At 46.9% G+C, this 57,671-nt stretch carries 53 protein-coding genes (1 of these 53 only partly in view); 16 read left to right on the top strand and 37 right to left on the bottom strand.

Translation table 11 applies throughout. The annotated features are described in order from the left end of the window. Window positions 1-493 carry the 5' end (the start) of a subtype B tannase gene (locus EKM75_RS03540; protein WP_125692184.1) on the bottom strand. It extends 920 nt beyond the left edge of the window, so the window shows 493 of its 1,413 coding nt (coding positions 1-493); the start codon lies at window positions 491-493; the stop codon falls past the left edge of the window. Between the two features lie 299 nt (window positions 494-792). Between EKM75_RS03540 and EKM75_RS03535 the strand changes: the two genes are divergently transcribed. After that, complete coding sequence (locus tag EKM75_RS03535) at window positions 793-2,220, top strand: APC family permease (RefSeq protein WP_125692182.1); 1,428 nt, start codon at window positions 793-795, stop codon at window positions 2,218-2,220. Between the two features lie 137 nt (window positions 2,221-2,357). On the opposite strand, the gene EKM75_RS03530 is transcribed toward EKM75_RS03535, so the two are convergent. Next, window positions 2,358-3,866 (bottom strand): Sau3AI family type II restriction endonuclease, encoded by a 1,509-nt coding sequence (locus EKM75_RS03530; RefSeq protein ID WP_125692180.1) that lies wholly within the window; start codon window positions 3,864-3,866, stop codon window positions 2,358-2,360. Window positions 3,867-3,883: 17 nt separating this feature from the next. Then, on the bottom strand, window positions 3,884-4,309 hold the full coding sequence (locus EKM75_RS03525) for a very short patch repair endonuclease (RefSeq protein WP_125692178.1): 426 nt from the start codon (window positions 4,307-4,309) through the stop codon (window positions 3,884-3,886). 177 nt (window positions 4,310-4,486) lie between these two features. Between EKM75_RS03525 and dcm the strand changes: the two genes are divergently transcribed. Then, window positions 4,487-5,755 carry a DNA (cytosine-5-)-methyltransferase gene (gene dcm / locus EKM75_RS03520; RefSeq protein ID WP_125692176.1) on the top strand — a complete coding sequence of 423 codons (1,269 nt, stop codon included), beginning with the start codon at window positions 4,487-4,489 and terminating at the stop codon, window positions 5,753-5,755. Window positions 5,756-5,812: 57 nt separating this feature from the next. On the opposite strand, the gene EKM75_RS03515 is transcribed toward dcm, so the two are convergent. Continuing rightward, window positions 5,813-7,276 (bottom strand): MutH/Sau3AI family endonuclease, encoded by a 1,464-nt coding sequence (locus tag EKM75_RS03515; RefSeq protein WP_164508718.1) that lies wholly within the window; start codon window positions 7,274-7,276, stop codon window positions 5,813-5,815. 238 nt (window positions 7,277-7,514) lie between these two features. On the opposite strand from EKM75_RS03515, the gene EKM75_RS03510 reads away from it, so the two are divergent. After that, window positions 7,515-7,859 (top strand): iron chaperone, encoded by a 345-nt coding sequence (locus tag EKM75_RS03510; RefSeq protein WP_125692172.1) that lies wholly within the window; start codon window positions 7,515-7,517, stop codon window positions 7,857-7,859. A 61-nt stretch (window positions 7,860-7,920) separates the two neighbouring features. On the opposite strand, the gene EKM75_RS03505 is transcribed toward EKM75_RS03510, so the two are convergent. From EKM75_RS03505 to EKM75_RS03495, 3 genes are all read right to left on the bottom strand, one after another. Continuing rightward, window positions 7,921-8,571, bottom strand: a complete 651-nt coding sequence (locus tag EKM75_RS03505) for an MIP/aquaporin family protein (protein WP_125692170.1) — start codon at window positions 8,569-8,571, stop codon at window positions 7,921-7,923. A 314-nt stretch (window positions 8,572-8,885) separates the two neighbouring features. Next, window positions 8,886-9,524: a pyroglutamyl-peptidase I gene (pcp, locus tag EKM75_RS03500; protein ID WP_125692168.1), complete on the bottom strand. Its 639-nt coding sequence runs from the start codon at window positions 9,522-9,524 to the stop codon at window positions 8,886-8,888. Window positions 9,525-9,574: 50 nt separating this feature from the next. Beyond that, complete coding sequence (locus EKM75_RS03495) at window positions 9,575-11,797, bottom strand: alpha-galactosidase (RefSeq protein WP_125692166.1); 2,223 nt, start codon at window positions 11,795-11,797, stop codon at window positions 9,575-9,577. 442 nt (window positions 11,798-12,239) lie between these two features. On the opposite strand from EKM75_RS03495, the gene EKM75_RS03490 reads away from it, so the two are divergent. The 6 genes from EKM75_RS03490 (at window position 12,240) to EKM75_RS03470 (ending at window position 18,408) form a co-directional block, all read left to right on the top strand. Continuing rightward, window positions 12,240-13,505, top strand: a complete 1,266-nt coding sequence (locus EKM75_RS03490) for a SpaA isopeptide-forming pilin-related protein (RefSeq protein WP_164508717.1) — start codon at window positions 12,240-12,242, stop codon at window positions 13,503-13,505. Window positions 13,506-13,794: 289 nt separating this feature from the next. Next, entirely contained in the window at window positions 13,795-14,109 is a 315-nt protein-coding gene (locus tag EKM75_RS03485; protein ID WP_125692162.1) for a winged helix-turn-helix transcriptional regulator, read from the top strand. Between the two features lie 41 nt (window positions 14,110-14,150). Further along, window positions 14,151-14,465, top strand: a complete 315-nt coding sequence (locus tag EKM75_RS03480; RefSeq protein WP_125692160.1) for a hypothetical protein — start codon at window positions 14,151-14,153, stop codon at window positions 14,463-14,465. Window positions 14,466-14,711: 246 nt separating this feature from the next. Further along, window positions 14,712-15,692: a phosphatase PAP2 family protein gene (locus EKM75_RS12885; RefSeq protein WP_225426645.1), complete on the top strand. Its 981-nt coding sequence runs from the start codon at window positions 14,712-14,714 to the stop codon at window positions 15,690-15,692. Window positions 15,693-15,719: 27 nt separating this feature from the next. After that, window positions 15,720-16,439, top strand: a complete 720-nt coding sequence (locus tag EKM75_RS13050) for an autotransporter-associated beta strand repeat-containing protein (RefSeq protein ID WP_318531118.1) — start codon at window positions 15,720-15,722, stop codon at window positions 16,437-16,439. Window positions 16,440-16,680: 241 nt separating this feature from the next. Continuing rightward, the gene (locus EKM75_RS03470) at window positions 16,681-18,408 is read left to right on the top strand and encodes a phosphatase PAP2 family protein (RefSeq protein ID WP_125692158.1); all 1,728 of its coding nucleotides are present in this window, start codon (window positions 16,681-16,683) and stop codon (window positions 18,406-18,408) included. Between the two features lie 97 nt (window positions 18,409-18,505). On the opposite strand, the gene EKM75_RS03465 is transcribed toward EKM75_RS03470, so the two are convergent. From EKM75_RS03465 to EKM75_RS03440, 6 genes are all read right to left on the bottom strand, one after another. Beyond that, the gene (locus EKM75_RS03465; RefSeq protein ID WP_125692156.1) at window positions 18,506-20,272 is read right to left on the bottom strand and encodes an ABC transporter ATP-binding protein; all 1,767 of its coding nucleotides are present in this window, start codon (window positions 20,270-20,272) and stop codon (window positions 18,506-18,508) included. A gap of 24 nt (window positions 20,273-20,296) precedes the next feature. After that, window positions 20,297-20,812 carry a MarR family winged helix-turn-helix transcriptional regulator gene (locus tag EKM75_RS03460; RefSeq protein ID WP_125692154.1) on the bottom strand — a complete coding sequence of 172 codons (516 nt, stop codon included), beginning with the start codon at window positions 20,810-20,812 and terminating at the stop codon, window positions 20,297-20,299. A 176-nt stretch (window positions 20,813-20,988) separates the two neighbouring features. Continuing rightward, entirely contained in the window at window positions 20,989-21,342 is a 354-nt protein-coding gene (locus EKM75_RS03455) for a VOC family protein (RefSeq protein ID WP_125692152.1), read from the bottom strand. Between the two features lie 368 nt (window positions 21,343-21,710). Then, window positions 21,711-23,126 carry an NAD(P)(+) transhydrogenase (Re/Si-specific) subunit beta gene (locus EKM75_RS03450; protein ID WP_125684420.1) on the bottom strand — a complete coding sequence of 472 codons (1,416 nt, stop codon included), beginning with the start codon at window positions 23,124-23,126 and terminating at the stop codon, window positions 21,711-21,713. After that, window positions 23,123-23,443, bottom strand: coding sequence for an NAD(P) transhydrogenase subunit alpha (locus tag EKM75_RS03445; RefSeq protein ID WP_125692150.1), 321 nt, complete (start codon window positions 23,441-23,443; stop codon window positions 23,123-23,125). Before EKM75_RS03445 ends, EKM75_RS03450 begins: the two co-directional genes overlap by 4 nt. A 2-nt stretch (window positions 23,444-23,445) precedes the next feature. Next, the gene (locus tag EKM75_RS03440) at window positions 23,446-24,660 is read right to left on the bottom strand and encodes an NAD(P) transhydrogenase subunit alpha (RefSeq protein WP_125692148.1); all 1,215 of its coding nucleotides are present in this window, start codon (window positions 24,658-24,660) and stop codon (window positions 23,446-23,448) included. Between the two features lie 290 nt (window positions 24,661-24,950). On the opposite strand from EKM75_RS03440, the gene EKM75_RS03435 reads away from it, so the two are divergent. Together EKM75_RS03435 and EKM75_RS03430 are read left to right on the top strand one after the other, a co-directional pair. After that, complete coding sequence (locus EKM75_RS03435; protein ID WP_125692146.1) at window positions 24,951-25,418, top strand: YbaK/EbsC family protein; 468 nt, start codon at window positions 24,951-24,953, stop codon at window positions 25,416-25,418. Window positions 25,419-25,640: 222 nt separating this feature from the next. Further along, the gene (locus EKM75_RS03430) at window positions 25,641-26,357 is read left to right on the top strand and encodes a sulfite exporter TauE/SafE family protein (protein ID WP_125692143.1); all 717 of its coding nucleotides are present in this window, start codon (window positions 25,641-25,643) and stop codon (window positions 26,355-26,357) included. 57 nt (window positions 26,358-26,414) lie between these two features. Here the strand turns inward: EKM75_RS03430 and EKM75_RS03425 are convergent, their stop codons facing one another. Together EKM75_RS03425 and EKM75_RS03420 are read right to left on the bottom strand one after the other, a co-directional pair. Next, window positions 26,415-27,125: an MFS transporter gene (locus EKM75_RS03425; protein WP_125692141.1), complete on the bottom strand. Its 711-nt coding sequence runs from the start codon at window positions 27,123-27,125 to the stop codon at window positions 26,415-26,417. A gap of 36 nt (window positions 27,126-27,161) precedes the next feature. Beyond that, on the bottom strand, window positions 27,162-27,788 hold the full coding sequence (locus tag EKM75_RS03420; protein WP_125692139.1) for an MFS transporter: 627 nt from the start codon (window positions 27,786-27,788) through the stop codon (window positions 27,162-27,164). Window positions 27,789-27,887: 99 nt separating this feature from the next. Between EKM75_RS03420 and EKM75_RS03415 the strand changes: the two genes are divergently transcribed. Both EKM75_RS03415 and EKM75_RS03410 read left to right on the top strand, forming a co-directional pair. Continuing rightward, window positions 27,888-28,322, top strand: coding sequence for a MarR family winged helix-turn-helix transcriptional regulator (locus EKM75_RS03415; RefSeq protein ID WP_164508716.1), 435 nt, complete (start codon window positions 27,888-27,890; stop codon window positions 28,320-28,322). 6 nt (window positions 28,323-28,328) lie between these two features. Next, window positions 28,329-28,853: a GNAT family N-acetyltransferase gene (locus tag EKM75_RS03410; protein WP_125692134.1), complete on the top strand. Its 525-nt coding sequence runs from the start codon at window positions 28,329-28,331 to the stop codon at window positions 28,851-28,853. Between the two features lie 38 nt (window positions 28,854-28,891). Here EKM75_RS03410 and EKM75_RS03405 read toward each other — a convergent pair whose 3' ends face one another. From EKM75_RS03405 to EKM75_RS03380, 6 genes are all read right to left on the bottom strand, one after another. Next, window positions 28,892-29,341: a hypothetical protein gene (locus EKM75_RS03405; protein ID WP_125692132.1), complete on the bottom strand. Its 450-nt coding sequence runs from the start codon at window positions 29,339-29,341 to the stop codon at window positions 28,892-28,894. A 115-nt stretch (window positions 29,342-29,456) separates the two neighbouring features. After that, window positions 29,457-30,239, bottom strand: a complete 783-nt coding sequence (locus tag EKM75_RS03400; RefSeq protein WP_125692130.1) for a tyrosine-protein phosphatase — start codon at window positions 30,237-30,239, stop codon at window positions 29,457-29,459. Between the two features lie 279 nt (window positions 30,240-30,518). Beyond that, window positions 30,519-31,187, bottom strand: a complete 669-nt coding sequence (locus tag EKM75_RS03395) for a hypothetical protein (RefSeq protein ID WP_125692128.1) — start codon at window positions 31,185-31,187, stop codon at window positions 30,519-30,521. A gap of 300 nt (window positions 31,188-31,487) precedes the next feature. After that, window positions 31,488-33,029, bottom strand: a complete 1,542-nt coding sequence (locus EKM75_RS03390; protein ID WP_125692126.1) for an FGGY-family carbohydrate kinase — start codon at window positions 33,027-33,029, stop codon at window positions 31,488-31,490. Between the two features lie 42 nt (window positions 33,030-33,071). Further along, window positions 33,072-33,848, bottom strand: a complete 777-nt coding sequence (locus EKM75_RS03385) for an SDR family oxidoreductase (RefSeq protein WP_125684393.1) — start codon at window positions 33,846-33,848, stop codon at window positions 33,072-33,074. Between the two features lie 131 nt (window positions 33,849-33,979). Then, window positions 33,980-35,407 carry a glycoside-pentoside-hexuronide (GPH):cation symporter gene (locus tag EKM75_RS03380; RefSeq protein WP_125692124.1) on the bottom strand — a complete coding sequence of 476 codons (1,428 nt, stop codon included), beginning with the start codon at window positions 35,405-35,407 and terminating at the stop codon, window positions 33,980-33,982. A 402-nt stretch (window positions 35,408-35,809) separates the two neighbouring features. On the opposite strand from EKM75_RS03380, the gene EKM75_RS03375 reads away from it, so the two are divergent. After that, entirely contained in the window at window positions 35,810-36,925 is a 1,116-nt protein-coding gene (locus EKM75_RS03375; RefSeq protein WP_125692122.1) for an ROK family transcriptional regulator, read from the top strand. A gap of 88 nt (window positions 36,926-37,013) precedes the next feature. Here EKM75_RS03375 and EKM75_RS03370 read toward each other — a convergent pair whose 3' ends face one another. From EKM75_RS03370 to EKM75_RS03355, 4 genes are all read right to left on the bottom strand, one after another. Further along, window positions 37,014-37,817 carry a hypothetical protein gene (locus tag EKM75_RS03370; RefSeq protein WP_125692120.1) on the bottom strand — a complete coding sequence of 268 codons (804 nt, stop codon included), beginning with the start codon at window positions 37,815-37,817 and terminating at the stop codon, window positions 37,014-37,016. Then, entirely contained in the window at window positions 37,810-38,520 is a 711-nt protein-coding gene (locus tag EKM75_RS03365) for an ATP-binding cassette domain-containing protein (protein ID WP_125692118.1), read from the bottom strand. Before EKM75_RS03365 ends, EKM75_RS03370 begins: the two co-directional genes overlap by 8 nt. After that, entirely contained in the window at window positions 38,513-38,887 is a 375-nt protein-coding gene (locus EKM75_RS03360) for a GntR family transcriptional regulator (RefSeq protein WP_125692116.1), read from the bottom strand. The genes EKM75_RS03365 and EKM75_RS03360 overlap by 8 nt, the downstream gene beginning before the upstream one ends. A gap of 307 nt (window positions 38,888-39,194) precedes the next feature. Then, the gene (locus EKM75_RS03355; RefSeq protein ID WP_125692114.1) at window positions 39,195-40,007 is read right to left on the bottom strand and encodes a Cof-type HAD-IIB family hydrolase; all 813 of its coding nucleotides are present in this window, start codon (window positions 40,005-40,007) and stop codon (window positions 39,195-39,197) included. A 219-nt stretch (window positions 40,008-40,226) separates the two neighbouring features. Here EKM75_RS03355 and EKM75_RS03350 point away from each other — a divergent pair, with 219 nt between their 5' ends. Next, window positions 40,227-41,201: a serine hydrolase gene (locus EKM75_RS03350; protein WP_125692112.1), complete on the top strand. Its 975-nt coding sequence runs from the start codon at window positions 40,227-40,229 to the stop codon at window positions 41,199-41,201. A 995-nt stretch (window positions 41,202-42,196) separates the two neighbouring features. Here the strand turns inward: EKM75_RS03350 and EKM75_RS03345 are convergent. From EKM75_RS03345 to EKM75_RS03325, 5 genes are all read right to left on the bottom strand, one after another. Next, window positions 42,197-43,753, bottom strand: a complete 1,557-nt coding sequence (locus EKM75_RS03345) for a hydantoinase/oxoprolinase family protein (protein WP_125692110.1) — start codon at window positions 43,751-43,753, stop codon at window positions 42,197-42,199. Continuing rightward, the gene (locus EKM75_RS03340) at window positions 43,750-44,841 is read right to left on the bottom strand and encodes a DUF917 domain-containing protein (protein WP_125692108.1); all 1,092 of its coding nucleotides are present in this window, start codon (window positions 44,839-44,841) and stop codon (window positions 43,750-43,752) included. Before EKM75_RS03340 ends, EKM75_RS03345 begins: the two co-directional genes overlap by 4 nt. After that, window positions 44,813-46,159: a cytosine permease gene (locus EKM75_RS03335; protein WP_125692106.1), complete on the bottom strand. Its 1,347-nt coding sequence runs from the start codon at window positions 46,157-46,159 to the stop codon at window positions 44,813-44,815. Before EKM75_RS03335 ends, EKM75_RS03340 begins: the two co-directional genes overlap by 29 nt. A 458-nt stretch (window positions 46,160-46,617) precedes the next feature. Beyond that, window positions 46,618-47,307 carry a MucBP domain-containing protein gene (locus EKM75_RS03330; protein ID WP_125692104.1) on the bottom strand — a complete coding sequence of 230 codons (690 nt, stop codon included), beginning with the start codon at window positions 47,305-47,307 and terminating at the stop codon, window positions 46,618-46,620. Window positions 47,308-47,421: 114 nt separating this feature from the next. After that, window positions 47,422-48,126: a matrixin family metalloprotease gene (locus EKM75_RS03325; RefSeq protein ID WP_125692102.1), complete on the bottom strand. Its 705-nt coding sequence runs from the start codon at window positions 48,124-48,126 to the stop codon at window positions 47,422-47,424. 380 nt (window positions 48,127-48,506) lie between these two features. Here EKM75_RS03325 and EKM75_RS03320 point away from each other — a divergent pair, with 380 nt between their 5' ends. Continuing rightward, window positions 48,507-48,833, top strand: a complete 327-nt coding sequence (locus EKM75_RS03320; RefSeq protein WP_125692100.1) for a transposase — start codon at window positions 48,507-48,509, stop codon at window positions 48,831-48,833. 61 nt (window positions 48,834-48,894) lie between these two features. Here EKM75_RS03320 and EKM75_RS03315 read toward each other — a convergent pair whose 3' ends face one another. The 7 genes from EKM75_RS03315 to map form a co-directional block, all read right to left on the bottom strand. Beyond that, window positions 48,895-49,935 (bottom strand): Rrf2 family transcriptional regulator, encoded by a 1,041-nt coding sequence (locus EKM75_RS03315; RefSeq protein ID WP_125692098.1) that lies wholly within the window; start codon window positions 49,933-49,935, stop codon window positions 48,895-48,897. Window positions 49,936-50,913: 978 nt separating this feature from the next. Continuing rightward, on the bottom strand, window positions 50,914-51,102 hold the full coding sequence (locus EKM75_RS03310) for a hypothetical protein (RefSeq protein WP_125692096.1): 189 nt from the start codon (window positions 51,100-51,102) through the stop codon (window positions 50,914-50,916). A 172-nt stretch (window positions 51,103-51,274) separates the two neighbouring features. Further along, window positions 51,275-52,039, bottom strand: a complete 765-nt coding sequence (locus tag EKM75_RS03305) for a matrixin family metalloprotease (RefSeq protein WP_125692094.1) — start codon at window positions 52,037-52,039, stop codon at window positions 51,275-51,277. Between the two features lie 244 nt (window positions 52,040-52,283). After that, complete coding sequence (locus EKM75_RS03300) at window positions 52,284-52,553, bottom strand: type II toxin-antitoxin system RelE family toxin (RefSeq protein ID WP_125692092.1); 270 nt, start codon at window positions 52,551-52,553, stop codon at window positions 52,284-52,286. Then, entirely contained in the window at window positions 52,550-52,768 is a 219-nt protein-coding gene (gene relB, locus EKM75_RS03295) for a type II toxin-antitoxin system RelB family antitoxin (RefSeq protein WP_125692090.1), read from the bottom strand. The genes EKM75_RS03300 and relB overlap by 4 nt, the downstream gene beginning before the upstream one ends. A 431-nt stretch (window positions 52,769-53,199) precedes the next feature. Beyond that, on the bottom strand, window positions 53,200-56,361 hold the full coding sequence (locus EKM75_RS03290; protein ID WP_125692088.1) for a bacterial Ig-like domain-containing protein: 3,162 nt from the start codon (window positions 56,359-56,361) through the stop codon (window positions 53,200-53,202). Window positions 56,362-56,838: 477 nt separating this feature from the next. Then, window positions 56,839-57,627: a type I methionyl aminopeptidase gene (map, locus tag EKM75_RS03285; protein ID WP_125692086.1), complete on the bottom strand. Its 789-nt coding sequence runs from the start codon at window positions 57,625-57,627 to the stop codon at window positions 56,839-56,841. Between the last annotated feature and the right edge of the window lie 44 nt (window positions 57,628-57,671).

Here is a 57,671-nt window from a genome sequence, read left to right as displayed (position 1 = left end):
CCGCACTGGTACCGTTGGTGATGATGCGGTCAGGATTGCCTGGAAGCCACCCTGCATTGTATTTCACGTAGCGCACGGCAGCCTTCATATCCACAATAAAAGCCGGGGCCTTACCCAAATATTCGTTCTGTAAATTCTGCGTTGTCCGCCCGCGCAAGCCAGCTGAGACAACGACGTAGCCCCGTTTCAGAGCTTGAAGGATAGTGGTACTTCCACTAAAAGGTGCTGGGTTTCCTGGAAAGTCCCGCGGTCCGGGTAAATACCCCCCGACCGTATTGGGCATGAAGATAGGCGCCGTGACCCGCGTATAGCCGTTAATTGTCTGACCGTTAAAGTAGCCTTCTGGTACAAAAACGTTGAGCTTCTGACAGTCATCAACTGGTTGTGCCACGTAGGTTAGGTCCTTAAAGGCGCGGTAAGTCACCCGGGTCGTCCCCACGGTCGCCGTTGCTGGGTCATAAATCTTTTCATTAAACCGTAGTGGATCCGTCATCATCATTCCTCCGTTTCAGTTTGTTGGTTAACCTTACTGTAGTGGAAAAACCCAAGTCGTGCAATTGATTTACCAGTCGACATAACCGTCACGACCTCCAAGTGGGGCAATCGTTAGCTGACTACCCACCGCGTGAATATACCGTCATTCACTATCCCGGCAATCCAAAAACGGCTTGTGAATTTACCGAGTCATTTCCGTTGTTGTAAGCGCAACCATCAGTTAGAATGAGGGGAGCAAAATTTCACAAATACATAAATATCGAGATTTTAGTTAATCCATGAAAGCGAGCGATAACCATGCAGAATTTGTCCCGCCATATTTCATTTCCTCGCCTTTTAATTCTGGGCGCTTCCAGCGTTATTGGGAGCAGCTGGATTTACACGAACGGTATCTTTTTTGATAAATACGGGGCTGGGGGCGAAATTTTCGGCTTTGTGCTGGCCACCTTTATCACGGTGTTAGCCTCCCTCTCCTTCGCTGAACTCTCCTCAATTTTCCCTCGAAGTGGTGGTCCAGTTGTATATAGTTACCTCGCGTTTGGCAAACGATTGGGGTTTGCGACAGGCTGGGCAATTCTAGGGGCCTATCTGAGTGCCCTCTCCTTCTACGTAACGGCCAGCAGCATGTTGCTGGCAACGTTGGTCCCCCAGATATCGGCGGGACCTGGCTACACAATCGCTGGCGCCCATGTGTCACTGATGGAGCTGGCAATTGGTGTGGCCTTCACGCTCTTAATTTTCGCGCTAAATGTCCGGGGCACCAAATTGACGGCGGGCGTACAGGCGGTCCTGTTCATTGGCCTGGTCATCTTAGGTGGTGCCTTGGTGGTCACTGGCTTTACCCAAGGGAGTGTCCACAATTTTTGGCCTGCGTTTAGTACCGGAACGGACCCTTGGGCCAACGTGATTCGTTTTGTGCTTCCGGCCATGACATTTCTGACCGGTTGGGAAGTCGTCACGATTCTGGCAGAGGAAGCGGCCATGCCACCCCGCAAGATTGGGAAAGCGGTCGTGGGCGCCATTTTACTAGCAGCAAGCTACTACATTGTGGTGTTGCTGGCGAGTGCCTGGGTCTATCCTTGGCAGAAAACGGCCAAATTTAGTATGGGCTCCATCAAGGCGTATACGGAGGCTGGGTTCCCCCTGCTGGGAACGGCGGCGTATCTGATTGCCTTCTTGGGATTGCTAACGAGCTTCATTGGGCTGTTTACAGCGGCCCCAAGGTTGATTCTTTCATTGTCTCGGGCAGGACTGTTGCCGCAACAGTTTGCCAAGATTAATGAAAAACACAATACACCGGTAAACGCGACGATTTTAGTCCTGGTTTTTGCGGTTGGCTTCGGCTGGCTGGGTAAGGGTGCCATGACTTACTTCTTGGACTTAGGTGGCTTCTTCGTAGCAATGGCTTGGGCCATCACTGCAATGGCTCTGTGGCGGATTCGCCGAGATTACCCAACCCTCCAAGGGGGCTTTCGACTAAAGCGACTCTGGCCAAGTATGTTGGGCGGACTATTAGCGGTGACCATTGCCATCGGCACGCTATATCCCAAGTCACCGGTCGCCTTAGCCTGGCCAACGGAATACATTATGTTGGCTGTGTGGATTGGGCTGGGATTGCTGTTTTACTGGTTGGGACGCAAAGAACATCAGCCTGCCGATACGGCGTTGCACCATTTATTGGGTGATGAAGAATTTAAGCGATTGCGGGACGTGGAGAAAAAATAATAAGATTATTTACTCCATAATTTGAACCTGGTTCGTTAATTAGATACTTATCCTTCGACGTAAAAACAAGATTCCGTTTTTATTCAAAAACAGTATCTTGTTCTTTTACTTTTCATAAAGCCATAGGTTCAGTCAAGTCACTGTTCAATCAAATCTAATACTTGTTTTCTAACATAATCATGATTGAACCAAAAGCTTTGGGTTGTCATCCAATTATCAGAGAAAAGTTTTGTATTATTTGGCCGATTCTTCCAAATAATTGCACTAGGTAACTCATCACTAGATTTGCCATTCACTGAATAATCTGATTTTTGAGCGTGTGGTCTGACGTGACAAATTTTTCGTTGCGATGCCTTCTGTCCAAGTTTAACGAAATTGTTATTAACAACATACCCGGAATTTGCAGTGCTACTCTTAACAGCTTCTAAAGTCACACCATGTTTAATTTTACTAACTGTATCTTCCCAAACCTCTCTAATATCACCATTCAAGTCAGAATATGGGACATTAAAAAATCTAAATCCTTGAAATAATTCAGCACCGTCAACCATTTGAAATACGATAAATAGAAATTTTGAATCTAGTAAGAACTTATGCCAATCTGCCATTTCTGAATCTCTTGTTTCATCCCAACTTTGTTGTGCTAAATTCTTGAAACGAAACGGTGCAAAACTCATGCTTTCTTTATTCCTACCTTTCTCATCAAATCTGACAGTTTTTGGAACAATGCCTGCCTTCTCAAACTCAGCAACTTTAACTGAGTTTGTATCAAATCTAACTTTTAAGGAAAGTCCAAGCATTCTCGCTGCTAATACTGCATGTTTTGACTTTGCAGTTGACTTTACATCAAACTTTTTCTCCAGTTTCTTAACTGACCAACCAATCCATGGTTTTAGCATCTCCCCTACTTGATTTTCAATTGAGCCCTTCTTTATTTCGAATTTTCCTTTGAAGATACTTTCCGTCTTCTTATCTCCCAAAATATTTTGACGCAGTAAATTAGTCATAAAACTTCTCTTTAAAGAAAAGGCACGCTGCTTTGCTGGCACGTCTGAATATGGCTGAACACGCTCATTAGTCCCTTTTTTTCCTTTCGTACATGCAGCTAAATAGTCCGTAGCGCTCTCGCTCAAAAGCTCTGCATGACCTTCCAACACATATTTTTGAATAGTATGCCAATCATTTTTAATGACAGCGAAATCATCACTATTTTTCTGTATTTCAAAAAGCACTGTGTCTTTAAAGTTCCACTCGCTTTTAGAAATCCCAGATTTATATTCGTAGAATCCAAGTTCAATGACTGAATTTTTTTCTAAGAAGTGGGAAGTTTCAAACTTCTCATTGGCTAAATTTTCATAATTGATAATGTTTAGAACTAGACGTTCCTTAGCAGAATACTTGGCACCACCAGTTTTGTTTTTCGATTTTAGTTGTTTAAATGGCGTTGCCTTCAGTTCAACATCAGCCTCTTTTAAATCCCTTTCGGACGCTGAATCCTTTTCTTTTCCAAACCAATGTTCAAACACATCACCGGCTAATGATTTTGACTTTAAACTAATCCCATCAGCAATATCGCCGAATCGTTTTCCTCTAATATCTAGGGCACGATTATGTACTTCTTCTTTTGTTTTATATTGTTTTTTCATTACCTCTATTTCATCTCCTAACGAAATTTTGCAAAGTAAATAACCAATTCAACACAATAATCTAAATTCTTCAAAACATCTTTCTCCCAAAAATGAACTGGTAACCACCCCTGTTCACGAAGTTGCTGGTCATCACGAGTATCCCTGGCCATGTTTTCTTCAATCTTTTTAATCCAATACTCTCGATTCCGTTTGAGCCGTTGCTTACGTTTCGGCCAATCCTTACCATGCCAAAATTCGCCATCTACAAATACAGCAATTTTCTTACCGGTTATTGCTATATCTGGTGACCCTGGTAGCTCTTTGTAATTCCGATGGTAGCGAAAACCATGATGCCATAAAGCTTTTGCTAGGATAACTTCTGCTTTACCACCTTTCAGGTGGACATGACTCATTCGCTTGGAGGTTGCTGCTGTCGTGTCATAATTCTTTGGATGTTTCACATTGATCAGTCCTTAGTGCTTGATCTTTTTCATCTTTTTCGCTATAATCATTCTTATTGCTATTCTACTGCCAAATTTAAAATGAATTTATGTATTACGAACATAAGTTCTTGATCGTTTTGAAAAAAAGTGTATACTAATTCTATTGAAACTAAACTTAAGGGGAGGAATCCATTCATGCAAAAACGTGTTGCTGAATTATTTGCCGGTGTCGGAGGATTTCGTGTCGGTCTAGACAAACTGAATAGTGGATGGAGCTTCGTTTACGCAAATCAATGGGAACCTGGCAAAAAACACCAGTATGCCTTTGATTGCTATTCCCGCCATTTTGGAACAACCGAGAAGCTTTCAAACGAAGATATCAATCAAGTAGACAAAACTGAAATTCCAGATATGGATTTACTTGTGGGTGGATTTCCTTGCCAAGATTATTCCGTCGCTCACTCAGGAGCAAAAGGTATCCAAGGAAAAAAAGGTGTGCTCTGGTGGGATATTCGAGATACGATTGAAGCGAAACGCCCAGCCTTTGTGCTTCTTGAAAATGTCGATCGGTTACTCTCCTCACCCGGAAAGGCCCACCGTGGTCGCGACTTTGGGATGATTCTCTATACATTGAATCAACTGGGTTATGGTGCTCAGTGGCGTGTTATCAACGCCGCAGAGTATGGTTTCCCTCAACGGCGCCGTCGAGTCTTCATCTTTGCCTACCGTCAAGATACAAATTACTTCAACACCATCGACAGTGCTATCAATTTAAAAGAGGCTTTGCTGGAGCACAGTGTGTACAACGAAGCTTTACCAATAAACAAAGCTCTTCACTTAGAAAATGAGACAACTCTTGATGGGTACATCGACATCGTTGATTTCTCAGATACCTTCTCATTTCATTTTGAAAATACGGGTATCATGCACAACGAAGATGTGTTCACAGGTAAGTACACTCCTAAGTACACGGGCACGTCTACTGTCCTCAATGACATTGTTTTAGACCACATTGATGATGACACATTATTCATTGACAGCACTCCTGGCCGTCGTGAAAAATTCGAGTATTTGAAAGGTGCAAAAAAAGAAGAGCGGACCAGTTCAACTGGCTTTTCTTATTATTACTCCGAAGGTGGAATGGCCTTTCCTGACCCACTCAGTAAGCCAGGTAGAACCATGCTCACCTCAGAACATTCCGTCAACCGAAGTACGCACGTTATCCAGGACAAAGAGACCGGAAAACTGCGTCTCCTAAGTCCTTTGGAATGCGAACGCCTGCAAACCTTCCCTGATAATTGGACGGAAGGGATGCCTAAGAGTTCTCGTTACTTCATGATGGGTAACGCATTGGTCTGTGGTTTGGTCACTGAGCTTGGCAAAGGCATCGATAAAATCATTGCCAATGAAGACGAAAACAACAACCAACATGTTCAAGTAAATGCGGATAGCATCACTCACTAATACAACAGCCTCATGACTACATTCATTTAATAATAGTCGTGAGGTTGTTTTTTGTTGCTAATTTGGTAGTAAGTCCCTTACTTGTTGATACATATACGTTGGGTTTAACCAAAAAGCCTGCTTTGTCATATACTCATCACTCAATTGATCCATCATATTTTCAGGTTTATTAATCCAATGCGCAGGGGTCGGTAATCTATCAGAATGGGCATTATCAACGTATGAAGAGACCTGTGCATCTGGTCTAACATGCAGAACCGTTCCATCTGACATCTCTGGAAGATTGTTGGACACTTGAAAACCTTTTTTATCATTGGTCTTTTTATAGGTTAATTCGACTCCATCCCGTAAAGCAATTCTAGTTTGATCCCAGGTAGACTGGATAGGCCCATCCAAGTCGGTTAATGGCACCTGCCAAAACTTGGCGCCCCTGAACACTTGATTCTCACCAACTTGTTGAAAAATAACCAATAAAAATTTTGTGTCGAACAAGTACCCACGCAAACGCGACTTCTTCCAGCATTCATCCATTAACTCCTCAAAATCGAAGTAATGCTGGACTTTAAAACCTTCTTTTGTTTGTGCATATTTTTTTGCCTGTCGGTCCTTGACAGTCATTGTTTTTACAATAATATTGGCTTTTTGAAATTCCTCAGAATTTTCAATATCAGCACCCAAATTCAGCATTTTTCTTGCCAACGTTGGATTCGTAGATTTAGCATTTTTCTTCGGAATTTCGACGTGCAATTCCTCAGCTATATTTCTTCGAGTTCTGCCGATAAAGGGCCTAAACATATCCAACACGACTTCTTCAAAAGTCTTAGCTGAATCCCCTTTTAGAATTGGTTCAAATTTTTCACCAAAGAACTGATGCACGATTACATTGAAATATTTTTGTGACAAGGCAATTCTTGGATTAGTCTTCTTAGCAACAACTTCTAAGTAGTTCAGCCCACGTAACTTAGACCGAACCTGTTCTGTTTTATAGTCATCTTGATGTTGACTATAAACTTGCTTAATGTATTCCCATTCCGACTGTAGCTGTACTTTGTCATTATTAGAAAATTTAAAAAACTTATATCCTTGGAAGATAAAATTCCCGTAATCGATTGCAGCTACTGGCTTACTAGCATCATAGAAATAGTAAACAAACAGTAAGCTCTTCGCCTTACCCCAAAAATGAGAGTTCTCAAATTTTTCATCAATGATATTTTTTGGCGATACTGCAGTAATCGTAAGTCTTTCTTTAGCGGCATAATGCGGTTTAACTTTGGTATGCTTTAATCCAGTTGTCTTAAGTTCCACGGGTTCTCCATCAACCTGCAGATCCGGATTCTGATCAGAATTTGCTGCGTAACCTAATACGGATTCCTCAATAATATCCCCTGCAATACCGTTAATTCTAGTTTTATCTTTCGCTCTTTCAAGCACACCGTTTTTATCAATTTCTGAAAGCTTTTTTCCTTTACAGGCATCCAAGATTCTTTTAATCTCAAAACTGGTAAAAATGTGATTATCCACGAGCATCCTCCCCCTTAATCATTATAAGTATAATTTTAACGCTTTCTTTGCCAGAAATGACGATATCTACTATTTTATCTGAGAGATACACCCATGTCGATTCATTAATATTTAACCTGCTAAGGTACTATTTTAATTTAAAAGCAAAAACATGTATAAAGTTAACAATTTGTCGGCAACTAAATATCTGTTAAAATCGATTTAAACTAATCATCAACTAAAAAGGAGCCCACCAACCATGTCCCCCATCCCCACCTATCTAACCGAAAAAGTCGCCCCAGAACACCAAGCCCAACTAACCGAGCTCTATCACCTGATTCAAGCGCTACTCCCCACTGCTACCGAACGGCTCGGCTACGGCATGCCCGCTTTCTACGTCAACGGCAAACCGGTCATTTACTTTGCCGCCGCTAAACATCACCTGGGCCTCTACCCCACAGCATCCCCCATCGCCCACTTTGCCGATGAGTTAGCGGCCTATCACACGTCTAAGGGTGCCATTCAACTTCCTTACGACCAACCGCTCCCCACTGACCTGATTACCGAAATCGTTAACTTTCGCGTTCATGAAATCACTGATTGATCAAAAAAAGCACTAGTCAGACTCCTCATTCGAGTCTGGCTAGTGCTTTTGAATTTCTAAGTTAATCTTCGCTACCCATTAACCGGCCAGCAAATGCCGCCAAGATAGCCCCGACTTCTGGTGCCAGAATGTACAACCACAGGTGTGACAGCGCACTCCCACCAGCGAAAATAGCTGGTCCAAATGACCGCGCTGGATTCAATGAGCCACCAGTCAGGTTCAGGGCCACAATGATCAAGAACGCCAGCGTCACCCCAATCGTGACACCCGCAAAATCACCATTACCATGCCGGTCACTCGTAACGTTCAAGATTACCAATAAGAATAAGAAGGTCACCAACGTTTCAACTAAGAAAGCCAATCCGGTTGAAATCTTTGGAAAGTCCGTTTGGCCCAATTGATTCGTTGCCAGACCCAGGCCACCAACGAAAAGCTTGATGAACGCTGAGGCCACCGTCGCCCCCAACACTTGAGCTACCACGTAACCCAGAGCATCCTTGGCGCCAATTCGCCGGTTGATCAACATTGCCGTCGTCACAGCCGGGTTGAAATGTCCGCCAGAAATGCCACCGAATGCGTACGCAGATACCGTGATAGCTAACCCAAAGGCAAGTCCAATCGTTAAGGTACTACCCGCCGCAACGGTGACTGCGCCAGTTCCTAAGAAAACCAGCATAAATGTTCCGAAAAACTCTGCAGTATATTTCTGCATAATAATTCCTCCATTTCCAAATCCTTATAATTAAATTAATTATAAGACACTTCAGCCATTTCCGGTACCCAAACGCTATCGAAACGGTGTGGCTCCACAACTTTTTTGGCAACGGGCGCAACCAAAAATGAGAGTGAGACAAAAGGCCTTAGCCAATGAGCATTAACGTCGATAGACGGACAATCCCGGTCCTGGATTGTTTGTTTATCGGGGTTAAGCGGAGTTGACTGCCTTTTGGCGCACGTTTCGACCATGTATGTTCGGAGCACAAAAAGGGGTTGAGACTTTTGTCCCAACCCAATAAACTTTACATTTTAATCATTAGGCGACCCATCGTCCACAGCATTAATGCCTTTCACCAAGGCTGTGATAGCCGCTGTGATACCCCGTACCACTTCAGACAACGCCATTGATGGCATGCCGGGCTTATCAATCACCTGACTCGGCAGATAGGGAATGTGCATGAAACCCGCCGCCAACCACGGAAACTCCTTGGCCCGTTGGTACTGCACCTGATACATCAAGTGGTTGCAAACGAACGTCCCCGCCGTCGTTGAGACAGCAGCGGGCACCCCCACCTCGTGCATGGCGTCAACCATTTCCTTTACCGGTAATTGCGTGAAATACGCCGTGGGACCTTCTGGTTGAATTGGTTCATCCACCGGCTGTAGCCCCGCATTATCCGTGACCCGCGCGTCATTCAGATTAATCGCCACCAGTTCTGGCGTGATAGCCGACCGACCACCTGCCTGACCAATGCTCAACACCACATCGGGTTGCTCATCCAAAATCGCCTGGCGAACTAGTGCCGCACTCCGAACAAAGATGGTCGGCACCGTCACCTTTACGATTTCTGCGTCAGCAATCGTGTCCGGTAGTCGCTTGACCGCCTCAATGGAGGGATTCGTCGACTCACCGTTAAAGGGATCAAACCCAGTCACTAATATTTTCATGCTGTTGGCCTCCTAAATCCTTGGATTTAAGAGCCATTATACAGGACAAATCACTCTTCCACTGCGTCAACGACCACTAAGAAGGCACTAAAGTCGGCCGACTGCTCAACCCCCTGCGTGCTCTCTAACAAGTGTGGGACGAAGACACCAGCGTGCATCAATTCATCGCCAAAGTAGATGTGTTGCCCACCATTGAGACGATACCGTTGATCTGGTGCCAACCCCCGCAGGTAAAGGCGTGTGTAAGCCGGGTTAGGATGATTGAGAATTTGATAACGTGCCGCAATGGCGTGTCGTTGATCCTCACTCACGACCTGCCAACTACCCACGTTGCCATCCCCATTAAATGGGTTGTCAATACGATAGAATTTTCCTTGCTGGAACAACTCTCGGTGGGCCTTGTAGAACGTGACTTGCTGCTTGATGGCTGCCTTTTCATCGGCAGAGCATTTGGTCACATCCAGCTCATACCCCAAGTCGCCAAAGTAAGCCACCGCCGCCCGAGTCTCAATCGGTGTGATTCGCCCAGTCTGATCATTCGGAACCGCCGACACGTGGGCCCCCATCATTGCCTGCGGATAACCGTAGGACGTGCCAAATTGAATTTTCAACCGTTCGACGGCATCCGTATCATCACTTGTCCAGGCTTGTGGCGCGTACGCCATCATCCCCAGGTCAAAGCGACCACCACCGGAAGCACAGGATTCAAACAGGACCGTTGGGTAGGCCGCAATCAACCGCGCATACAGGTCGTAAACACCTAACATATAGCGGTGAAGGAATTCTCCCTGCTGATCAGCCGGTAAAGTTGGACTGTAGGCCTCCGTAATGTTCCGGTTCATATCCCATTTGATGTAGTCCAAGTGGGCCGTTTCGATCAACCCGCTGATTTTACCGTAGAGGAAGTCCACGACATCTGGGTTGGCCATATCCAGGACAAATTGGTTCCGCCCCGGCGTCATCTGTCGCTTAGGCGTCTTAATCGTCCATTCCGGATGGGTCCGGTATAGCTGACTGTCGATGGAAATCATTTCCGGTTCAAACCAAAGACCAAACTGCATCTTCAAACCGTGAACCCGTTCAGCCAGGTGCGCCATGCCGTTAGGTAGTTTCTCTTGGTAAACGTCCCAGTCACCCAACGAGGTCGTATCGTCATCTCGATGACCGAACCAACCGTCATCGAGGACAAACATTTCAATTCCCAACTTGTGAGCATCCTCAGCAATGGCGACCAATTTATCCTCATTAAAATCAAAGTAGGTACCCTCCCAGTTATTGACCAACACGGGACGCTGCTGTTGGGCAAAGTGGGGGTTGACCAGGTGATGCTGGTAAAAATCCCCCATCTGCTGACTCAATTGATTCAACCCGTCTCCCGTGTAACTCAATACGGCTTCTGGTGTCTGGAAGGACTGACCCGCTGGCAACTGCCAGTCAAATTCCGTTGGGTTGATACCAACCAGAACTCTTGCCGTGTTAAACGCATCGACTTCCACTTGATCCAAAAAGTTCCCAGAGTAGACCAGATTGAAACCTATGGCTGCCCCCTGATCATCCGTGGTTTGTGGTCGGGCCAGGATCATGGCTGGATTCTGCTGGTGACTGGAAGCCCCCCGCAGGCTCCCGACGCTTTGAATACCGCTTCGCAACGGGGTTCGGACTAAATGACGTTCCCGTGTCCAGGTTCCGGAGAACTGAAGTAGGTCATAATCGGCATCAGGTAAATCTAGCTGAGTACTCAACGCCCGGTCTAACTTAACCGTCGCTTGACCTTGATTCTGAAATTTCGCGCTCCGGACAATCACATCTTGATGCGGAAAGACCGCATAGCTCAACTCCAGCACAACTTGCGTCACAGCATCTACCAGTGAGATCACCAGGGTCTGGGCATCGTCATGTTCATCATCGAACGTCGATGGCAATCCCTTCAGTCGAGATTTCCCATCAACAATCCGAAAATCCTGGTAACTGAATTCACTGATCCGACTCCCATCTGGTTCCGTGATTTGAAAGGCGGGGTCCCGGTAATCACCCTTACCCAGACTCGCGAACTCCTGCTTCAACGTTTCTGGCTGAAAGTCGGGCGTATCCAACCGCCAAGCTGGCATCGCTTCATGGTGTTCTCGAACCATTAATTCGGGATACGTCGTCTGATCATGTAACCGCGGCCCATAATAAAGCTGACCCAATTCGCCGTTGGCGATGACGTGGAATATGTAGCTGCTGTGATCCGTTTGTAAGTGAAATTGTTGGTGATTTACGATGATTGACATCTGAACCACTCCCTTCTTAAATTACCTATATGCCCATCGTAGCACAGATTGTAAGCGCTGACAGCAGATAGATAGCTCTCATTAGATACCCTATAAACTTTAGTGGAACTAAAGTTGACTATCCAGTTAGGTAGTTCCCAGTTAAGATCCCGCCAAATAGAATCAGTTAGCCAGATTGTCGTCAACCAGTCAGACAGTTATCAGAACAGAGATTGTCTGGTCTGCTATTCAATTGCCAAAGAGTCTATTTTTTACTACCCTTCTAAACATTTCACCTAGTAGGTAGATTACCCCTATTACAATCTTGCCAGAATGTGTTACAATTCAATTGAGGTGTGTAACAGGTATACCATAAAATCACTTCCGATCGAAATTTTCAGTGCACGAAAGTTTTGGATCATCCATCACAGTTTTAAAAATTACATAACGGGGAATGACAACTATGCTCACGAATACTTTTTCCAATCGCAACTGGCGGCGTATATTTTTGCTGATTGCTAGCGTGTTACTGGCCCTCTTTGTCGGCCACACACAGGCTAGTGCCAGCACCGTCTCAGTCAACGGTCTTGGCGCTGCGGACGCCACCATCACGAACGACCAGGGCGTCACACAATCCACGACTAGTAACCTCGACAAGTACAGTGCCTACCAAGTTCATTACAAATGGTCGATCAACGATGCGACTAAACTTGCTAACGGTGATACAGCAACGGTCTCCTTGCCAGCCAACGTTGCCTCTAGCTACGACTACTCATTCGATTTGACCGATGCTAAGTCCCAGGCTAAGATTGGGACCTTTACTATTCAAAAAGGGAGTCAAACGGGGACCATCACGTTTAACGACTACCTCGTTACCCACAATACTGGCCGCCAAGGTACTTTACAGCTCGCCGCAAATGGGAAGCACGTCAATACTGACAATACTAATTGGTTCATCAACAAGGTCGGCTGGCTCACGAACACGACGATCAAAGATGGCCACCCAACGACGGCCAACTGGAATATCGCCTTCAACCCCGACAACAAGGACTTAACGAATGTTACGCTAACTGATACCTTGGGCAGCGACCAGACTTATGTTCCGGGTTCTGTCAAAGTCGATGGCAACATCCCAGCACCTGACGTCACGGTCAGTGGCAACACGATTACCATGAAATTTGGCCACATCGATAAGAAGGTCAACTTGAACTACCAGACCAGCATTACCGGTGTTCCCAACGACAGTCACTGGTCTAACGCGGCCACATTGACCGCTACGAACGGTAGCGTGGCGTTGAACAAAACCGTCCACGGTACGATTGCTTGGGGTGGTAACGGTGAAGGCAACGGCGACGAACAAGCCGCTCAAGGTGCCGTCACACTAATCAAAACGGACCAATGGGGCTGCAAACATTTAGCCAACGCCCACTTCAACCTTTACACAGCAGCTGGCAAGCTCGTTAAGAGTGACGTCACGACTGACTACCGTGGTGAACTCACGGTTGGTAACCTGAAGTATGGCAGTTACTACTTTGTTGAAACCAAGGCCCCACGCGGCTATCGGCTCTCTAGCCGTCACCTTACCTTCACCCTGAACGATAAGATGCCTGCCGCCAAGCTCCAAGTACCCAATGCTAAGAAGTCTTGGGGCTACTGCCCTTCATTCCATAAGGTCCAGATTCAATTTGTCTGGTATCACTGTGTCACCTGGCAATGGTGCCTGTGGTAAAACGACCCGCTACTCTTACTAACGAAATCCAGCGGTCATTTGTCACCTTAATTTTTATAAAATAACGCAAAAGATGAGTGACTCCTCTTGGGGTCACCCATTTTTTGCGAGCATTAAATAGTCACGAAATGATTCCCATGGACAAGTTGCCCACTAAATGCTAAGCTGATTCTCGACTTAAATCGCTCAACGACAGCCATTGAGTTGGCTGGAGAGTATAAAACATTTGGATGGCGACTCAACTACCGCCTCTTTAGTTTTCTACAACTATAAGAAAGGACGCGACATAATGGCACTCACCAATATTAATTTAGGCAGCGAGTTGGGGCTAGAAATCCTGCATCAACGCTGGTACGCACTTATTTTGTACCAACTCGACGCGCAACCGACTGACTTCATGGAACTGCGTCGCACCGTGCGTGGAATCTCTACGTTTAACCTGCTCCTCCGGTTAAAGAAACTGACGGAATGGGGCTTGATTGAAACCATTCCTGACGATGACTACAGTTACCGTCTAACAATCAGTGGCGTCATGTTTCATCAAATCCTGACGTCCCTAGAGAACTGGGGAAATACGACCCTCCGTCACGAATTGAAGATTTAAGCCCCGTCTCCGAATTGAAACTACCGCCACAGGAGGCTTCTATGCATAATTACGTAACACTATCAGGAAAAAACTTGCGAACTGGTTTGCGGGAAAGTCATGACATTTTGCTCACCGATTTAGTCCATGTCGTCGATCGGCGTGAAATCACTTACCTAACTCTCAAGAGTACTCGCATGGGCATCATCCGTAACGACACCTACCAAGCCACCAAAATGGCGATGGGTCAGCGTGACTTTGCCTACTTTCTAGATGAGACCAACCTGACCTTCGCACTCTACATCACTTCCGCCAACGTTCAAGCATTAAAGACGCTCTTAGCCTATGCGCGGCAACACCAGTTAATGTCAAAGTAACGTCGTCGACACACTAATTGGACTACCTCAAAACGAGGTGGCCTTTTTTATTTGAAAATTAATGAAAGCAAGTTGTTATTAGCCTTGTAATGACTAAATATTAGGATATTCACCATTGTGTATCGATTTGGTATGGTTCGCGTACAGGTTTGATGAAGCCGCCCATATCATGGTTCAAGTCAGGTATGATGATATTTGAAACGAGAAATGAAAACATATCTCCTAACGTGAAAGGTAGGAATTTTCATGAAAACTAGACAACGTACCTGGACTAAGCGGGCGGCCGCCATTCTCTCATTAGTCGCCGTCACCCTTCCCATGGCAACTAACGTGGCACATGCCAGTACCGCAGCACAATTGGCGCCACAACGGGCCGTGTACGGCTACTTTATGGATACATATAAGCAAAACGTGTCGACCTACAGAACGGCATCCAACAATCCGATGATTGGGATGCTGTCCGAATTTTCTAACTACTATGCAGATGGAAAAAATCTCGACAAAGCCTTGATGAAGGAAAACATTGATAAATCTGCTAAGATCACGCAAACGCGGACCCCTGCTGAAGAGGAACGGTCATACTTAACTGACCGGCGGGACCTCCGCTACTGTGTTATCAATGCTCTTGGCCCTTACGCGCCAGCATTCATAAAAAACGCAAACGCCCAAACACCTTTCCACTCGATGCCAAGCACCCCTGATCCAGTCAACAAAAAACACGAACGTGTTACTTGGGCTGATGAAAACTCTAAGTTGGGACCTATCGTGGCCTTCATGAATCACAATTCTTATACGGCGTACTCCAATACTGGGACTGTCAAAAGTGTCATTCGATACCAACGCCCTTACCGTTGGAGTACCGAAGTTAAACCCTTACCAGCGCTCACAAAAATTATGGCCGCTGCTCCCGCAACTGATTTTGATTTTGCCAGTGGTCACACCACGACTGGCTTTGAAGACGGACTATCATTAGCTTACGCTTTCCCAGAAAGATTCCAGGAACTCCTCACTCGTTCCTCAGAGATTGGCCTTGATCGCGTCATTGCTGGTCGCCATTCCCCGCTTGCTGTTATGGGTGGTCGCATGGCGGGAACGGCTGTCGTTGCCTCAGCTTTGAATAACCCCAGCAATAAAGATATGATGAAGAAGGCTTACGATGCCGCTCATTCCGACGCTTTACTGGGTAGCAAAGATTCATCAGCCCATGATGACTTTGCTGATTACTAAAAGAACCGGGAGGACTATCGTCGTCGGATGACCTATGGCTTCAAACAAATTGGCAATCCTAATGTCGATATGCACGTTCCCAAGGGGGCTGAAGCCTTACTTTCAACCCGACTTCCTTACTTGACTGACACCCAACGCCGTGACGTCCTATTCACGACTGGAATGCCTTCTGGTTATCCGTTGATGGACGATGCTGAAGGCTGGGGACGTCTGGATCTATTCTCAGCAACCAACGGTTATGGTAAATTCAATGATGCCGTTACGGTTAAGATGGACGCCGCCAAAGGCAGTTTCAATGCCCGAGACAACTGGCGCAATGATATTTCCGGTAAAGGTTCATTGGTCAAGGCTGGAAGTGGTTTACTTCAATTAAGCGGTGACAACACTTACGCCGGTGGCGCGACCGTCAAAGGTGGGACGTTACAACTAGCCTCCACCACTGCCACTGGTAAGGGGAACGTTCAGGTCAAACGTGGCTCGCTCCAACTGAGCACTCAAAAAGTTACCGTCAAGGGACGCTACCAACAAGCTAAGAGTGGCCAATTATCCGTAGCGAAGAACGCCCGTTTAACCGTTAAGAAAGACGCTAAGTTAACCGGTACGTTGAAGTTAACTGCTGGCAATTTGAAGAACGGTGCCAAGATCATGACTTTCCGTAGCCACAAGGGTAAGTTTACCCACATCACTGGCTTACCAAAGGGCTGGCACGTTGTTTACACCAAGCATGCTGTTAAGTTAGTAAAATAGTTCACTTCAAAAGATCCAACGGTTCACTTCAAAAAGTGAGCCGCTGGGTCTTTTAACTTTCAGATTAGCGCTTACATTAATAACCAATTATTAGCAGACGTTTATGTTGTCTGGCATGTATCAATTGTGTGTGATTACTGTACAGGTTTGATTAACCATACTGACAACCTTCTTGTCTTCCCTTATGATAGATAAGCACCCGAAATTTAAAGCTTCACCAATTTGAAAGGTAGGTATTTTCATGAAGATCAGACAACGGACTTGGACCAAACGCGCAGCTGCAATTTTATCATTGGTAGCTGTGACGCTGCCAATGGCAACGAACGTGGCACAAGCCAGCTCGTCAAAGGATTTAGCGCCCCATCGTGCCGAATACGGCTACTTCATTGATACATATAAACAAAATATTTCCACTTACAAGACAGCATCCAATAACCCAATGGTAGGAATGCTCTCAAGTTTCTCGAACTACTACGCTAATGGCAAGAATCTGGAAAAGGCCTTGATGAAGGAAAACATCGACAAGGCCGCTAAAATTACCCAGACGCGGACGCCGGCTGAAGCCGAACGGTCCTACTTAACGGACTGGCGAGACCTTCGTTACAGCGTTATCAACGGTTTGGGGCCTTACTCATCAGCCTTCATCAAGAACGCAGATGCCAAGACTGATTTCACGTCAATGCCTTCAACGCCCGATCCTGCCCACCGTCCTTGGGGCCACACACCATGGGCTTCTGAAGATTCAAGATTAGGACCTATCGTGTCTCTGTTGAATCACAACTCCTACACCGCTTATTCTGGAACCGGTGTGATCAAGGACGTCGTTAAATACAAGCGTCCTTACCGTCAGAGTAGTGAAGTTAAGCCATTACCAGCATTGGTCAACGTGATGGCTGCTGCGCCAGAAAACGACTACGACTTTGCCAGTGGCCACACGACCGCCGGCTTTGAAGACGGGTTGAACTTGGCTTACGTTGTTCCAGAACGTTTCCAACAAATGATCACCCGTTCCTCTGAAGTTGGTCTTGACCGGATCATTGCTGGCCGTCACACGCCATTAGCTGTTATGGGTGGTCGGATGGCTGGTACAGCCGTTACCGCCAGTGCTCTGAGCAATCCTAGCAACCAAGACATGATGAAGAAAGCCTACGACGCTGCTCACTCTGATGCCCTCTTAGGCAGCAAGGACACGACGACTCAAGATGACTTTGGTGACTACGCAACCAACCGTGACAACTACCGTTACCGGATGACGTACGGCTTCAAGCAAATTGGTAACCCTAACGTGGCAATGCGCGTTCCTAAGGGTGCCGAAGTATTGTTGGCTACTCGCCTGCCTTACCTGAACGCTACACAACGTCGGGATGTGTTATTCACAACTGGAATGCCTTCAGGCTACCCTGTCATGGATGATACTGAAGGCTGGGGTCGTTTAGATCTCTTCTCAGCTGCCAACGGTTACGGCAAGTTCAATGACAAGGTGACTGTTGCCATGGATGCCAAGCAAGGTGGTTTCAACGCTAAAGATAACTGGCGGAACAACATCGCTGGTAAGGGTTCCTTGGTCAAATCTGGTACCGGTCTACTCCAACTGAGCGGGAACAATGCTTTCACTGGTGGGACTACGGTTAAGGGTGGTACGCTGCAATTAACTACGGCCACTGCTGCTGGTAAAGGGAACGTTAAAGTCAACGGCGGGACGCTGCAATTGAGCACTAAGAAAGTTACCGTTAAGGGGAACTTCCAACAAACTCAAAAAGGCCAACTCCGCGTAGCCAAGAATGCTCACGTAACGATCAAGAAGACTGCCAAGTTAGGCGGTACGCTGAAGTTAACCGCCGGTAGCTTAAAGAACGGGACGAAAGTTCTGACCTTCAAGAACCACAAAGGCAAGTTTGCTCACGTCAGCGGCTTACCAAAGGGCTGGCACGTTGTTTACACGAAACACGCTGTTAAATTAGCTAAGTAAGCTTTGCAGCTACTGTTGACTCCCCCGTCACACTAGCTAAGCAACCAAAAATAGTCGCCAGCAGAGATGTCAAAACCTCTGCTGGCGACTATTTGGGTTATTCTTTAAATTGAATCTTTACGTAATCACGATACAGTGGCAAGCTGGCCATCAATTCCGTATGGGTGCCATGTCCGCTAACATGGCCATCCTCAATGAAGTAGATATTGTCAGCATCAACAATCGTGCTCAAGCGGTGCGCAATAATTAGCGTCGTGCGGCCTTTCATTAGCTCGCTCAACGCTTGCTGGACCATCGCTTCTGATTCAGAATCTAAACTGGCCGTCGCCTCATCCAGCAGGAGAATCTTGGGGTCTCTGAGAAAGGCTCGGGCAATTGCCAAGCGCTGACGTTGGCCCCCACTGACTTTCACACCTCGTTCACCGACCTGTGTGTCCAAGCCATCGCTCATGTTGTGAACAAAGCCATCGGCTGAAGCGAGTTGCAAAACGTGCCACAATTCCTCATCGCTATAGTCCCGGTTGGCACCATAAGTTAAGTTATGGCGAATGGTTCCCGCCATGATGGCCGAGTCCTGGCTTACGTAGCCAATCTGCGAACGCCAATCACTCAAGTTAAAGCTTTGAACGTTCTCGCCGCCAATGGTGACCTGGCCGTTTTCTGGCTGATAATAGCGTTCTAGCAAACCAAAAATCGTAGATTTACCCCCACCGGAAGGCCCGGCAAACGCCACTACCGTGTTGGGCCGTGCTTCAAAATTCACGTCGTGTAAGACTGGTTGCCCATCTTCATAGGAAAAATCAACGTGTTGCATAGCCAACGTTTGGTCACTCACTGATTGTGTTGGTCCATCCTCCAAGGCTTCTTCTGGTTCTGCCAAGAGCTCCTGAACTCGTTCAGTTGAGCCACTAGCCTTCGACAAATCGGTGAAGAAACGTGCCAACGTTCCCGCTGGTCCAATGATTTGGAAAAGATACATCAGGAAAGAAAACATCGTTCCCATGCTCATCGTCCCTGCTGACACCCGGACCGCTGCGTAGGCTAACACCCCGACGAAGACGGCCAACATACTGGCCGTCATTGCTGGCCCAGCAATTGAATCGTAAATTGCTTCCTTCAAACCAATTTGGTAAAGACTCTGAATCTCTTTCGCTCCGGTCTGTTCTTCATAACTCTCGGCATTGGAAGACTTAACCAAACGAATCTCACTCAGCGTCTCATCGCTGACCCCACTAAATGCAGCCATGGCATCCTGGCGTTGGTGGCCAATTTTACGTGAAAGTTGCATGATTGGAAACATCACGGCCATGACTAGTGGGACTGCAATGAACATAATCATGGTCATCTTCCAGTCCATCAGTAGCATAATGACCAGCGCACCTGCTAATTGTAGAAGCGACGTCACCATCTGGGGAAATGAATTGGCCAACAAGTTTTTGATTTGCATGGTGTCGTTGACCAACCGCGACGTCATCTCACCAGTCTTGACGTTATCAAAGTAGCTGACTCGTAATCGAATCAATTTTTGCCATAACGTTTCCCGCAATCCAGCAACAACATTTTCGCCAAAGAATCCAAGCAAGGCCCCGGAGACCGCACTGACCAGCGCACTCACAATGAATAAACCGATTACCGTGATCAGCAGGGGTTGGTTCATCGCATGACCGAGTCCATTGATCAATGACTGAGCCAACTTGGGTACCGCTAATTGGGCACCAGTGGCCAGCATCCCCAGAAATAGGCCAACCCACAATTGCCAATACTTAGGTTTCGTGTGCCGAATCAAATTTAAAAATCCTTTAAAATCAAACTTTTGCGCTGACCGCTGCCGAGCTGTCTTAGGCGCTGCAATTCTACGTTCCATCTCTTTGCCTCCGTTAACCCTAAATTAGAAACGTGGTCGGCCCATCCCGTGTGGCCAGCCATGCCCGCGTTGCATAAAGTCGTCCCAATCTAAATCACTGATTTGGTGACTCAACTTGGTCAATAATTGCTCGAGTTGAACCTGTTCATCAGCGGTCAATCTGCCAAAAAGCTGATCAGCAACATCATCCTTATGTTCATGATATTGGTCAAACAATTCATGCCCGCGTTGACTCAATCGCACAATAATGGCCCGTTTATCGGTCGGACTTGGTACCCGCTCGACAAACCCAGCCTCTTCCAACCGATTGATCGTCGCACTGACTGAGCTTGGCCGAATGTCTAACACTTCGGCAATTTCGGCGTTAGTCAGCCCATCCGGTGTCTTCGCCAATACCTTGAGCAATCGTCCCTGACCACGACGACCATTAGGGCCACCATGACCACCCATTCCAGCCTGATGCCCGACTGCCATCAAGAAGGCACGGTTTTGCAACAACTTCCCAAAACTCTCTAATAAATCGCGACTGCCATCTGTCATTTGACTTTCCTCCTGTGTTCTTAATGGAATTATATTAGCACGATAGTTAGTTTTTGTAAACTAAAACTAACTAAAAGCTAACTATTTCTCAGATGTCCCCTTTAATATCTGACAGAATTCCGGGAAATTAAAAGAACCTCTCTGGGAGGTCCTCACGAAACTATCAAAATTGTAGACTAAGCTTTGCCGATAGCAAAGTAGTGACCTTCAGGATCTGGGAAGCCAAACGCTGGCTGGCCATTATCATCGGAAATTGGCGTGGCACCTGCTAACCGGTCATGTAGCCCCTCAAAGTCGTCACTGAAAAACATGATAGATGGTTGATTGCCGAGAACCTCTGGTGAATATTTCTTAATAAATTCGTTTGAGAAAAACGATAGCTCCACCCCAAACGGCATAGCGAGTACGACATTGGTCGAACCATCCGGCAGTGGCGATTCCGCTACCGTGGTCATTTCAAAGTTTTCCCGCCAAAATTTCACCACGGTCGCAACGTTATCCACGTACAGCATTACCCGTGTCTTTTGCATCCTCATCACTCCTTTAATAGATGGTCATAGTCTACCCCAGCCCATCAAGCAAGGCAATTAACCTTACTTATCAAAATAATGCTAGCTATTCTGTAAATAAACGCGTATGCTTAGTCATGCAGGTTTGCGCCTGCCCAGTTGCTCTGTACATTCCAGATGTATCCTATGGATCAACTGGTGCCCTCATCTCGGATTGATGAGGGCTTTTTTGTTGCCTAAAAACTGACTACTTCAAATTGCGTCCGGACCGTTCCAACCCCACATCTGGCGACCAGTAAGACGTCAGGACACACTAATTTGCATGCTAAAACGCCGTCCACTCAGTTCGAACCTGAGTGAACGGCGTTTTTACGTGTGAAGTGACTTAATTACTCAAGATATTGCTTTGCGGAAGCCACAATGTCTTGCAGACCCTTCTTAGCATCTGAGAAGAACATCTGGGTGTTATCCAAGGAGAACAATGGGTTTTGAACACCGGCATACCCGGTACTCATTGAACGCTTAATAACAACGACGGACTTGGCTTTGTCAACGTCCAGGATAGGCATCCCGGAGATGGCATTACCACTTTCCCGTGCCAATGGGTTGGTAACATCGTTGGCCCCGATAACTAAGGCAACGTCAGTACTTTCAAACATTGGGTTGGCATCGTCCAACTGCTTCATTTGATCGTAAGGAACGTTAACGTCGGCCAGCAGCACGTTCATGTGCCCAGGCATCCGCCCAGCAACTGGGTGAATGGCATAGTTGACGTTGATACCCTTATCGGTCAGAACCTTAGCAAGTTCAGCAACTTCGTGTTGTGCTTGCGCAGCGGCTAACCCATACCCAGGAACGATCATGACGTTCTGAGCGTAAGCCAGTTGCAAGCCAATATCATCAGCAGAAGTTTCCTTGACGTCAACAGGTACGTCGGCACCAGCAGAACCACTGTCACTATCGCCAGTCCCAAAGCCACCGGCTAAGATGTTGGCAACGGAACGGTTCATGGCTTCAGCCATTTGCAAGGTCAAAATCGTCCCGGCAGCCCCAACTAAGGCACCGGCAATGATCAAGACTTGGTTGTTGATAACGAACCCGGCAAAGGCAACGGCTAAACCGGTGAAGGCGTTCAACAGTGACACCACAACCGGCATGTCGGCCCCACCAATTGGTAAGGTCATCAGTAACCCGAAGCAAAGACTCATTGCCAGACCCAAGACCACGTACCAAACGTTAGTCGTGAATCCAATCATCATAACAGCTGAACCTAAAATAGCAATAACTACTAAAATATTTAAGAGTCGTGCACCTGGGAAGGTAATTGGCTTACCAGAAACGTGTCCGGAAAGTTTCCCAGTGGCAATCAGTGAACCAGAGAAGGTAATGCCCCCAATAATCACGTCCAACAGGACTGGTAAGGAGAAGGCAATGCTCAGGCTAGCGCCGTCACCCTTCATTAAGTAATCGAAAATACCGATAACAGCAGCGGCACCACCACCAACGGCGTTAAACAAACTAACCAGTTGAGGGACGTCGGTCATTGGCACTTTCTGTGCCTTGACAGCCCCGTAAACAATCCCGAGGATACCACCGACTAACAGAACGCCCCAACCCATTGTCGTAATTTTGCCTTCAATTAAGACGTTAATGACAATGGTAACCACAGCCATTAACATCCCAATTGCGGACAGGCCGTTCCCTTGACGCGCCGTCTTAGGCGAACGCATCAAATGAACACCCATGACATAACAAACCGCGGAGACCAGGTAGACCAATGATGAACACGTTTGTAAAATACTCATTTCTGATCACCCTCCCCTGCATTATTGCCTGGTTTAGGCTTCCGGTCGAACATTCCTAGCATTCGGTCCGTAACGGTGTAACCACCAGCCACGTTGACGGCGGCAAAGAATGCTCCGAAAAAGGCTAAGATGTAAAACAACGTGCTATTGGCTTCCGCCGCAATGACGAAGGCCCCAACGATAACGACACCATGAATGGCGTTAGCACCAGACATCATTGGCGTCTGCAACGTTGCAGGAATCTTACTCATAACTTCAAACCCAACCAATAGGCTAAGCACAAAAATAGCTAAATTTGTAAATAGTTCTTCGCTCATGCCTAATCAACTCCTTTTGCGTCGTCTTTTGCTTCATCCGGCGTCTGAGTATCGTCTTGCGCTTGAGCAGCTGGCTTACGTTCTGGCAATTCCATGGCAGAACGTAAACGATTGCTAATAATTTCACCTTGATAAGTAGCCAGTAATTCACCAACCACGTCATCATCAATATCAAAGACTAACTTACCATCTTCAGTGATATCCGTGATCACAGCTTGGACGTTCTTAGCAAACATATCAGAAGCTGAAGCTGGTAACTGACTAGCCATGTCCCCAGCACCAACGATTTGGGCACCATTGGCAGTAGTAACCGTTTCGGCTGGCTTGGAACCAGCGACGTTACCACCCAAGTCACTAGCAGCTAAGTCAATGAACAAGGTCCCAGGCTTAGCTTCGTCCACGGACTTCTGAGTAACCAGAACTGGTGGCCGGCGTCCAGGAACCTGGGCAGTAGTAATAATCACATCGTTTTGCGCGATGAACCCAGCTAATTCTTCTTGTTGTTGTGCCGTTTCTTCAGGTGTTAAGGCCCGGGCGTAACCGCCTTCACCAGAACCTGAAACCGACGTCGTCAGGAAGGTTGCTCCTAAGGACTCAACTTCACCACGTGAGGCTGGCCGAATATCATAACCAGACACCATGGCGCCTAACCGGTTAGCGGTTCCAATTGCTTGCAACCCAGCAACCCCGGTCCCCAGGACCAAGACTTTAGCTGGCTTGGCAGTGCCGGCAGCGGTGATCATCATTGGGAAATACCGAGAAAAATGATCAGCGGCCATCAACGCGGCCTTGTAACCAGCAACACTGGACTGAGAACTCAAAACATCCATCGTTTGGGCCCGTGACACGGTCCGTGGCAAGAGTTCAAATGACAAGGCGTTGATCTTCTTAGCAGCTAACTTCTTAACGAAATCAGTGTCAGTAAGTGGTGCCAGCAGCCCAATCAGGCTCTGACCTTCACTCATCTGATCGACAACCTCACTAGATGGTTGGTTGACCGCCGCAATAATTGTGGCCCCTTTAATTGCCGTTGCTTGGTCAACCACTTTGGCACCGGCATCTGTATAAGCAGCATCCTGATAAAAGGCACGACTCCCAGCGTCTTTTTCAACTAAGACCTGGTAGTCACTTTTAACGAGTTTGCTAACAACCGTCGGTGATAATGCAACCCGATTTTCATTGGGTGCTTCCTTTAAAACCGAAATGGTAATTGGCATTCAATCCATCTCCCTTTTTTGAGAATCACTTCACAATTTAACTATAATTCATTCTGCGTCACAAAACAATGGTTCAAAGCTGACAAAAAAGAAAACGGTCTCATCCCTTGTTTATAAAGCTATCGTGCCGCGGTTTCACCTTTGAAAGATTTCCAAACTATTTTTGTGAAATCGGTTGCCCACTTTGCTAATTTTTCCCTTGACGGGTTCCTTTATCGGCCAATCTATTGCATAATGAACCCAACCACATATCTGTCCAGCGACCTATCTATTAATGGGAGGGATTCAGCATGTCTTTAGAAACTGTCACGACCTTTTTTGAACAACTAAACTTAACCGATCGGATCACCGAGTTTGACCAGTCGACCGCAACCGTGGCCGATGCCGCCGCTACCCTGGGCGTCCGGCCCGACCAAATCGCAAAAACGTTGGCTTTAAAGCTTAAGGAAGGTCCCATTGTTATCGTGGTCAAGGGAACTGCCAAGATTGCCAACCCGAAGTTCAAGGCTGAATTCCACCAAAAGGCCCATATGGTTCCTTTTGATGAACTGGAAGACCTAATTGGCCATCCCGCCGGTGGCGTCTGCCCGTTTGGCTTAAAACCCGGAGTGGGGGTCTACTTCGACGTTAGCTTAAAGGATGAAGACGTGGTCTACCCAGCCGCCGGTATCCCAGATGCCGTGGTGAAACTGACCGTCGACGAGATGGAGAAGTACGCCCAACCCTTAAAGTGGATCGACATTGTGAAGGAAGATTAGGCAATGTGCCTTCTAATACACGTTTTAACAAGCTATAATTGACGATAAGATGGGTTTGGGACAAAAGTCTCAGACCTTTTTGGTGCTCCGAACGTAGATCGTTGAAACGTGAGACAACTGGAATAACGGGCAATTAGTCCATCTGGCAGTTTTCCCCCGTTGACAACCTGCCCCACTTCACCCAAACTAGATGGGAGATTTCTTATTAAGGAGGGACACTCGGTGACCTGGTTTTTCATTATTCTTCCAGCCTTATTGGCGGGATTGGTTCAAGGACTGACGGGCTTCGGTGCTGTCATTATCATGATGATTTTCTTCCCATCAATTCTCCCCATGGCCCAAGCAGCCGGAGTTGGTGGCGTCATTATGTTGGCTAGCGTGCTCACCCTGGCCTTTCGGTACCGCCAACATCTACATTTCAAACGAATCATTATTCCCTTTATCATCTACGCAATGGTTGCCACTTGGTCCGTCCATCTGGGACACGTCTTAGATGCCCACCTCCTGCGCATGCTGTTAGGCGGCTTATTAGTGGCGTTATGCCTCTACTTTACCCTTGCACCGGGAGCGGGCAACCAACGTTACCCGTGGTACATCGCCGGTTGTTTCATGATTGTCTCAGGATTTTTCAACGGCCTCTTCGGCATTGGTGGTCCCCTCATGGCTTTGTACTTTCTATCCTTGTCCAAATCAATGCCCGAATACATCGCAAGCATTCAAACCTTTTTTCTGATCGATACTTTCTACATCACCAGTATTCGGGTTGCGAACGGTATTTTGGTCAAGCCAGACATCCCCTACATCCTGGTGGGAATGGTCGCTGCAACCATTGGGACGATTATTGCCTCCCACTTACTCACTCGGCTGAATCCCGACACCATTAAACGGTGGATTTACGGATTCATCGGCCTGAGTGGCATCTACTACTTATTCTTCTGACACCCGCAAACGCAAAAAAGGTGGCCACCGCTTAAACTCGGTGACCACCTTTTAGATTTAATCCAGCGTGCGATTCTTCTCTAACCGCCAGGCCAGAATGATACAGATAACCAGCATCAGCGAAGACAATGTGTAGCTAATTTTAATTCCCACCAACTGGCTGTTCATATGAAAATTAATGTGACTATTGGCCGTCAAACTAATAATTGCCACCAACAGGGCTGTCCCAAACGACGCCGCTACTTGCCGCATCGTGTTGTAAACGGCCACCCCATCCGGAATCGCGTGAGCCGGCAGCATGGACCAGGCGTGGGTCTGAATTGGAATCAAAACTAGTACCAGCCCCAACTGCCGAATCGTTTGCCCCACAACGACAAACATAATGGACGACCCACTCCCCGTCGAGCTCAATAACAGCGACCCAACAATATCAATGCTGAGCCCAATGATCACCATTTTTCGGAAATCATATTTATCATAAAAATGGCCACTCAGTGGTGAAATGAACGTCGTCAAAATGGCCCCGGGCGTTAGCGTTAGCCCCGATACAAAGGCACTCTGATGAAAGACGTTTTGCACCAAAATTGGAATAATGACGGAATTTCCGTACATCGTCACCATCAACAACATGTTAATAATCAGTGGCAGGTTGAATTGCTTGTACTTAAAGACCCGTAGATTGAGCAATGGGTGTGGAACGCCCCACTGACACTTTACAAAGCCTGCTAACAAGATAATCCCAATGACTAGTGGGACGATACCCTTCATTGAAATGAACGGCGCTTCACCAATATTGGAAAAACTTTACAGGGCTGCCGTCAACCCCAGTGCCGACAAAATCAATCCCTCTAAATTCAGTTTTTCTTTATGTAACTCACCCACGTTATCAATAAACTTGACGGCAAACAAAATATCCACCAGCATCAACGGTAGGGTCAGCCAAAACAGATAACGCCAGGACAGGTGCATCAAAATCACCCCGGAAACTGTCGGCCCCATAACGGGAGCCAAGTTCAAGGCTAATCCCACAATTCCCATCGCTTCGCCCCGTTCGCTCGGGCGAGTCGAGGTCATGACGACCACGTTGACCAGGGGGATCAGGATGCCGGCCCCCAAAGCTTGAACCATCCGCCCCACAATTAGGATGGGATAGAGTGGTGCAATCGCCCCAATTAAGGTTCCTACCATAAATAATCCCGCCGCGGTCATGTACAATTGCCGTGTCGTGAACCGTTTGATCAGATAAGCTGTCGTCGGAATCATCAGCGCATTGACCAGCAGATACCCGTTGTTTAACCATTGGCCCTGTGCGGTCGTGATTGAAAAAGCCCGCATGACGGACGGTAAGGCGGTCGTCATCAAGGTTTGATTCAGAATACTTAAGAATGCCCCGACCATAATCAGGATAAAAGAGAAGCGATTTTTAGTCATTTATGCTAAACTACTTTCAATTAGATTAAGTTGACAAAAGCAACTTTAATAAGCATAATGAACTTAGTTGCTTTTGTCAACTACATAAGGAGAACCGCCATGAATAGTCAAGACATTCATCATATTCGGGAATTTGACCGTTTCTATACGCGAATCTTCCGTCTAACCGACAAGTACCACCTACAAACGACGTTAACCCTCCTAGAAGCTCGTTTACTGCTCGAAATCGCTGAAAATGGGTACAACACTGCCAATCAGCTTGTTCAGGTTCTACGAGTCGATAAGGGCTATCTCAGTCGAATCCTTAAGCGGCTGGAGGAACGCGGCTTACTCGCCCAAACACCAGCCGAATTGGATAAGCGTTCAAAAATCCTATCACTGACTGACGCTGGGAATGAGCAACTGGCCATCATTAACCAACGGTCGGACGATCAAGTACGAAGCCTCTTCACCAACCTCACTGGCAGTGAAACGAAGCAGGTTATCTCAGCCATGCAATTCATTGAAGAACACGTCACTAAAATCAAGGAGTGATTCCCCATGTCCAACATCTACATGCGTTCAGCCCAACCAGCTGACCTCGACCAAATTATGACCATCATCGACCAAGCCAAAGCCTTGTTAAAATCCGACGGTAGCAGTCAATGGCAGGATGGTCACCCCAACCGAGCCACGCTGACCGAAGACATTGCCCAGCACCACTGTTGGGTCTTGATCGTTAATGGTCAACTCGCTGGCACAGCCACCCTGATTGTTGGGGAAGAACCCACTTACCAGGAAATTCAAGCTGGTAACTGGGTCGACACCCAACACCCCTACGCCACGTTCCACCGGATTGCCCTCTCTGCAGACTTCCGGGGTGAGCGCTTGAGTGATTATTTCTTCTCAAACCTAATTTCCCAAGCTTATCAGCAAGGTGTCCGTCATCTACGAATCGACACGCACGAACAGAATCAGCGGATGCAGCACATCGTGGGGACATTTGGCTACCAGTACCGAGGCATTATTTACGTGAACCCGACACCAGACGGTAAACGCCTAGCCTATGAACTGAATTTAGATTAACTTTTAAGGCCATAATCACAACATCTGATTATGGCTTTTTACTTAGCCGTATTTTGTGCGTAAATTAAGAGCAATTTGCTAATCCCTGCTGGTTCATTTTGATATTCTTGCACCATTTGCACGAAAATCTTGTACATCGCCAGGTCACCGTGTTCTGACTCAGGGCTAATTGCCTTGTCATGTAAATCAGCTGTAATTTGTTGAAAAATATGGTTAAACTCAGATTCTAAATTTTCGAGCGAATCTTCTTCTGGAAAGTCGTTCATCACCATTTCGAAATGTAATTTTAAACTTGCCCAATAACTACTCATAACAGCAACTTGCTTAACTGCAGTATCTCCTAATAGCAGGTTACCATCCCTAAGCTCCGTGATTACCGCTAATGGTATGTCAGTATCACCGGCAATTTGAGAGGAGCTAACGTTACTGTTGACCAGTTCAAGAGCATCTTTTTCGATGGTGCTTATATGTTTCCGTGGATGACTCATCTTCCGACCTCCTGCTATTCTTACAGATCGACCTGAAATCATTCAAAAAGGCCATCGCCAATTAGCACTCACGGGTGTTGACTGGCGATGGCCTTTTCAATTGGCTTACCTAAAATTAAGCCTTAGTCAGGTAGTTCGCTTTAATCTGTTTAATTTGGGTCGGCGTGATCTTTAACCCCTTCTTGATGTAATTATTCATTGAGCCGTACTTCCCCTTCACTTGGCTGTAGAACAAGTTCAGCAAGTCTGGCTTAGCCCAGTCCACGTTCAACTGCGTGTTAGACAGCAAGTAATCCCGTTGAATGTCAGCTTTGTCGACCCCTAGAATCGTATAGAGAATCGCTGCTGCGGTCCCAGTCCGGTCCATGCCATGTGAACAGTGGAAGAGTAACGCGCCCTTCTTGTCCTTAGCTGCTGCTACCAGTAACTTACGGTAACTCTGCTTAGCGGCTGGCTTATTGGCCATGTCCCGGTACATCCCCGCGTCATCATTATCGTAGTTTGACTTAGTCCCCAGCACAGACGCGTGCAGATACTTTACGCCAGCAATCTTCACGTCTGGTTTTTCTGCCATCTGCTTCTTGGTTCGCAAATCAAAGATTTCTTTCAGATGGTATTTTTTCACCAACTTCTTAGTATCAGCCTTAGTCAACTTCTCCAAGGAATCGCTCCGCAGTAGCCGGTCCTTCTTGACCCGTTGACCAGACTTGGTTTTATACCCGCCCAAGTCCCGCACGTTCTGGGCCCCCTTCAGCTTGATTGCTGGCGTCAGCTTCTTAGAAACAGCCGGTTGTAAGGCCGGGTCCACCTTAGAGGTTGCCGCTTGGACTGGCACAGCACCAACCCCCAGCAAGATCAATGAGCAACTAACAGAAGCTAGAATAGCACGAATTTTCATACGACCTGATATCCCCTTTCTGAATAGTCTAACTTTATCAAGCCTATGTAAATTTCCGACCAATTTTCGGTAAGTTTTATGTATAAACCATTAAACTACTTAGTAAAGAAAATACGTAATAATCATCTAACACTATTCGTAATAAAAACGCCGATGTTACTCATCTAAAGTTGGTAACCCATTGTGGTCTTCAGCGGGAATCGTGCTAACCCACAATCAGAGCCGGCGGCGGAATCCCTGGCCGCCGGAGTGCAACTACTTTAGTAAAACGTTCAGGCGTTAACTCAACCACCCATCCATTTCAAACTTCTTCATTTGAATGATGTGGCCCGCCATGGCCGTCAGTCGTTGGGTCTCCTGGTACCGTGAATCAGTCGCAACTTCTCGTTCAAACGCTGCCGTCAATTTTACCAACTCTGAAGAAGAGAACAGGTATTTCAGAACATCCTGCTGCTCTAATAGGGCATACAAGTTCCGCGTGGTAACGGCCGGTGCGTCACTAAAAATGTCGGCCTTGAAATCTGCTAAAACCTGAGCTCGACTCGCATCTAACGGCAAATAGATCACCTTAGGTATCAGATTGTTCTGAAAAATCTTTTTCTCCGTCAGCCCCTGCTTCAGCAAACCGCCACCAATACCATCATAGAGCGCATTGGCCACGTTCCAGCTCGTCACAAACTTCAAATCAGCTTCCAAGGTTTCATCCTGACCGGCGTTCGCCTGCAATCGCTCACGTAAAACCGTGACGTAGGTCGGTTGCGCCGCTAGCTTTTTCGAATCAGCCACCGTTAACCGCTCATGACTGATTGCCAACACGCCCTGCGTTACCAAATCCAGTACCACTGCCAACACAAAATACGCTTGCGTCGTGAACCGGGTTCGTAAGACTGGCTTCTTACCAATTCGTTCAGTTAAAAGGAAAAACTTTTCTGCTGTCGTCAACGTCAACTTAGATTCCTCCCATCATTTACTTAGCTGCCAAACACTACCTATTAGTCTAACGCCTGCTAATCAACGACACAAAAAAGCAGCTCCCTAAGTGTTGAGAGCTGCTCTAACTGTGGTCGACAACCAATAGAACCACATAACCACCATTTTTATTTATTCATTCTTCGTACCATTTACCAATCAATCTAATTGCTTGCTCTTATAATAGCATAGAAAAGGTTACTTGTTAACAACTGCACAAGAGTTTCTCAGCAAAAGGGTTCAAGAACATGCACTTGAACCCTCCACAGCGCTATGAGACTAGGATTCTTCAATCCCAGAAATTAATGATAAATCATGCATATCGTCGCCTAAATCTTTGTAAAGGTTCCGGTATAACTGGTAATACTTGTTGTAGGTCGCATGCTGTTCAGCACGTGGTTCGACCTTATCGCCAAGCACTTGCCACTTTTGAACTTCGTCTACCGTTAAAGTATCGGTAGCTAAGCCCGCGAGCATCACGTCACCCAGGTTAGCTTCCGCATCGTCAACTGGTGTGCGGACAGCGTAGCCGGTAACGTCAGCAAACATTTGAACCCAGTCCTTCGAGTGCGTTACACCGCCGGCAATAACGATGTAATCTCCCAGGTCGCGCCCAGTACTCTCGATACTGTGCCGCAATGCATAGCAGACCGCTTCTTGAAAGGCGTGGAACAAATCAGCCTTGGTGTGGACCAGTGACAGTCCGAAGACCATCCCTTTGGCATCGGAGTTCCAAACTGGAGCTCGTTCACCCATGAAGTAAGGCAGGACAACTAAACCGCGACTACCTGCTGGTACGTCCTTGGCTTCGTCACCCAAGGTAACGTAAGCGTTCTTACCACCCTGGTTCTGAACGGCAACTTCGGCATCTCCGAAGTTATCGCGGAACCACTTGGTGATGGCACCAGCTGTAGCAGACCCACTAAAGTTGTAGACCAAGTCACGTGACTTGTAAGGGTATGGCCAAACGATCATGCCCCGGCCCTTGATTGGCTTTTCGCTAACCAGAGCGGCGTTCATAGATGACCCAATCGCGGCAACGTAGCGACCAGGTTCCAAAACACCCATCCCAATGTTAGCAGCACCAACGTCGACCCCACCAGCAATGACTGGCGTGCCTTCATCTAATCCCAAGTCAGCGGCAGCGTCCTTGGTCAATCGCCCTGCAACCTCAGTAGCATCAACGAACTTCTGTGGCATCTTGTCCATCGGCACGCCCATGGCGTCCATCATTTCTTTGGACCAGGTGCCAGTGTTGATGTCATAGAAACCACCGATGTTGCCGGCAGCGGAGTAATCAATTGAAACTTCGCCGGTCAACTTGTAAATGGCGTAGTTGTTAGGTGGTAAGAATAAGGCAGTCTTCTTCCAATTCTCAGGTTCGTGGTTCTTGATCCACAGCACTTTTGTGTAGCCGTAGTAAGGATCCACGACGTCGTTCCCAGTAATTTCAGAAAGGCGGTCGAGGTCAACGTTTTGCTTGACCCATTCGGTTTCTTCGGCTGCACGCCGGTCCATCCAAATCAAGTCAGGCCGAATGGGATTCATCTCCTTGTCGACGGGAATCCCGGAGCCACCGTACAGACCACTCAGGCCAATGCCCTTGATATCTGCTGCGGCGATTCCACTTTCCTTAACGACAGCGCGAATGGAGTCCTTGACCCCTTTTAACCAGACATCTGGCCATTGTTCAGCCCAGAGTGGTCGTGGCGTTAACACATCATATTCTTCCAAATCTTGCGCAACTAAGTGACCGTTGGTATCCATCAGAATACTCTTCGTACCTGAGGTCCCAATGTCCGTTCCAATTAAGTACTTCATGTCGGTGTTCCTCTCTTCTCCTAAAAGTTAGTGACTATCGGTTTACCATGCAGTGAAGGCACCATCAACTAAGTAGTCGGAACCAGTTGAGAAGCTGCTGGTATCGCTAGCTAAGTAAACGGCCATGCCTTGTAATTCTTCTGGCTTACCTAAACGACCAAGTGGTGCCCAGTCATTCCAAGTCTTGATAAGTGGCTTCAAGTCAGGAGAGTTCAACGTTAAGTCGGTACCCATGTAACCTGGGCTCATGGTGTTAACACGAACGCCACGCTTGGCCCATTCGATAGCCAATGACTTGGATAATTGAATAACCCCAGCCTTGGTTGAGTTGTATGAACATTGTGGTTGTGGCCGGTTAACAATGTGGGCTGACATAGAAGCGGTGTTGACGATTGAGCCAGAACCTTGCTTCAACATGTAACGACCTGCAGCAGTGGAGCACAGGAAGACGGCGTTCAGGTTTAAGTTAACCACCTTTTGCCATTGTTCAAATGTCATTTCTTCAGCTGGTACGTTCAAGCACATGCCGGCGTTGTTGAAGGCAGCATCCAAACCACCTAATTCTTTAACCACCGTGTCGACCATGTTTTGAACTTGTTCAGGGTCCGTAACATCGGTCTTGATGGCGATAGCCTTTTGACCAGTAGCCTTAGCAATTTCTTCGGCAGTGGCCTTAGCCTTGTCGATGTTGATATCAACGATAGCGACATCAGCACCAGCTTCTGCCAAACCAGTTGCCATTGCTTTACCTAAACCTTGTGCACCACCAGTGACGTAAGCTTTCTTACCGTCAAGACGCATGCGATCCAAAATACCCATGATGAATTCCTCCTAAATTTTGTCGAAAGACGTTTTGTAAAACGACTTTCTTTAATTCGTGATTAAGCATAATTCCAAATGTTCTAGAAGTCAATACTTTTTTGACAACGTTTTCATTTATTTCTCAAAAACTAGTCTGCTTGTTGTGCTGACGCGTCTTGAGACTGCTGAGCCTTCAGGCGCTTGCGCAATTCAGCCACAATTTCAGCATGCTTCGCTTCGGTCAAATCGACCTTGGCGTAGAAAATCAATGCAGCGATAATCAATAAAACGATTGGAATATAGAACATAAACATATTGAATTGGGAGACCCCAGCGGCCGTAATTTCAGACGGCTTGGTGTTCCCAGTCATCCCAGCAACGACGGCAACAATCCCAACGATTCCGTTAGAAGCGGCCCCAGCTAGCTTGTCGATCAATGGCCGTACGGATAACGTAACGGACTCGTTCCGAACACCATTGAACAGCTGACCGTATTCCACACTGTCGGTAATGGTCATCAAAGTGGCCAAGAAAATCAGTGGGTATGGGAAGAAGTAGAATGATACCGCTACCAAAACAAGGGGCAAACTTTGACCAGCAAATAAGAAGATAATGTAGCCAATCAACATAAAGGCAATCCCGCCAATGTAGATGGCTTTTCGTTGAATCAACGCTTCCAAGGCTGGGAACAGAGCAACGGAAATTACCCCTAAGATACACGTGATGACCCCGACCCAGGTGTAAGCAGCCGCGTTCCCTAACCGGTACGTGAAGTAGTACATCAGCAGGGAGTTCGTGACCACGTAACTAAACGCAAACAGGAAGTAAGAGGCCGCAATCCAAAGCAACTGTTTATTCCGACCAATGGCCCGGAAGATATCAGAAACCGTGGTGTGCTTAACATTAGACCGAATCAAGTTATGTTCTTCCTTGATGTTCAGGCAAGTGATCAGGGCACCGCCGACACATAGCAGGGCAACGATCAAAACGTACCCCGTCCACCCAGCACGGGTCTGCTGGCCAAATGGCACCTTGGAGATCCAATGCGAGAACAGCAGAATTGCTGGTGTAATAATGACGATAACGATTTGGGCACCCAACGTTGACCCAATCCGTGAAGCAGTCCCAAACTTAGTCCGCGTCTTGTTATCCAAGCTCACGGCTGGCAACATGGACCACAGCGCGATATCACTAAATGAATAGAAGACATCGATCATTAGGAATGTAATCGCTACCAATACTAAATAGAAGATTGGACTGTTCCAGGCTAAGCCAAAGTAATCGGAAAACAAGAAGACTAATCCAATGGCAGCAACGACTGAACCAATCATGATCCACGGCCGGAACTTACCCCAGCGGGTGTTGGTGTTATCCACGATCCCACCAATCATCGGATCAAACATGATTTCACCGACCCGAATCACAACCACCATCATCGTGACGATTCCGACCATCTTCTCATCACCTGAGTTGGTGAAGAGCTGACTAGTCAGGAACATCATGAAATAAATACTTAACGTGTTATAGAACGCATCGTGCCCAAACGTCCCCAACGCGTAGGAAATATATTTTCTCACTAGACCCACCTCGCAAATTTTTTTGACGAGCTATTATGTAAACTCGTTTTATAAAATCAATTCAGTTGCCATTATATCTGCAATCGGTTACATTGGCAATGGTATTTCGACTTAATTATCCATTTCACATTTAAGCAGTCGTAACTTTGCCGTTTTGTTTAGTGTCAAAGCAGTATTTCTATTGATAAAACTTTACTAAACTTTTTGAGATTGTGAAACCGATTTCAATCAATACTGGTAGTCAGGACCGTTGATTCAGCCCGGATTTGCGAATAATCTGGCCATATGACTGGATTAAGTAAAACGAGTTATGGTAACGGTTACATTATTTTACAAATTGACTTTCCATTTAGACCAGTTGTGATAAACTAGGGCTAATCACTTCTCAGAAAGGGGCCAACCATGAGCAGCAACATGCAGTCCATTCAGCACTCAAATTATTCGGACATCTATCATCTGCTTTACGATAATGAAAAATTATCGAAACAAGATATCGCGGATCAACTCAGCCTAAGTTTGCCCACCGTCAGCGCCAATTTACAAAAACTAACGAAGCAGCAACTCATTGTGAAAAACGGCCAGTTAAAATCCACCATTGGACGGCGCGCAACGGCTTATTCGATCGACCCCAACGTGACGTTGAGTGTCGGCGTCGAAATCTTTCGCAACTACGCTACCATGGCCGTCTTAAATCTCAGAAATGAGGTTCTGACGATTCACACCATCAATCTCCCGTTCGCAAATGATGACCAGTACGCCCAGTCATTAGCGCAACAGATTCTCGCGTTGATCAAGGACCGTGGCTTCAGTCTCAATCAGATTTCTGGCGTCGGCATTGGGATCCAAGGATTGATTTCAAACGACGGCACGACCATCCTCTACGGGAAAATCCTGGACTGTACCGGCATGAAGTCCGATAACTTTGGCCAATACTTACCTTTCCCAGTAACCTTCTACCACGATGCTGATTGCGTTGCCCGTTCAGAGTACGCGCAGCACCCCACGGACGGTATTTTTCTCTCCATTGGGGAACACATCGGGACCGCCATCATCATCAACGGCCACATTCTCAAGAGTCCTAGCGGCCGTAACGGAACCATGGAGCATATCACGTTAAACGGTGTGGACGGCCCGGTTTGTTACTGTGGCCGCCGCGGTTGTATCGAAACTTACTGCTCACTGAGCTCTCTGCTACAGCCCAACGAAACCTTGTCGAGCTTCTTCGCAGACCTGCATCACAATGATCCAACGGTCACCAAGCGGTTCGAACAGTACCTGGACTACTTAGCTGAATCCATCTACAACCTCCACATGTTCGTTGACATCCCCTTGGTGATTGCCGGCGTTCTGACCAAGTACCTAAGCGAAAAGGATCTGACCGCAATCAAGCAACGCTTACGAAAAATTTCCGTCTTCCCCGAAACCGAGGGTTACCTGCACCTCGGTAAAGTAGTCGACCACTCCGTCGCCATCGGGGCAGCCATCCCTGCCATTCGGGAACAATTACAAAATTTGTAAAAGCACCACAAATAAGGGCACCAGAACTCAACCAACTTGGTTAAGCTCTGGTGCCCTATTTACAATAGCTATTTCTAAATGATAGTGGCTAGTTAGCCTGCGTTTCAACCCATTTCTTCAACAAGAAGATGTTGGCGATGACTTCTAAAACGATCAGAATTACGATGGCACCGGCGGCCAGATAAATTTGACTGGCCACGTGAGCGCCTGCAAAACCAGACGTGTACTTGGTGTATAACATGATCAACAGGCTTATAATCCGCGTAACCAACCAGATGACCACGATATAGAGGATTACTAAGACAACCCGTTGCCGGCCGCGTGGCAGGAAGTTACTGATAACACTCGTCAGAAAGTGAATCAGGGTAATCGTCGTCCAAACTAGCAGCAAAATACCTAAGGCAACGATCACCATTCCCAGGAAGAGCCATGGCCAATTAGCAGGCATCCCCGACAAAGCGACGTGCCAACCAGAACCGTCAAAGAACCCATTCAGGAAGGCGTGCATATCACTGTCGACATTCCCCATACCACCAATGAGCATCGTGATGACCAGGACCACCGCTTGAACCACACTGAAGTACAGTAATTCAACTAGTGATGACAGAACGTTTGCCCCGTAAAAGCCCCCATCCCCAATGGGAACTAACCGGTATGTGTCCTGCATGAAGGTCTGTTCATTCTTCCGTGAGAGCAGAATGAACGCCACCCACCAGGCAATGGAACCCCAACTGATGAAGCTGTAGAATAGCGTCATGCTACTAAAATGACCCGTTACTAACGTCCAGAGTGAACTCACAACGACGGCCAACAATTCAACTAAGAAAATTTGGTTGATCAAACTAAATTTATTTCTGTTTAACGCGCGAAACATCGTCCCAAAACTAGTCATGTTGAACGCCCCCCTTGTATAAGCTCTCGTAGTACGCTTCAATCCCTACACCAAACTCTTCCCGCACGCTATCCGCTGGTCTGTGGGTGTAAATGGTTTGGTCCTTAACGATGACGATTTCGTCTAAAATCGGTGCAATCTCTGAAACGTAGTGATCACTGATGACCATCGTCGCGTTTTCCGGCTTCCATTTGATAATACTGCTGATAATCTTCTTACGACTCATACTGTCGATACCACTGAAGGGTTCATCCAACAAGTATAAGTTTGTCCGACGAGCCAGTGTCAACGCAATGATGACCTTCTCCTTCATCCCCTTGGATAACGACGACAGCTTTAAGCTGGTGTCAATCTGTAAGAAAGTGCACAACTCTGTGAATTGTTTGGGATCAAAGTCCACGTATACTCGCTGGTAAAACGCAATGACTTCGTCCAACTTAGTGCTATTAGAAAATCCATGAAGTTGCTCCGAAAAACTAATATGGCTCTTCCGGTTGGCGACGACCGTATCTCCACTCACAGCGACAGTCCCTTTCCCCTTGGCACTCCCGGTGATCAAACGCATTAAAGTCGTCTTCCCCGCACCGTTTTCCCCTAACAAACCAATGATTTTCCCCGTTTCCAGTGTCAAATCCACGTCGTGCAAAATTGTCTTTAAGTTCCGCTTGTAACTGACCTGATTCATTGCTAAAACGTTAGTCATGTTGCTGCCCCCTCTGCTCGATATATTGCTTCAAACTGGCGATAATTTCGTCATCCGATAGGTTCAAAGCATGTAATTGTTGGTAAACTCGTTCAAGTTGTTCCACGACTAATTGCTCCTTTAATTGTGCGATTCGTGTGGTATCCGTTGTCACAAAATTTCCCTTCCCCCGTTGCGATTCAATGGTACCTTCTTGGATCATTTCCCCGAGCGCACGTTGAACCGTATTGACGTTGACCGTCAGATCGACAGCTAGTTGGCGTACAGCCGGTAACTTGGCGCCGGCCACTAACTGACCAGTCATCATTTCATGATAAATATGGTTTTTGATTTGATAGTAAATTGGCACTTTATCATCAAATTGCATTTTGTCCCTCCTCCCTAGTGTTCTATTTTACTATTACACTATAACATCAGATCTTTTAAATAACAAGAGGATGCTCGAAAATATATTAGCTGCTTAATTCAGCATTAGTAAGCCAGGTTGTTGCAAAATGAGACGCATTCCGGTGGCCAGGAACTCCGGCTCTGATTGCATTATAAAATGACTACCTCTAAAACTTTATGCGAGCTTTTTCGAGCTAACTGAAGCCAGCGTGTTTGACTGCATAAGCCGAGAGGTCGGCAGATAATCAAAATGGCCGCCTTCACCGGGAAGACGACCACTTTCGCAATTAGTTATTCAATACAAATTTATTGATGGCATCGGCCACACCGCACTCATAATCATGTGGCGTCACGTAAGTTGCCACTTCTTTGACCGCTGGAATACCATTCTGGACGGAGACTGGCAACCCAACTTTGCGTAGCATTGGTAAGTCGTTGTCGTTATCTCCAATGGCCATAATCTCATCAGCCGAAACACCAAGCTGCTCACCCAGCTCCAGGATGGCATTACCTTTGTCCACCCCACCATGGTTCACTTCGATATAGATTCCTGAAGAATAAGCCGTATTGATATCCGCAAACTCAGCTTGGATGCGATCGTTAGCGGCCCGCCGTACAGTCATATCGGGATTCATGGCAATCACCTTCATCACGTGGTCATCCTTAAATTGGCTGAAATCTCCGTCAAATTCGGTGAAGGCCACCCCACGCGTTTGTAAATAAGCCTCGTCATCTTCCCGAGGTCGGTAAATGTAAAGGTGGTCCAGCGTATATACGTGAACATCCACGTCAAACGCCGTGAAGAGTTCAAAGACCCGTTTAGCCTCCGTGTAAGGCATCTCATTACTCAGAACAACCCGATTACCCTGGTTCTCAATCACAGCCCCGCCGTTGAAGGAAATCACGTACTCACCGGCTTGCTGAGCCAATCCAAGCTGTTTCAACAACGGCTGAACAGTTAAAAAATTCCGGCCGGTGTTCGGCACAAATTTCACCCCGCGAGCCGTGGCCTGGGCAATCGCGTCAATATTTTGTTGCGAAATACTACCGTCCTTACGTAAGAGCGTCTCATCTAAATCGCTGGTAATAATCTTATACATGTCGTTAGCCTCCATGAACCGAGATTTAAGTTCCATTTTACCGGTCCGGACCAGTCGATTGCAACCGTTGTCAAATTAATAATTCCGTTAAATCCCAGTCCCACGCACCCTGGCCGTTAGAATAAAAATTGCGCTGGGGTCCGTCATGATTAACGTGTATAATTAAAAACATTAATTGCTTGTTGCCCAAAAACTCTAAAGAAACGAGATCGTTAACCGATGAAACACGAAGCTACCAAACAACTCAAATACCTCTTGCAGCACCGGGCTTTGGTTGCCGGACTGGTCATCGTCATTCTCATGTTTGCGGGAATCATGGTCGTTCAAGCCCATCCCGATCAACCGGGAACCGCCACCGAGCAAGACGATGTGGCTAAACCCGTGACCACTCAGCAGATTACGCAACATCAGCACCAGTTAAAGGCTGATGTACATACATATTTAAAGAAAATCACGGCTGACGGGACCACCAGCGTGAGTTTCTACAACTTAGGGGCCGTTCCCGGCAGTGCGGCTGACAAGGCGACCCTGACTGATAAGTTTTACGCCCAAGGCGACCTTGCCACGTCAGCCAACGCCCACACTCCCGTGGTAGCCGCCAGCACCTACAAACTCTTCATCGCCGCCTACGTCTTCCAACAAAGCCACCTAGGGACTTTTGCTTGGACCCCGACCAATCAAGACGGCTTCCATCGGATGATCGTCAATAGCGCCAATGACTTTGCCGATGACTTACTGGATGAACGCGGCCTGCAGGGAATCAACGCTCTGTTGACCCAAGAGGGGTATTACTCTCCCGCCTTCATCGAAGGTCAAAGTGCTGAAACGACTGCTACGAGCCTCATGATGGTGCTCCGCGACCTAGCGACCCAGTCCGGTCCCTTCAAACACGCAAAGGATCAACAGAAACTGCTCTCGTTGATGAAAACACAAGTCTACCGTGATGGTATTCCGGCAGGTGCTACCGCCGCTACTAAAGGCGCTACGGTAGCCGACAAGGTAGGTTTCATGGCTGACACCAACAATGATGCTGGTATCGTGACCCTTCCCAACGGCGAACGGTATATTCTCGTAATTATGACCCACGGCCACCAACAATCTGGTTTCAGCGGGTTCCCCCGGATGGCCAGAATCACAACACATATTCAGAAGATGGTCTACGCTCCCAGCGTTGTTAAAGGGTTAAAGAACTAACGCCATTATCATGTAATTGCCGCTTCCGGTTGGCAGGACGGGCGCTGGCTGTGGGGACCGGCGCAAGCCATAGAGCGGTTTTGCACCTCGACTTGAAGCCCCGCTGAAAACCTTGCGGGTCTCCAAGTTCGTCCCGTATGAGTGGTTCGGTACCCCACCGAGCCACTCATACCGACACGGCCAACACCCACCCTGCCAACCTGCCAGCTACATTGATTCTTGATGGCTACATTGAATGCGGCTAACCTAATTACACACTAAATAGATCTGCTGAACTTAGCGCTACTAGCCCAATGGTTAGTGACGTTTTTATTTTGGAGAACACAGCTACTGAAACCTCCACAATTTCACTGGACACCACAAACAAATGTTGCAGTCATTCACAACCGTAGCCGCAGGCAGTCAGGGATGCGGGTGGCCGTGTCGACGGTGTTAGTCAGCGTTTTTGAGCTGGCTTACAGCGTGGGACGAGCTGGGAGACTCGGTGGGCTGGCCGAGGCTTCCAGTCGAGCCGGAGGACCGCCCCTCAGGCCGCAGGCGTTCCCCACCGTCACCTGTATCCCTGGCTGCCGGAGATGACCGCACTAAGACATCAGGATTAGAGCCTCCAACTACCAATAAATATTGCAATCTAGAACACCACACCCACTTCAAAAGGTCCAATGTAAACAATTGTTGCACTCATTCACAACCGTAGCCGCAGGCAGTCAGGGATGCGGGTGGCCGTGTCGACGGTGTTAGTCAGCGTTTTTGAGCTGGCTTACAGCGTGGGACGAGCTGGGAGACTCGGTGGGCTGGCCGAGGCTTCCAGTCGAGCCGGAGGACCGCCCCCCAGGCCGCAGGCATTCCCCACCGCCACCTGCATCCCTGGCTGCCGGAGGCGGCTGCACTAAACCAGTTGATAACGATAGCAAACAAAAAACACCACCAAACCATAAGGTTCAGTGATGTTCCTGTTGGTACAAGTTAGTGCTGGTCCGCAATCTCTCTGTAAATTAGACCAAGTTCAGACTTCCAACCGCTTTAACCTTTACCTGAGCGGAATTCCCTGGTAAGTAGGCTAACGGCGTCACATCAATGTCGATGACCTCAGCTGACTGAGCGATGGCCCCCGCCTCAACGGCGTTGCCCACGGCCTCAGCCTTGGCATCTTCTAAGACTTCTTCTTTACTCTTCTGTTCAAAACTGTAAATTCGGTTGACTTCACCACTGACCTGGCCTAAGGCAGCACCCACTGCATTCGCAGCATCATAGTGGTCGGGTAGGTAAACTTGACTGATTCCCTTGATATCGGCATCAATCAGGAAACTTCCACCACCGGTCAAAATCAAGGGAACGTCGCCCTTCTTGGTTTTCATTTGGTCCAACGATTCTATAATCGTCGCATTGATCTGGCTAATTACCTTTTGCGCCCAAGCTTCGTCAATATCAGCTAACTGCGCTTGACTATCTGGGAAACTCCGACCTAATTTAGCCGCATCATCCGTTGCCGTTTCAACGTCACCGCCGAAGACCTTCGCTTTATCAACAATTTCGTAGCCCACACTGTCTGGGCCAACGGTAAAGCCGTCGCCTTCATGGTGAATGATGGTCCCGCCACCAATCCCGATTGACATGATATCGGGCATTCTAAAGTTCGTTTCCACACCACCAACCGTGGCGGAAATAGCTGATTGCCGAGGAAAACTGTTAACCAGCACGCCAATGTCGCTAGTGGTCCCACCAACATCTAAGACTAAGGCATCCTTGACACCGGACAAGTGGTAGGCTCCCCGAATACTGTTGGTCGGTCCACACCCAATGGTGAAGATTGGGTATTTCTGTGTAAAGGACCCACCACGGAGTGTCCCGTCATTTTGGCTGAAGTAGGTGTTCGCCGAGATGCCCAATGACTGCAACGCGTTGTCAAACCCACTGACGATAGATTCACCAATGGTGGTCAGGGCAGCGTTCAAGATTGAGGCGTTCTCACGTTCCAACATGCCGACCCCACCAATTTGGCTGGACAGCGTAATGGCCACGTCGTTCCCCAGGTCTTCACGGACCCACTCAGCGACCTGTGTTTCTTGGCTGTCATTAACTGGCGCAAACGTCCCGGCAATGGCCACCGTCTTCACATCGTCTTTAATCTTGGCACAGAAAGCATCCACTTCACTGCGGTCCAAGTCAGCGATCAACCGACCGTCAAACTCGTACCCGCCGGAAACAATAACATTATCCAGGTTAACGGCAGCCTTCAAATCGGCTGGCCATTCCATGTAGGGTGGCACTCCAACTGAAGCCGGCTTGGCGATTCGAATGTAAGCTACCTTGTCGAGGTCTTTGCGTTCCACGATAGCATTGGTCGACTTAGTCGTTCCCAACATGGCGTGTGTAATAGCTCCTTTATCGACGTGGCTTTCCTTTAAAACTTTGGAGATGGCGTTGAAGATACCGCCCTCCACGTCCAAGGTGGTCGCTGATTTTACGGTGTAAATCACTTTTAAGTTTTCATCTAAGATGGCTGCGTCGGTGTTGGTCCCACCGACGTCGACGCCTAAGCGGTAGTTCATGCTTTGACCCCCTTCACAAGCTGTTCTACTGGAACGTAGTCGAAATCGTACCCAAAGTAACGGGGACCAGCAGTTTGAATACCAATCGGTGTCCGCCACTGCGGGTCACAAGGGAATGACACAACTTTGACCCGCGCACCGTAGCGCAAGCGTTCAGAGGTCACTGGGCGAGCAGATTCGAGGTCCAGTGCCACGATCAAATCGGGCACGGTGGCCAGGAAGTTGTCCCCCTCTTTAACAGCTAAGTTTTCATTTTGAAATTCCAACGTGTAGGTCTTACCAGCAGACTGGTTCAATCCTTCAATCGTGACGCGGCCAAAGTTGAACCCTTTCTTAGTCTCACGTGACATGTCCACAATCTTGCCATCAAAGAGGTCAAATCCATGTAACTTCGTCAAAACGTTTTGGAAGATATCATTTTCAAATTTATCGGAATTCAGAATCATTTCACCCACGTCACGGGCTAAGCTCAACGTGTTATTCACGACGGAGCCCTTGACGTCCTTCCCTGGTAGGAAGTAATCGGAGACTGAGGCAGAACCGCCCATTTGAACGGTCAACGCCCGGGACAGGTACTCGCCCCACAGCGCATTGATGGGCTTTAACGTTGCCACATTTCCCTTCTCATCACCGACAGCCACGTTTTCAGGTTCATAACCGTGTAAATGGAACGTTTCCATCTGAGCTTCAGGGAAAGCTCGACCAATGGCATCGGCATCCAGGATGGGAATTCCCTTCTTAGCCGCAGCGCCCACGGGATACAGGGAGTTGATGCCTCCCACTTCAATGGGAATGATAACATCGGCCTTGCGACCATTGATGCGTTCCAACTCCTCCATCGGATTGGTCAGTTCGATCTCTGAGGGAAGTTTTTCCAAGGAAACCGTGGGGGCACCCATACCAGAGACCGGCACCACGTAGGCGTCGTCTGGCAGTTCGTCGATTGACATCAACTGAACGGGGCCGTATTTTTCAATGAAATGCTTGGCTAATAACCGGCCAACTTTAGGGTCACCGCCCCCGCCTGAACCCAGGACAGATGCGCCCATAGAAATGTAATCAATGTCTTGTTCCGTTAATAGCTTCATTTGTAACCTCCGTTGGTTGAACGTCCTTGGCCGACACTTCTGCGGTAACTAATTTGCCACCGATAAATTGCACGATAAACCCAACTAAGATTCCATCCAAAGGTGGAATGGACGTCAGGGAAAACAAACCTAATCCGGTTGGTGCGGCAGTCGTGAGGAAGGTCACGCCGGCACCGAGAATCCAGGAAATGATTGACCGCCAAACCACATTTTGTGGTGAAACGTTCAGTTGCAGACGTTTGAACTCGTGCTTGACCAGGTAGAACTCAGCCACGTAGATGCCAGGAACCGCTGCAATCACAATTCCTAAGATGTTCAGGAAGGAAACGAAGTAGTTGTAAATACCGAAGACACCCATAGCCGTCGCAATCGTCCCCAAAATCATGGTCAACTTCTTAAAGCCAATCTTGTTGAAGATGACGTTAAAGCCTAACGTAGCGGAGTACAGGTTACTCGTGTTGGTGACCCATTGCGTCAATGACAGGATAATGATACCGGGAACGCCCATGCCAATCATGATCAACATTTTCATCATGTCGGCACTGCCAAGTGATTTGCTCATTAAGATGGAGACAATGATCATGAAGGAGTTCCCCACGAACATCCCGAGGAACGTTCCAATGATAGAATCCTTTTGACTCTTGGCCCACCGGGAAATGTCGGGTTGCGTAGCGGCTCCGACAATGAATGAAGAAATCACTAAGGCAATGGCAGAACCCATTGGCAGTGACGCCTTGATTTGTGTTGCAGGAAGGCCATGTGTGTTCAGCGCAATAAACAACGCAATTAACATGAGAACTAACAGGAAGGGAACGGAAAATTCACTTAATCTGGAGAAAGCCCGGTAGCCGTACAGGGCAGTGCCCACCATGGCGATACCGGCAATAATAGCAAACACCCAAACGGGCCAGTTAAGGCCAAAAGCACTGATAAAGGCAGTCTTAGCGTTGGTCGCGAAGAAACCAACTTGGACCCCGAACCAACCTAACAGAGAACACCCAATAATGGCGGAATAAACTAAGGCACCCTTCTTACCGAAGACGTACCGGGTAATCATGGACGTGGACAGGTTGGTCGCCGCCCCCACGGAAGCTGTAATGGTACAGATTGCAGCCAAGAGTAAGGACCCAACCAACACCGCTGTAATCGCGGAATGTAACGGTAATCCCTTAGCAAGTTGAACACCCAGGATCACCGCGGCTAGGTCCACCCCAATGGCGACCCAAATTGAGAATAATGATAACCATGATTTTTGTTGTGACTTAGGAACCTGTTGTAACGAGAAATCTGATGAAAAGCTCTTTTCTTTTTTCTCCATGCACGAAACCTCCAGATATGATATGAACTAATAATCCTACAAAATATTCAAACCCGTTCAATCCTTCCAATTTGTCTGTCGTCAAGCGACAGCTCTCATGAATTCTAAACAAAAATTAGAATACGGTGAGAATTTATGTTAGTAATGATACCGCGGCGGTTTAAAAGCGTCAAGCGTTCGTAATGTATAATACATAGATTAAGCGATTACATTATGTATATTTATTTGATTTTAGTAAATTTTCTGAACAATCTAGTGAAAATCCAAGGAACAGGTTGCCCAATCTGACGGGAGCCTTTATTAATAAATGATGAGAATGTATAAATCTTTTTAATTTTACTTAGGTTAATGGATTTACCTAATCAAAAACAAGATGGACTAACAGGCTAAAATTGACAAAAAGAAACGGCCCGGAACAAAAGTTCCAGACCGCTTCTTTAATTATCTGTATTGCAACTCTACTTGACCTTGTAAGACTGATACTTCCCAGTCGCGGTGACCTTAGTGGTCTCCACGTGATGCTTCCCATGCTTGGTCGTCCACGCTTGTTGCAGCGTGATATCCCCCTGCTTGCTCAGCGTCAACGTATAAACTTCCTTCTCATGATCCCGATATACATAGGTCTTCCCAAAGCGGTAAGTATGCTCAGTTTGATGCTCGTTGGGCGAACTATACATGACGTCATAGGCCGGCTTTTTAAAGTTATCCCGCTGAATACTCGTATTCGCAGCATTCTTGTGATCCTGGACAAAAACAACCAAACGATGGTCAGCGGTCCGGTCAATGTATGTACTAGCCCCGCCCTTGTGTTCATAATCTTTGTCACTATCAATTTGGTAATCATAGTAGACTCGGGTCGTCTTAGCTTTGAACTTTCCGGTCGCGGTCGCGGAATGGTACCGCAAAACCCAACCACCGCCACCCTTCAGTAGGTCCTTGGCCTTTGTCGTATAGTGCTGACCAATTCGACCACGCAACGTTTTAACACTGTAATTTGTCATTCGTTTAGGATGTCTATTCGATTCATTATACCGATAATAAACGACGACTTTCCCTTGTTTACTGGCGGCTTGTCCTTGGACCACCATTCCCAAACCAACGACGGCCGTTAGCCCGATAACCCCTAACCATTTTTTCGTCAAACGCATTCCCTCACCCCATAAATCACTTATTTAGTTAAAGCTTACCACTAAAAAAGATTAGTAGGGATTAATTTTAGGCTAAATCGTGGCTAGCTCAACGGGAAAATCTGGGCAGCACGATTACTTCTCATAAATAGCGTGCAAGCTCTTCAGGTCGGCCGCGGATAACTGGTAAACACCTTGATCGATTGGATACATGACGGAAACCTTTTCCGTGCTATGATCCAGTCCCAACGCATGACCCAGCTCGTGCACGGCTACAGACCGTTTGAAGGACTGAGGGTACGTCGCATTCAACCTGGCTGTCGCCGTATTGGTCGTTTGGATGCCTCGCCAATTGATTCGCTGGGTAATTTCAGGTCCACCGTGACCGTACTCCACAGTAGCTTGCCCCTTGGCTTCTCGTTTGTGGTACACACCCAATGTGATCTGATTGGTCTTGGTCGTCGCGTCACCCAGTTTTAAGGTCACTAGATTCGTCCGATTGTAGAGGAGAATGGCTTCATTGAAGACGCGCTGAGCGGCCGCTGGAGTACCTTTCTCAAAGTGGTAAACGTAAGTCTTATCCAGCAAGAGCCCCTGCATGGCCACCTCAACGGGCGTGTCATTAGCCCCAGTCTTAGTCGTCGCATCCTTGGTATTTCGTAAGATGTACCCACTCGACTTATAGTTACTGCCTTTCTGACTGGACCCTTTCTGTGCCAGCAAATTTGTCGCCGCAGAATGATAGAATGTCACCTGCGTCACGAGAGATTGCCAATTGCTCACCACAAATAGCCCCATCCCCAGACACAGAACCAGTAACAGCCGCCTGATGACCTTCACTTAAAGTCCTTCCCTTCCTAATACCCAGCCACGTGTTTTCACTAAGTGCTTTGAGTTTAGGCTATCTAGTTACGGGCGGCAACTACTTTGACTTGATAGTTTTGTGGGGAAACCTGCCACTTAAAATTAGAGCATTCGTCCTACCCTTACTACCGAAACCCAACATTTGCTGACTATCAAAAAGGGTTGGGGACAAAAGTCCCAAACCCTTATTTTGCTCCGAACATAAATAGTCGAAACGTGCGACAACAGGCAGTCAGCTCCGCTTAACCCCGCTAGACAAACAATCCAAGACTAGGATTATTCGTCTAGCGACGTTAATGCTCATTGACTAATCGCCTTTTGTCCCACTCTCTTCCTAAGCTTATTTATACACAGAGATGACGATTCCTGCTATTCTTAAGGCACTGAAACAAAAAAAGAAAAGAGATCGTCAAATAAGTGTCAATTACAATTGGCTATACTTTAAGAATAAAGCTAAAGAACAACTGACCAGTAAAACCGGCCATGATTTGTATGCCCAACACAAAATTGAAATTGAACCAATTTTTGCTGATTTAAAGACTCACTTGAAGTTCAAGCGCTTTTCGGTATGTGGTCTAACAGCCACCAGCAGCGAGATGGGAATAGTTTTAATGGCTGAAAATCTATCAAAATTATCTAAAATCGTTAAGCCACCGGATCTAAGGCTAAAGAAAAGTGGATGATCTAGTATTCGATAGTGAATATTGAAAGAAGTTAGTTTATCTAAAAACTGATTGGTTGTCATTAGCGTGGATTAACAATATCCCAATGTTCAGCGATACGATTGTTTTCTACTCGGAATAAGTCATAGTAAGTTTTTTCAATACCCTCAGCATGACCATCAGAAATAGTTAAAGCAAAGTTGCCATCAGCAATAACGTGGTTGATCTTAGTATAGATAGACTCTTTGCCCGCTGCTTTTAACATCTGAACACCTTTCATGACAGTGTCTAATCCATCAGGAACACCAACATGATGCTGAATGTAATCGGTATTCATATAGTCAGTAGCATGTTCTAAATGAGGGCCGCCCATCAATGTTGCGTTAATGGTTTCCTCAACTAGTTTTCCGGTTTCGTTAGCATTAAAATTTGCGTCAACATGCGTTGGACCGTCTAATTGAGTGTGACCTGATGGAGTGGGTGTTTCTAAATAAGGCGTTTCTGTGTGTAAATGTTGCTTGATGGTATCACCCTCAAATTCAAAAGCATCAAAGGTAACAGTCTTGTTACTTCCTACAGTTGTTAAAGTATGGAGAGCTAACCAGTTATTATCATTCAAAGTGCGGATTACTTCGACTTTAGTATTGTCTTTTTCTAGTTCAGCGAGTGCTAATTTAATTTTATTCATAATAAGTCCTTTCTGGGATTCTGCTTGGTTAAGAATTTGGTCAATCATATCTGCAAGAGTTGTTTCACTAAGTTGCTGTTTGACACCATCAGTAAGATTCTGATAGTAATCACCTAAGATGCTCTGAATATTGCCGCCAATAATGCAATTTAGATTGGTATTGGTATCAACATTCAATATTTGATGACCATCAACAGCAAGATAAATGTCTAGTAGTGAGATATCATGTGGATCTTTTGATAAAGTGATTTTTGATACGCCGCGCTGTGAATTTACTAGCCCAGCACTTTTTAAATCTCCAACTAGTTGACGAATCAAAACAGGATTGGTGTTTACGCTTTGAGCGATTTGTGTACTACTTAAATTCTCGTTATTTCTAACGTACAGCAATGATAAAGTGTGGATTGCATCACTAAGTCGCGTATTTAAGCGCATAAGTCCACCTTCCCTTCATGTATTTATTGTTATTACATGTAACACTGTACTTCTTATTAGATGTAATGTCAATAAATACATCTAATCATTTTTTAGTTTATAGGTAGAACTACTTAACAAAACATGACATTTTTCCGGATATCAGTGGTGCATCCTTTTCTATTTAGGGTGCAGAAAGCTACTTGCCACGCCCTAATAAAAAGCTTATCTTTTTTGAGAATTAACTTAATTGAACGTGTCCAAAATAATATATGCACTCTTTTATACTTGTATGTACCGTATAATATTGGTATCTCAACGTATTAATGTAATGGCATGATGGTAAATGATGGAATTAATCGGACAAATCAGACACCATATGTGAGTGCTGTATCCTGACATTTCTGACGCCCTAAAAAAGCTGAATAGTAATACTATGGGGCATGGGTATCATATAGGGTAGGCCAACCAGCTTAGAATACGTTCGACGAAAGGTAGTTAATCGATGTTAAGTGGAGTTGACTGCCTTTTGACGCACATTTCGACCATGTATAATCGGAGCACAAGAAGGGCCTGAGACGATTTTTGTCCCAGGCCCTTGAAAACAAGGTCTTAAAACCAGTAATCGTATGAGTAAAAGTAAAGTCGTAAAGACAATGGTCTTGATGATAAATAGCACAGCTGCTTTTCCCCATCGAGACATCAATACCAATAACATCATGTTGTTCCAAAACTAACATCTCCTAAAAAGAGTACAGAACTACTCCGGGATTAACTCCGGCTATTCTAATTTCCTAAACGCGGTCTCGAAGACCAACATACTTAAACCTGAATTACTAGAGATAATGGCGGTGATCAGTTTAATATAGGGACTCGAAGTCCAAGAGAGTATGTGCGATCTTTAGCTCCATATACCTACTGTAATTCAAAAAGCTCTGTAAAACCTGAATCGGTTTTACAGAGCTAATCTTAGTATGTTAGCACAGACTATTGCCAATTTCACCGCGCACTGTGATCCGCATCCTGACGCAACTTCCGCAACCCCTGCTCGTCTACCTCTAACCGCATTGTTCCGGTATCTAAATCGACGACCGCGTGAACATCCACCGTGCCGATACCAACGGCTGTGGCCTCCCGCTTCAAACGTAGCGTTGAACGATCGGTCACCACTTCATATTCTTTTTCCAAGTAAGCTTCCTCCTGACTTGAACGCGCCATAAGTCTAGCACGCTGGTCAGTCGGTTTTAACTGAAACGTCTTACAAATAATTTTATAGACCGTCCCCTTAACTTATCTGGCTGACGGTCAAAAAACATCCCCAAGAGGCCATATGATGCCGCCCCTGGGGATATTTTATCTTCTAGTTCTGTTGGTAAATCTGTTTGAGCGTCTTTAAGTCCGCTGATGATAACTGCGTCTTACCTTGATCGATTGGATACATCACTGAACTGGTGGCACTACTATGATCCAATCCGAGGGCGTGGCCCAATTCATGAATGGCCACAGATCGACGGGCCGACTGGCTATAGGTCAAGTTTAAGCTAGCCGTCGCCGCGTTCACCGTCTTCACACCCGTTAAACTGATTCGTTGCGTAATTTTAGGTCCACCATGGCCCAATTCAATGGTTCCCTGCTGATTGGCAACCTTCTTGTGATACCCACCAAAGGTGATTTGATTGGCACCCTTAGGGGCCGTTCCAGCAATCAGCTTCACAACTCCCGTGGCATTGTAGGTGGCAACAGCCTGTTGGAAGACTGCCCGCCCCCGCGCGGATAAATCATCGCTGAAGCGATAGTAATAGGTCGAACTTAACGTTACGCCTTGAACAATGGACTCCACCGGTGTTCCGGTGGTTCCAGTCGATTCAGCCGACTGACTACTTGAACTCCGCCAAATGTAGCCGCTGGCGGTCGTCTTACCGTCACCAGAAGAACTACCCGCTGACCTACTATTTTTCCCGTTGAGTGAATTTGTGGCTAAGTAACTGGCCACCTTTGCTGTTAGAACGTCACTATAAACTTTCGCTTGCGTGGAGAGCGCCGCAACCGCTGCTGGCTGGGTCTTGACCCACCAGCCCGCGCCGACCAGCATGAGGAGCACGACTAGTCGCCTTAATATTTTCAACCGTAAATCTTCCTCTCTCAATCATGTGATGAACCGGTCCGGTTTAACCGATTGTTTGAATTCTAGCCTAAAACATGCAGGAACACCACCATTTATGCGGGCCGCTAAGCGTTTACCAGGGAGGTCCACCAACTAAAAATGGCGTCCCCTCAACGTTTGCTGATAGGACGCCACTATTCGTTAAATTAGTCTAAAGCCACTAATAAAATTTAGCAAAATCACTTTTGTGGCCCGCAAAATATTCTTATTTATAGACATCATTTCGCTTAGCTGCTTTCACAATCAAAACCATAAATTTTCCATCCTGAATATCAGCAATTATCCGATAATGACCAAATCTGTATCGCCAAAAAGTTCCTAGGCTACCTTCTAGTGCTTTCCCCCACGCCCGCGGATTAGAAGCACCCTCAATATGATCATCTAGCCATTTAACCATTCGACGTTGCACTTGCGGGTCCAGTTTCTGAAAATCTTCATCTGCTTTCTTGGCAAATTCCCAGCTATAGGTTGTCATTCTAATCCTAACCGGTGTTTAATCTCTTCCCGAGAAACTTTTTCACCATGACTTGCCTCAAGATTGCTTGCTGCATCGCGATAATCAGACTCATCTTCGAGTCGTTCTAAAATCGTTTTACGCATAAATGTCGTCACTGGTTCACCATAAAATTCAGCTAATTCTTTAACTTGCTTATACTGATCGTCTTTAAACCTTAATGATGTAACAGTCATGTCCCCACCTCCTACAGTGAATTATATCATGGGTAGGCTTCGTCTGTAGCCTAATTGCTCAATATTTACAGTATGATTCATCACAAAATAGCCGACCCGACAGATAACTGAGCCAAGTGTATTGACTAGGAAAAGTGTCTCCCCAAACAATCATTTTTAAAATAATCGGATCAAGTAAAGCTTTAACCAGAAATTTAAGATTCTTAAGAGCATTTACCAACCTACAAACCGGTCGTAATCGATGCACCCAATTAAGTAAAAAGCATCTCAGACCAAATTATGCCTGAGATACTTTCTTTACGCTTATCTTCTCACCGTTTGTCCAAATGGCTGACTAGGAGAACATCAACTAAACAAGTGCTGATATGTGAAATCTGATTCCCAAATGGGCAAACCCACCACAAGAATCAGAACAAACCTTCAAACGACGATTAGTTCTGCCGTTTGCGGTCAAGCCCCCTGGCTAAGCCTAGTAATCCTAACGACAAACTGCCCAGCACCGCCAACCAACTCTGACTGTCATCACTCGTTTGCGGCAACTGCGTGGCTGAGCCAGTCGTTTGGTGAACTGGTTGTGAGTCAGACACTAAGTTCTTGGCAGTAACCATTTGAGCCGCTGCTAAGTTAGCTGATTGACCGGCCGTGGAATGAATTTCCCACAAACCAACTGCCTTCGTTCCTTTTACTCCGCCTGTTGTTGCGGCAAGGGGCTTCTTGGGCGTGGTGCGCTTGATTGGTTTAGTAACCGGCGTCTTCGTTCCTGGTTGCTGACCAGTCTCCGTCCCACCAGCGGGCGTAGTTCCTGGCGTTTCGGCCGGCGTAGTTGTCCCCGTACCTGAACCGCTAGTACCTTCACCCGGTGTGGTCGTCCCCGTGCCAGTATCCGTCTTGGCAGTCACCGTGATGGTATTCGTGGCCGTCGTCACTTGGCCATTTTGATCCGTAAATGTGTACGTAACGTGGTAAGTTCCTGGCGTTTTCGTCACATCCGCAGCCAAAACTGTTTGCCCATCAATTGTCGTAATTTTTGGCGTTACGGTGACCAGGCTACCATCTACATCAGTAGCCATAATCGGTGCTGGTGTCCAGGCATCCCCAACGGTCAAATCGGTGGTCGTATCAGCATAGTTTAAGTTTGACTGATTGGGCGCCACAGTTAACGTGTTGGTGGCACTATGGTTAGTGCCCCTTTGGTCGGTAAAGCTGTACGTCACCGTATAAGTCCCTGCCGACTTTGTCACATCTGTTGCTGCCACAACGTTGCCTTGAGCATCCGTAATGACCGGTGACACAACCACTGCCGTCCCGTCAACATCAGTGGCAGTTACCGCAGCCGGCGCCCAGTTTCCTCCAACGTATAACTTGGTAGTCTGATCCGTATAATTTAAATTAGCTTGATTAGCGGCCACAGTTACGGTCGCCATTTTGGCTAAGCTCACGTCATCCGCACTATCCGTGTAGGTATACGTCACCTGATAAGTCCCCGGTTCCGTCGTGCTAAGACTCTCAACCGGCGTAGTCGTGCCATCACTTCGAACTTGAGCGTACGTCACCGCCAGTTGTGACACCGTCAGCGCAGTTCCATTTTCATCAGTGCCACTGACAAAACCGTCGGCTGGTTGCCAGGATTCACCTACAAATAGGTTGGCATCCTGTACAGTCAAAGTAATTGGCAGTGACTTCACCGTCAACGTTGTGGTGGCCTGACGCGCGACGTTATCGGCATCAGTAAAGTTGTACACCAACTTGTAGTTTCCAGCGGGCGCAGAATCTAGTGCACTGACACTATTCCCATCGGCATCCGTAATGGTCACGTTCAGCCGATCAGCTGGCACGGCAGACCCATCCGTATCCGTGGCGGAAATCAAATTGGTGGCCGGTGTCCAAGCCGTCCCAGCCAAAATTGACTTGGGGGCAACACTCAAACCAGCTGTCGAACCCGTTGCGAGTTCATTAAGATAGACGGTATAAGTTGACCCTTGTACCGCCAGCGTGGTGCTATCGGCAACGCTAGGGGTGTAAGTCATGGTATCAGTTGCAGTCCCCGAACTCACAGCAATGGCATCAGAATATTTGCTAGTATCTAGTTTCAAAGAAGACGTCGCTAACGCTGACAGTGAAATCACGTTTCCACGTTGATACATCGACCCATCTTGGCCGATTGATGTGACACTGCCGAGTGCCTGACCGGTGGTCCCGTCAACGATGTTATAGGTGTCGGTAACGTTCACGTGGACGTAGGTGAGTTGTGGCAGGGCAATGTTTCCTCGATTACCATTAGGAATAACTAAACCAGCAATATTAGCGTCAGGGGCATCGATTCCTAAGCTAGCAGTGGTAATCGTTGGATAGCTCCCACTATTTTTAACGGTTGATACAGCTAAATTACCAGTCCCAGCGAAAAGGACGCCATCCGTGGCTAAGTCAGCGTAATTCTGTGCATTAATGTTATACGCAGCCGGCAGCGAGGTATCCTCTGCACTCCCCGTATGAAGCGTAAGTTGAAATTTTGGCATGCTTGTTTTATCTTGTCGAGAAATTTTAGCGCCATCATTTGGACGGAAATAATACACCTGCCGACCGTCATTCGTATTATTCAATCGGTACGCCGTTAATGATGAAAAATCAGTATAGTCCAGCTGAAAAACCGCATCCGTATTGATCATCTCTACAAAATCTGTCGCCGCAGATTGCGCATTTGCCAATGAGCTCGTGATACCGGTTGGTAGGATAATATAAAATCCCCACAGCTGACTGTTCAAGCCATACGCAGTGGTTGACATATTTGTGGGATTATACGGATACACCGTAACGGCCGCTGTTGCGTTATACAAGGTATACTTGCTTTTAGTGGTCACAAAAAAATTGGCATAGTTGTATTCACCGGTGCTCTCCTGCGTCGTGACAACGGGGGCAATATCTTTCCCCGCCGTAATGACATCGCCATCAATGGTTTCTGCCACACTATCTAGACTAGCTAACATTGGTGTTACGGCCGTGTCTGGCACCGCCGCGCCATCAGTAAAATTGCGTAACAACTGTTTTCTACTGAATGCTGGGGCGGCCACCTTCAACGCATTGGAATCCGGAGTGACTGCGATCTTTCCTGCGGTGCTAGGCGCCGAGCTTACCTTTTCGTTAGCTTCACTATTATCTTTGCTAGTCGCACCTGCCGGAGCCGCAACAGACGCTGGGGCGGCCGCCGAGGAGCCTGGTTTGGTCGCAGTCGACTGAAGTGGTGCACCACTAGAGGCACTGGAGCTGGCAGGCGTCGCCCCACTAGTTGCCATAGAACTGGCCGGCTTAGCACCCGTGACTGTTGCCGCGGTACTGCTGGGTGTCGCCTCGTTCGGCTGTGTATTTTCAAGCACCGTCTTCGCCACTGTTGCAGAATCAGCCACTGGATCACTGACACTCTCAGCAACCCCAGCTACCGTGGCCGCATGAGCCCTGGGTGCGCTGACGAACAAACCGCCCAGCAACGCCACCGTTGAGATACTCCCAACCAGCCAAAACTTGCCAGCCTTGTATAGCTTATAATGTTTCTTTTCTATTTGACCGCTGCTTTCTTGCCAGACCCTTCTCGCCATCATAATCGATTCCCGCTTTCCCTCGCTCACTCACGTACCAGTCATCTACTGAATAAACAAAACCAATTCATAGTAAACTAGTTACAAATAGCAATTGTTTTCTATAATGAAATAGTACCATAAATTGACCAAAAATCGCGACAAATTCCAGTAATATGAAAACGTTTTAGAAGAAGCCACTTCGGCGTTATAATAGGATTCAGCTTGGATAAGCCTTTTCAATTAGTCATAAGCGATTTTAAGCTTTCGTTAAGTTAAAGACGTGTAAAATTCAGCACTCCCCATAAATAGTAACATCGCATTATCTTATGGCCATACATAAGTCATGGGGATTACTTTCATATTTTATGCAAACAGAGCAGTTGAGTTAAAACAGAGGTTCAAGATGATGAAACCCTCATGAACAAATTCTAAATATATACGACGAATAATTTCATTACAAAAGGCCAACTTCCAGCGAAGTTGGCCTTTGAACTGTGTCTATTTCAATAAATATTTTGCGTCCAGCTCATGGTCAAATGAGGTCAAAATCTTGGGACCATCATCCGTCACGACCAGTGTGTGTTCATACTGACAGCTCAAGCTGCCATCCAACGTCCGAATGGTCCAGCCATCATCGGCCGGATCACTGCAGCCCCAGTCGCCGACGTTGATCATTGGTTCAATCGTCAACGTCATACCGGCCTTTAAGCGCGTCCCGTGACCAGCTCGGCCAACGTGCGGAACGTCCGGATCTTCATGCATTGTCGGTCCAATACCATGGCCAATGTAGTCACGCACTACGCCGTAACCCATCTGGTTTTCAGCATATTCTTGGATGGCTGCACCAATGTCACCAATCCGGTTACCCACGACAGCTTGGTCGATTCCCAGGTAGAGCGACTTCAACGTCACATCCATCAACTTCTGAACCTCTGGTGACGCTTGACCAGCCACGAAGGCATGACAAGCATCACTCAAGTAACCGTCGTAGTCGATGACCGTATCCATTTTGATCAGGTCGCCCTCTTTGATCAAAATATCTTTGCTGGGACAACCATGACAGATCATGTCGTTCACACTGACACAGGTTGAGTACTTGTATCCTTCAAAGTTTAGTTCGCCAGGTGTGGCACCGTGGTCAACGATGTACTGATAAGAAAAATGGTCAATATCCCAAGTCGTAATCCCAGGTTGAATGTACGTTTCCAACTCGTGAAACAAACCCACTAGGATGTCGCCCGCCGCCTGCATACCGGCAATTTCTCGTGCTGATTTTAATGCTATCATGTTTCCTCCTGAAATAACTGAATGTCGTTTATCTTTGCTTTATT

Origin of the sequence: Levilactobacillus tongjiangensis, assembly GCF_003946345.1 — a bacterium.
GTDB classification, from domain to species: domain Bacteria; phylum Bacillota; class Bacilli; order Lactobacillales; family Lactobacillaceae; genus Levilactobacillus; species Levilactobacillus tongjiangensis.
Note: the sequence above shows the minus strand (reverse complement) of the source record. Positions and strands in the feature narration are given on the sequence as shown.

Excerpts from the sequence above, each read along its gene's own strand:
- EKM75_RS03535 (WP_125692182.1), top strand. The coding sequence starts at position 793 with ATGCAGAATTTGTCCCGCCATATTTCATTTCCTCGCCTTTTAATTCTG.
- EKM75_RS03530 (WP_125692180.1), bottom strand. The coding sequence starts at position 3,866 with ATGAAAAAACAATATAAAACAAAAGAAGAAGTACATAATCGTGCCCTA.
- dcm (WP_125692176.1), top strand. The coding sequence starts at position 4,487 with ATGCAAAAACGTGTTGCTGAATTATTTGCCGGTGTCGGAGGATTTCGT.
- EKM75_RS03510 (WP_125692172.1), top strand. The coding sequence starts at position 7,515 with ATGTCCCCCATCCCCACCTATCTAACCGAAAAAGTCGCCCCAGAACAC.
- EKM75_RS03505 (WP_125692170.1), bottom strand. The coding sequence starts at position 8,571 with ATGCAGAAATATACTGCAGAGTTTTTCGGAACATTTATGCTGGTTTTC.
- pcp (WP_125692168.1), bottom strand. The coding sequence starts at position 9,524 with ATGAAAATATTAGTGACTGGGTTTGATCCCTTTAACGGTGAGTCGACG.
- EKM75_RS03495 (WP_125692166.1), bottom strand. The coding sequence starts at position 11,797 with ATGTCAATCATCGTAAATCACCAACAATTTCACTTACAAACGGATCAC.
- EKM75_RS03490 (WP_164508717.1), top strand. The coding sequence starts at position 12,240 with ATGCTCACGAATACTTTTTCCAATCGCAACTGGCGGCGTATATTTTTG.
- EKM75_RS03485 (WP_125692162.1), top strand. The coding sequence starts at position 13,795 with ATGGCACTCACCAATATTAATTTAGGCAGCGAGTTGGGGCTAGAAATC.
- EKM75_RS03480 (WP_125692160.1), top strand. The coding sequence starts at position 14,151 with ATGCATAATTACGTAACACTATCAGGAAAAAACTTGCGAACTGGTTTG.
- EKM75_RS12885 (WP_225426645.1), top strand. The coding sequence starts at position 14,712 with ATGAAAACTAGACAACGTACCTGGACTAAGCGGGCGGCCGCCATTCTC.
- EKM75_RS13050 (WP_318531118.1), top strand. The coding sequence starts at position 15,720 with ATGACCTATGGCTTCAAACAAATTGGCAATCCTAATGTCGATATGCAC.
- EKM75_RS03470 (WP_125692158.1), top strand. The coding sequence starts at position 16,681 with ATGAAGATCAGACAACGGACTTGGACCAAACGCGCAGCTGCAATTTTA.
- EKM75_RS03465 (WP_125692156.1), bottom strand. The coding sequence starts at position 20,272 with ATGGAACGTAGAATTGCAGCGCCTAAGACAGCTCGGCAGCGGTCAGCG.
- EKM75_RS03460 (WP_125692154.1), bottom strand. The coding sequence starts at position 20,812 with ATGACAGATGGCAGTCGCGATTTATTAGAGAGTTTTGGGAAGTTGTTG.
- EKM75_RS03455 (WP_125692152.1), bottom strand. The coding sequence starts at position 21,342 with ATGCAAAAGACACGGGTAATGCTGTACGTGGATAACGTTGCGACCGTG.
- EKM75_RS03450 (WP_125684420.1), bottom strand. The coding sequence starts at position 23,126 with ATGAGTATTTTACAAACGTGTTCATCATTGGTCTACCTGGTCTCCGCG.
- EKM75_RS03445 (WP_125692150.1), bottom strand. The coding sequence starts at position 23,443 with ATGAGCGAAGAACTATTTACAAATTTAGCTATTTTTGTGCTTAGCCTA.
- EKM75_RS03440 (WP_125692148.1), bottom strand. The coding sequence starts at position 24,660 with ATGCCAATTACCATTTCGGTTTTAAAGGAAGCACCCAATGAAAATCGG.
- EKM75_RS03435 (WP_125692146.1), top strand. The coding sequence starts at position 24,951 with ATGTCTTTAGAAACTGTCACGACCTTTTTTGAACAACTAAACTTAACC.
- EKM75_RS03425 (WP_125692141.1), bottom strand. The coding sequence starts at position 27,125 with ATGAAGGGTATCGTCCCACTAGTCATTGGGATTATCTTGTTAGCAGGC.
- EKM75_RS03420 (WP_125692139.1), bottom strand. The coding sequence starts at position 27,788 with ATGACTAAAAATCGCTTCTCTTTTATCCTGATTATGGTCGGGGCATTC.
- EKM75_RS03415 (WP_164508716.1), top strand. The coding sequence starts at position 27,888 with ATGAATAGTCAAGACATTCATCATATTCGGGAATTTGACCGTTTCTAT.
- EKM75_RS03410 (WP_125692134.1), top strand. The coding sequence starts at position 28,329 with ATGTCCAACATCTACATGCGTTCAGCCCAACCAGCTGACCTCGACCAA.
- EKM75_RS03405 (WP_125692132.1), bottom strand. The coding sequence starts at position 29,341 with ATGAGTCATCCACGGAAACATATAAGCACCATCGAAAAAGATGCTCTT.
- EKM75_RS03400 (WP_125692130.1), bottom strand. The coding sequence starts at position 30,239 with ATGAAAATTCGTGCTATTCTAGCTTCTGTTAGTTGCTCATTGATCTTG.
- EKM75_RS03390 (WP_125692126.1), bottom strand. The coding sequence starts at position 33,029 with ATGAAGTACTTAATTGGAACGGACATTGGGACCTCAGGTACGAAGAGT.
- EKM75_RS03385 (WP_125684393.1), bottom strand. The coding sequence starts at position 33,848 with ATGGGTATTTTGGATCGCATGCGTCTTGACGGTAAGAAAGCTTACGTC.
- EKM75_RS03375 (WP_125692122.1), top strand. The coding sequence starts at position 35,810 with ATGAGCAGCAACATGCAGTCCATTCAGCACTCAAATTATTCGGACATC.
- EKM75_RS03370 (WP_125692120.1), bottom strand. The coding sequence starts at position 37,817 with ATGACTAGTTTTGGGACGATGTTTCGCGCGTTAAACAGAAATAAATTT.
- EKM75_RS03365 (WP_125692118.1), bottom strand. The coding sequence starts at position 38,520 with ATGACTAACGTTTTAGCAATGAATCAGGTCAGTTACAAGCGGAACTTA.
- EKM75_RS03360 (WP_125692116.1), bottom strand. The coding sequence starts at position 38,887 with ATGCAATTTGATGATAAAGTGCCAATTTACTATCAAATCAAAAACCAT.
- EKM75_RS03355 (WP_125692114.1), bottom strand. The coding sequence starts at position 40,007 with ATGTATAAGATTATTACCAGCGATTTAGATGAGACGCTCTTACGTAAG.
- EKM75_RS03350 (WP_125692112.1), top strand. The coding sequence starts at position 40,227 with ATGAAACACGAAGCTACCAAACAACTCAAATACCTCTTGCAGCACCGG.
- EKM75_RS03345 (WP_125692110.1), bottom strand. The coding sequence starts at position 43,753 with ATGAACTACCGCTTAGGCGTCGACGTCGGTGGGACCAACACCGACGCA.
- EKM75_RS03340 (WP_125692108.1), bottom strand. The coding sequence starts at position 44,841 with ATGAAGCTATTAACGGAACAAGACATTGATTACATTTCTATGGGCGCA.
- EKM75_RS03335 (WP_125692106.1), bottom strand. The coding sequence starts at position 46,159 with ATGGAGAAAAAAGAAAAGAGCTTTTCATCAGATTTCTCGTTACAACAG.
- EKM75_RS03330 (WP_125692104.1), bottom strand. The coding sequence starts at position 47,307 with ATGCGTTTGACGAAAAAATGGTTAGGGGTTATCGGGCTAACGGCCGTC.
- EKM75_RS03320 (WP_125692100.1), top strand. The coding sequence starts at position 48,507 with ATGACGATTCCTGCTATTCTTAAGGCACTGAAACAAAAAAAGAAAAGA.
- EKM75_RS03315 (WP_125692098.1), bottom strand. The coding sequence starts at position 49,935 with ATGCGCTTAAATACGCGACTTAGTGATGCAATCCACACTTTATCATTG.
- EKM75_RS03300 (WP_125692092.1), bottom strand. The coding sequence starts at position 52,553 with ATGACAACCTATAGCTGGGAATTTGCCAAGAAAGCAGATGAAGATTTT.
- relB (WP_125692090.1), bottom strand. The coding sequence starts at position 52,768 with ATGACTGTTACATCATTAAGGTTTAAAGACGATCAGTATAAGCAAGTT.
- EKM75_RS03290 (WP_125692088.1), bottom strand. The coding sequence starts at position 56,361 with ATGATGGCGAGAAGGGTCTGGCAAGAAAGCAGCGGTCAAATAGAAAAG.
- map (WP_125692086.1), bottom strand. The coding sequence starts at position 57,627 with ATGATAGCATTAAAATCAGCACGAGAAATTGCCGGTATGCAGGCGGCG.